A 56,451-nucleotide genomic window follows, 5' to 3' on the forward strand; every position below is an offset into this window, starting at 1 on the left:
CGACCACACGCCGGGTAGCCAGGGGCGGACCCGGCAGGCCGTGGATGGGATGTATGAGGCCACCGGTTCCGCACCGGACGGCCCACAGACGCCCCAGGGCGGGTGAGACGGCTCAGGGCCAGCGGCTGAGTGCCGCTGGCCCTGAGTGGGGTTCCGACCCGGAAGGCCGCCTGACCTGGGGTTACAGCACCGGGAGGTTCTTGCGCAGCTCGAAGGCCGTGACCTCCGAGCGGTACTCCTCCCACTCCTGCTTCTTGTTGCGGAGGAAGAAGTCGAAGACGTGCTCGCCGAGGGTTTCCGCGACCAGTTCGCTGCGTTCCATCAGGGCGATGGCCTCGCCGAGGTTCTGGGGGAGGGGTTCGATGCCCATCGCGCGGCGTTCGGCGTCGGAGAGGGCCCAGACGTCGTCGTCGGCGCCGGCCGGGAGTTCGTAGCCCTCCTCGATGCCCTTGAGGCCTGCCGCGAGGAGGACGGCGTAGGTCAGGTAGGGGTTGGCGCCCGAGTCGATCGAGCGGACCTCGACGCGCGAGGAGCCCGTCTTGCCCGGCTTGTACATCGGGACGCGGATCAGGGCCGAGCGGTTGTTGTGACCCCAGCAGATGTACGAGGGGGCCTCGCCGCCGGAGCCGGCGGTGCGGGAGGAGCCGCCCCAGATGCGCTTGTAGGAGTTGACCCACTGGTTGGTGACCGCGGCGGTCTCGGCCGCGTGCTTGAGCAGGCCCGCGATGAAGGAGCGGCCGACCTTGGAGAGCTGGTACTCGGCGCCGGACTCGTAGAAGGCGTTGCGGTCGCCCTCGAAGAGGGAGAGGTGGGTGTGCATGCCCGAGCCCGGGTACTCCGAGAAGGGCTTCGGCATGAAGGTGGCCTGCACGCCCTGCTCCAGCGCGACCTGCTTCATCACCAGGCGGAAGGTCATGATGTTGTCGGCCGTGGAGAGCGCGTCGGCGTAGCGGAGGTCGATCTCCTGCTGGCCCGGGGCGCCCTCGTGGTGGCTGAACTCGACCGAGATGCCCATGGATTCGAGCATGGTGATCGCCTGGCGGCGGAAGTCCATGCCGACGTTCTGCGGAGTGTGGTCGAAATAGCCGGAATTGTCGGCCGGGACCGGACGGGAGCCGTCCAGCGGCTTGTCCTTCAGCAGGAAGAACTCGATCTCCGGGTGGGTGTAGAAGGTGAAGCCCAGGTCGGAGGTCTTGGCCAGGATGCGCTTGAGGACGTAGCGCGGGTCCGCGAAGGACGGGGAACCGTCCGGCATCAGGATGTCGCAGAACATCCGGGCCGTCCCGGGGGCCTCCGCGCGCCACGGCAGTATCTGGAACGTGCTCGGGTCCGGCTTGGCGATCATGTCGGACTCGTAGACCCGGGCGAAGCCCTCGATCGCGGAGCCGTCGAAGCCGATGCCCTCGTCGAAGGCCTGCTCCAGCTCCGCCGGGGCGACCGCGACGGACTTGAGGAAGCCAAGTACATCGGTGAACCACAGGCGCACGAACCGGATGTCGCGCTCCTCAAGCGTCCGGAGGACGAATTCCTGCTGCTTGTCCATACCTTCATCCTCGCAGTTCAGACGGCCTGTGCACCACCGCCCCGGAGGCCGGGGGGCACAGTCGGTCCGGCCCAGTATCGCCCGTGGTGGTTTCCGCCACATTACGCACCCGCGAAAGGTCGCGGCACCCCCGCACTGACCTCAGACCCGTCATGAGCATTACCATCTGCGCCCATGGGGGGCTGGGAGCACACGCAGCGCGGACGGCGCGGACGCCGCACGCTTCGGCATGCCGTCCTCCCGGCGCTCCTGGGGGTACTGGTCGGCGCGCTGTTCCTCTGCGCACGGCCCGGCGAGGCCCATGACTCCGCCCCCGTGTCCTGGCAGGACGAGCGGGCCGTCTGCGTGTCCCCGTACGAGGTGCCGGGCTGCTCGCCCCTCACGCACGTGACCCCGGCCGTGCTGCCCGTCCCGCCTCCCGCCGTGACCCCGGCGGGCGGTGCGCCGCCGTCTCCCGCCGCGGCCGGCCCGGCGGGGCGGGTCCGGCAGCCCGGGCCGCTCGCGCGCGCCCCCGACCCGTATGCCCTGCAAGTGCTGCGGACCTGACGAGTCCGGTTTCGCGTCCCACCACCCCCCTCAGCAGAAGGAATCAGGGCACATGGCCAGCTGGACCGGCAACAACGGCAATCACGGCAACAACACGGACCCGCACTCCCGCCAGGCGCGCATAGCCGAGATGCGGCGTGCCGACCGAGCGCGCGACCGGCGCAACAAGGCCATCGCCATCACCAGCGCGGCGGTCATCGTCGTCGGCCTGGTCGGCTTCGGCGCGTGGGTGATGATCGACCAGCAGCAGACCGAGCAGCGCAAGAAGGACGCCGCGGAGACGGCCCGCAAGACCCCGGTCAGCGGCGAGCAGACCTGGGACGCCAAGACCCTGGGCCGCAACCACGTCGAGACCCCGGTGAAGTACGAGATGAACCCGCCGGTCGGCGGCGACCACCACCCCCGCTGGATGAACTGCAACGGCGACGTCTACAAGAACCCGGTGCCCGAGGTGTACGCCGTGCACTCGCTGGAGCACGGCGCGGTCTGGGTGACGTACAACGAGAAGGCCGCCAAGGGCGACCTGGACCAGCTCGCCGAGACGGTGGGCAAGACCCCGTACACGCTGATGAGCCCGGTCAAGGAGCAGGCCGGCGCCATCATGCTCAGCGCGTGGGGCAAGCAGCTGACGGTGGAGAAGGCGGACGACCCGCGGGTCGCGCAGTTCTTCACCAAGTACGTACAGGGCCCGCAGACGCCGGAGCCGGGCGCGGCCTGCACGCAGGGGCTGGGCGACAAGTGAGCCGTCCCACCCGTGCGTACTGGGCGGCGGGCACGGCCGTCCTGCTCGCACTGCTGTTCGCGGCGGCGGCCACGGTCGCCGCCGCGAGCGGCGCCGCGGACCAGCGGGACGGCACGCCGGGGCTGCACTCCCCGGACGCGGGCTTCGCCCGGGACATGGCGGTCCACCACCAACAGGCGGTGGAGATGTCCTTCATCGTGCGGGACCGCACCCGCGACGAGGCCGTACGCAGCCTCGCCTACGACATCGCCAACACCCAGGCCAACCAGCGGGGCATGCTGCTGGGCTGGCTGGACCTGTGGGGGCTGCCGAAGGTGGTAGCCGGCGAGCCGCCGATGTCCTGGATGGGGACCACGGGCGGATCCGACGCCGGGGACGGGCCCGCCGGCCACGACGCCGGAGGCGGGCACTCCGGTCACGGCGCCGCCAAGCCCGGTGCGCTGATGCCCGGCATGGCCACCAAGGCCGAGATCGCGCAGCTGGAGGCGGCCGAGGGCCGGGACGCGGAGGTGCTGTACCTCCAGCTGATGACGGACCACCACCAGGGCGGCGTCGCGATGGCCGAGGGCTGCGCGCGGCAGTGCCGGATCCCCGTCGAGCGGGACCTCGCCCAGGGCATGGCCGATGCGCAGCAGTCGGAGCTCACCCTCATGGCGGACATGCTGAGGCAGCGCGGGGCCGCGCCGCGCGGCTGAAGGGACACGCCCGTACGGTGGGGGGAGGGCGTCCTCTCACCCGTACGGGCGTGTGCTCACCCTGTGCGGTCGCACGGGGCCGAACGGCCCGGTGCGGCGGAGACGGAGGACGCCGGGGCGGGCGCACCCGCGCCCCGCCGCTACGGCGCGACACGCTCAGGAGGTTGACGCACATGACCACCGCCGGAGAGATCATGCACCCCGGGGCCCAGTGGATCCCCGCCACCGAGACGCTTGACCGGGCCGCTGAGCTGATGAGCCGGCTCAATGTGGGCGCACTGCCCATCAGCGATGCCGATGAACGGCTCTGCGGCATCCTGACCGACCGCGACATCGTGGTGGGCTGCGTGGCCAAGGGCCACGACCCGTCGAAGGTGACGGCCGGTGACATGGCCAAGGGGACCCCGCGCTGGATCGAGGCGAGCGCGGACGTCTCCGAGGTGCTGGACGAGATGCAGAGCCACCAGATCAAGCGTCTTCCGGTGATCGAGAACAAGAAGCTGGTCGGCATGATCAGCGAGGCCGACCTGGCCCAGCACCTCTCGGAGGATCAGATCGCGAGCTTCGTGGAGAAGGTCTACGCGCGCGGCTGATCCGCGGCGGTGCTGACCGCCCGGGCCACCTGGTCCGGGCGGTCCAGCATGACCAGGTGCCCGGAGGGATCGGCGACCTCGAAGCGGGCGCCGATCCGGTCGGCGAGGTCCGCCTGGCGGCCGAGCCAGCGCAGGCCGGCCCGGCCCGCCGAGCCGTCGTAGCCGACGAGGACGGTGGTGGGCGCGGCCAGCGGGTGCGTCCGGCGCAGGTCCAGGACCTCGGCCGCCATGTCCGGGTAACGGGAGTTCTCCAGCAGGGCCCCGCGCCAGACCCGGCCGGTGCGGTAGCAGCGGCGTACGAGGTCCCCCGTGGCCGGGTCGGAGCCGCCGGTGCGGGAGGCCCGTACGGTGGCGCGCCGGGCCGTCGGTCCCAGCGCGGCCGGCAGTCCGGCCGCGGTCACCGCCCGGCCGAGGGCGCGGGCCACGCCGGTGCGCACCGCGGCGGGCAGGATCGTACGGGGGGCCTCCTCGACGCTGCCGTCGACCAGGACCAGTGCGGCGGTGCGCCCCGGGTGCAGGCGGGCGAAGGCCTCGGCGTGGAACCCGGCCAGGGAGTGCCCGACGACGGTGACCCGGCCGGCGCCGGGCAGGTCGAGCGCGTCCAGCAGCGCCGCGATCCGGTGGGCCTCCCCGGCGGCGGTCGGCGGCGCGGTGGCCGGGCCGCTGAGGCCGTGGCCGGGGCGGTCGAAGCGGACGACGGTGCGGTGCGGGGCGAGCAGCGCGGCGACCGGGTCCCAGTCGAACCAGGCCATGGCGAGCCCGGCGCTGAGCACGCACACCGGACCCCGGCCCTCGACGACGACGTGCAGCGGCACCGCGTCGGGACCGAGGCCGTGCAGGAACCGGCCGGTGCCGTTGCCGGTCATGTGCGGTGCTCTTTGTGGACGGAGTAGGCGAGCAGGCCCAGCCAGAGGGCGACGAGCAGCACTTGCATCCGCTGCCCGGCGCCGAGGGCCCACGTCCCGCGCCCGGCGGTGAAGAGCGCTATGGCGGACAGCGTCCAGACGGTGGCGAGCAGTTCGAGGACGACGAGCGCGGGGCCGTAGCGGGCGAGCGGGGCGAACCAGCCGTAGCGGCGCGCGGCGTAGGTGAGGGCCACGATCCCGATGAGGGCGCCGGCCATGGCGAGGCTGCTGCTGACGGCATGGGCCTGATGGGTGGCCGGGACCAGCCCGGCGGTCTCGCGGGAGGCGCACACGGGGTCGACGGTGGGCGTGCAGCTCAGCGGCAGCCAGGCGTCGGCGGCGGTGGCCGCGCCGAAGAGGGTGAGACCGGACCAGCCGGCGACCGCCCACCGGCGGCGGGATTCGGCGTACCGGACCAGCCGGAGCAGGGCCACCAGGCTTCCGGCGAAGGCGAGGATCCCGGCGGTGAAGTCGGTGGCCCGGAAGAGGCCGCCGAGCGGCTGGTCCTGGGCGGCGAGTTCACTGACGTACGTCTCGATGGGGTTGAGCCCCGTCGAGAGGACGACTTCGAGCACCCAGGCCGTGTAGGCGGCGGCGCCGAGCCCGATGAGGGCGGCGACCAGCCGGGCGGTCCGCAAAGAGAGACCTTTTGTGGACATAGTGTGACTAATACTAGAAGGATCCAGGGTCGGTCCTATGCCCGGATACCCTCCCCGGGTAGGGTTGCGTTCATGACGCGCTGCGCCCGGCAAGCCGCCCCGTGCCCTCGACTGCCGCTGCCCGCCGCACTGCCGCCGGGCCTCGTGACCACGTACCCGCTGAGTCATCTCACTGATTCCCACGCCTTGGAGGACGTGCCTGCGGCCCGGTCCGTTGCCTCGGCCGCCGCGTCCGCCGCGCATCGTGAGCCACACCACGCTCCGGCGCCGCCCGCCGCGGCTGCCGCACGGCGGACGGCGCGGTCGTCGGCCGTGGTGGCGTCGGAGCGCGCGACACCGGCATGGAAGACCCCATGGACCCCACGGCCCCTCTGCCCGTCCCCCTCGCACGCCCGGCGCAGGCCCTCACTCCGCTGATCCTCGGCGCCGGACCGGCCGGCTCACGCGACACCGCGCCGCTCGGGGGCGCGGACCGTACGCCGGGCCGGTCCGGCAAACCGGCGGACAGCCCCTGGGCGAAATTCCTGGGGAAGCACGGCGGGGGCATGGCAGTCTTGCGGTGATCACGACGCTGCGACATAAGGACGCCCCCGCCGGTATGAGCACCCCGCCGAACCCGCCCAGCACCCCGCACGACCCGCCGACGGAACCGGCCGGCACACCCCCGCCCGAGGCGGCTTCCATACCGGCGCCCGCCCAGCCCTTGTCGCTGGAGAAGACCCCGGCCCCGGCCCCGGCCCCCGAACCGGCCCCGGCCTCCGCCGAACCCGTGGAGGCGGCGCCCATGGAGGCGGCGCCCGCAGACCCCGTGGAGGCGGCGGCGCCCGCAGACCCCCCGGACACCACCCCGGCGCCGGACCCCGCTCCGGTGGCGGTCACCGCGACCGCCCCGGCCCCCGGACCGGCCCCGGAACCGGCCCCGACGCCGTTCGCGCCGCTCACCCCCGCTCCCCCGGCCTCCCCGTCGCCGCCGGGCGGCTTCGCCCCCGGCGCGCCGGGTGCCCACGGCGGCGCGCCCGGCGCCCTCGCCAACCCCTGGGCCCAGCCCGCCGCCGGTTTCCCGTACGCCGCCTACCAGCAGGCGCCCCCGACCACCAACGGGCTGGCCGTCGCCGCCCTGGCCGTCGCCATCGCCGGCATCGTCATCGGGCTCACCCCCTTCTTCTTCTGGGCCGGCTGCCTCCTCGCCATGACCGCCGTCGGCATAGGCATCGGCGCCATCGTGCGCTCCTCCCAGGGCGCCCCGCGCAAGGTGATGTCCATCGTCGGCACCGCCCTCGGCGTGCTCGGGATGGGCGCCTCGGTCGGCGGGTTCCTCTTCACCGGTTACGTGGCGGAGAAGGCCGCCGACCGCCTGGAGCAGGAGATCGACTGGGAGCAGGAGGACCTGGAGCAGCTCGACCCCGGCGACGTGCCGTCGCCGTCGCACTCGCCGACACCCTCCGAGGTCCCGGGCCTGACCAGCGCACTGCCGTTCGGTGAGACCTTCACGTACGACAGCGGCATCAAGGTGACCCTCTCGGCGCCGAAGAAGTACAAGCCGTCAGGCCTGTACGCCCGGGAGAAGTGGAATAACGCGATCCAGATCACGGTCACGATCACCAACGGCACGACCGCGCCGCACGAGGTGATCTACGCCATGCCCAACGTCCGCGACGACAAGGGGATGACCGCCGAGAAGGTCTTCGACTACGGCGGCGGCGTGCCCAAGATGATCGAGGGCTCCATCCTGCCGGGCGAATCCGCCAGCGGAGTCGTCGCCTTCGAGGTCCCCGAGGGCACCACGAGCATCACCGCGGACATCTCGGCCGGAACCTTGCTCGATGACGTGAAGTACGCCGGGCCGATCGGCTGACGACGGCGAAGTCGGCAGGGTCCAGGACATCGCGTCAGAAAGACGATTAGACTGGGCCCGTGCCTCAACTTCGCCTCGCGCTGAATCAGATCGACTCGCACGTCGGCAACATCACCGCCAACGCCGACGCGGTCGTCCACTGGACCCGGCACTCCGCCGAGCAGGGCGCCCATCTGGTGGCGTTCCCGGAAATGATGCTGACCGGGTACCCCGTCGAGGACCTCGCCCTGCGGGGTTCCTTCGTCGATGCCTCCCGCACCGCGCTGCGCCGGCTCGCGGAGCGGCTGGCGGCCGAGGACCTCGGTGAACTCCCGGTCATCGTCGGCTACCTGGACCGCACCGAGAAGGCCGCGCCCCGGCTCGGCCGGCCGGCCGGCTCCCCGGAGAACGCGGCCGCCGTGCTGCACCGCGGGCAGGTCGTCCTGCGCTTCGCCAAGCACCACCTCCCCAACTACGGCGTGTTCGACGAGTTCCGGTACTTCGTGCCGGGCGACACCCAGCCGGTCATCCGGGTGCACGGCGTCGACGTCGCCCTGGCGATCTGCGAGGACCTCTGGCAGGAGGGCGGCCGCGTCCCGGCCACCCGCTCCGCCGGGGCCGGGCTGCTGATCTCGATCAACGCCTCCCCGTACGAGCGCAACAAGGACGACCTGCGCCTCGAACTGGTCCAGAAGCGGGCCCAGGAGGCCGGCTGCACCCTCGCCTACCTGGCCATGATCGGCGGTCAGGACGAGCTGGTCTTCGACGGCGACTCGATCGTGGTCGACGCCGACGGCGAGGTCATCGCCCGCGCCCCGCAGTTCTCCGAGGGCTGCGTCCTGGTCGACCTCGACCTGCCCGCCGCGCGCGCGGACGCCCCCGAGGGGGTGGTGGACGACGGTCTGCGCATCGACCGGGTGATCCTGTCCGAGGAGCCCGTGGCCCCGTACGAGCCGGTCGTCACCGGCGGCTACGCCGCCCGCCTCGACGACGACGAGGAGATCTACGACGCACTGGTCGTGGGCCTGCGCGCGTATGTCAAGAAGAACGGTCTGCGCTCCGTCCTGATCGGCCTCTCCGGAGGCATCGACTCCGCGCTCGTCGCGGCGCTGGCCTGCGACGCGATCGGCGCGCAGAACGTCTACGGCATCTCCATGCCGTCGAAGTACTCCTCCGACCACTCCAGGGGCGACGCGGCCGACACGGCCGAGCGGACCGGCCTGAACTTCCGGACCGTGCCGATCGAGCCGATGTTCGACGCGTACATGGGCTCGCTGGGCCTCACCGGCCTGGCCGAGGAGAACCTCCAGTCCCGGCTGCGCGGCACCCTGCTGATGGCCGTCTCCAACCAGGAGGGCCACATCGTGCTGGCCCCGGGCAACAAGTCGGAGCTGGCCGTCGGGTACTCCACTCTCTACGGCGACTCGGTGGGCGCGTACGGCCCGATCAAGGACGTCTACAAGACGGACATCTTCCGGCTGGCCCGGTACCGCAACCGGGCCGCGGCCGAGCGCGGCGAGACCCCGCCGATCCCCGAGAACTCGATCGTGAAGGCGCCGAGCGCGGAGCTGCGCCCGGGCCAGGTGGACACGGACTCGCTGCCGGACTACCCGGTGCTCGACGCGATCCTGGCCCTGTACGTGGACCGCGACCAGGGCCTGGAGGCGATCGTCGGTGCCGGCTTCGACCCCGAGCTGGTGGCCAGGACCCTGCGGATGGTGGACACGGCGGAGTACAAGCGCCGTCAGTACCCGCCGGGCACGAAGATCTCCGCGAAGGGCTTCGGCAAGGACCGCCGGCTGCCCATCACGAACGGCTGGCGCGAGCACGTGTAAGAGCGCGAGCACGTGTGAGAGACCGTCACCGGTACCCGCGCCGGGGCCCCGGCGTACCTGCGGCTCGTACGGCTGCTCCGCGTCCCGCGGTTCTACGGCTTGACGGTGACCCGGGCCGCGACGGGCAGGTGGTCGCTGCCCGTGCGCGGGAGGGTCCAGGAGGCATCCGGCTTCATCCCGCGGACCATGATCTGGTCGATCCGCGCCATCGGGAACTGCGCCGGCCAGCTGAAACCGAATCCGTCCCCCGCCGCGCCCTGCGTGGAGCGCATCTGGGAAGTGACCTCGGACAGCGCGCGGTCGTTCATGGTGCCGTTGAGGTCGCCGAGCAGCATGACCTTCTTCAGCGGTTCGGCGGCGAGCGCGGCGCCCAGCGCGTCGGCGCTGTTGTCGCGCTGGTTGGCGGTGAAGCCGGCCTTGAGCTTGACCCGGACGGAGGGCAGGTGGGCGACGTAGACGCCGATGTCGCCCGCCGGAGTGGCCACGGTGGTGCGCATGGCCCGGGTCCAGCCCATCTTGATGTCCACGGGCCGGCTGGAGGTCAGCGGGTACTTGCTCCACACGCCGACGGTGCCCTCGACCGAGTGGTACTCGTACGTGTCCGCGAGGGCCTTCTCGTACACCGGGACGGCGCTCCCCTTGAGCTCGGTCAGGGCCAGCACGTCGGCCCCGCCCTTCGCCACCGACTCGGCGGTGCCGCGCGGATCGCCGTTGTCGGCGTCGACGTTGTGGGTGGCGACCGTGAGGTTGCCTCCGGAGCCGGACTTGTCGGTGACCAGGCCGCCGAAGATGTTGATCCAGACCGCGGCCGTCAGCAGTATCGCGATCAGCGCGGTCGCCGACTTTCGGTACACGGCGGCGGCCAGCAGCACCGGGACGGCCAGGCCCAGCCAGGGCAGGAAGGTCTCGGTGAGGCTGCCGAAGTTGCCCACGTCGTTGGGCAGATCGGCGTGGAAGATCATGACCAGCGAGATCAGCACGGCGATCGCGGCCAGCACGATCCCCCGCCGCCAGATGCCCCGGTCACCGCGCAGGGCGACCAGCCGGCGCCGGAAACCGGATTCGGAGGGCTCGCGCTCCGAGCCGCCGTTCCCCGTCTCCGTCATGTACGCCTGTGCCATGCCACTGCCCTCACTGCCGTGCTCGCGCTCCGTCCCCGCCCCTTGACCCTAGGCGATGAGCGGAGCCTTCCGTGCCGTACGTCACGACACGTCACGACCGCCGCTTGCGGTCGTACGTCCGGGAGGACGAACGACCGTACGCCCCGGGTTCCGGTTGTCACGAAACGCGCACATTGGAGGACGGGCCTTCGCCCCACTTCCGCCTCGGGCCGCGAGGATGCCACCATGGTGGGTGAGTCCGGGGACACCGTGAGGGTGCCTCGAGATGACACAAGGAGCAGTTGCAATGACGCATGCCGTTTCGCCTGCCCGCGAACCCGCATCCGCGGCCTCCCCCACGCTGTACGGAGGCACCGGTACCCGGCGCATCACCGTCCGCGACCTCACCCTCGCCAAGGAACGCGGCGAGAAGTGGCCCATGCTCACCGCATACGACGCGATGACCGCGTCCGTCTTCGACGGGGCCGGCATCCCGGTCATGCTCGTCGGTGACTCGATGGGCAACTGTCACCTCGGCTACGAGACCACCGTCCCCGTGACGATGGACGAGATGACCCTGCTGTCGGCGGCCGTCGTACGGGGCACCAGCCGGGCCCTGATCATCGGCGACCTGCCCTTCGGCTCGTACCAGGAAGGCGCCGTGCAGGCGCTGCGCAGCGCCACCCGCCTCGTCAAGGAGGCCGGTGTCGGTGCGGTGAAGCTGGAGGGCGGTGAGCGCTCGCTGCGTCAGACGGAGCTCATCGTGCAGTCCGGCATCCCGGTCATGTCCCACCTGGGCCTGACCCCGCAGTCCGTCAACGCCATGGGATACCGGGTGCAGGGCCGCGGCGACGAGGCCGCGCACCAGTTGCTGCGCGATGCCAAGGCGGCGCAGGACGCGGGTGCCTTCGCGGTGGTGCTGGAGCTGGTCCCCGCCGAGCTGGCCGCCGAGGTCACACGGTCCCTGCACATCCCGACGGTGGGCATCGGCGCGGGTTCGCAGTGCGACGCGCAGGTGCTGGTCTGGACCGACATGATGGGTCTGACCGGCGGGAAGCTGCCGCGGTTCGTGAAGCAGTACGCGAACCTGCGCGAGACCATGGGCGACGCGGCGAAGGCCTTCGCCGAGGACGTGGTCGGCGGCACGTTCCCGCAGGAGGAGCACGCCTTCCACTAGGCCCGGCACGTCCGAGCGACGACAGCCCGCCGGCCCGGATGCCGGCGGGCTGTCGGCTGTCCGCCGACGGAGTGTCAGCCGCCTGTCGGCCGGCTGTCGGTGCTTTGTCAGTGGCGGATGCTCCCATGGGGGGCATGACGCGAAACGACAAGAAGCCCCTGAGCGGCCCGCACGCCGTAGAGGTCCGGGGGCTGGTCAAGCACTACGGCGAGACCAAAGCACTGGACGGTGTGGACCTGGACGTCCGCGAGGGGACGGTCCTCGGGGTCCTCGGGCCCAATGGCGCGGGCAAGACGACTCTCGTGCGGTGCCTGTCCACCCTGATCACCCCGGACGCCGGGACCGCGACCGTCGCGGGCTACGACGTGGTCCGCCAGCCGCGGCAGCTGCGCCGCACGATAGGCCTGACCGGCCAGTACGCCTCGGTCGACGAGAAGCTCTCCGGCTGGGAGAACCTCTACATGATCGGCCGGCTGCTCGACCTTTCGCGCAAGGACGCCCGCTCGCGCGCCGACGAGCTCCTGGAACGGTTCTCGCTCACCGAGGCCGCCAAGAAGGCGGCGATGCACTACTCCGGCGGTATGCGCCGCCGGCTCGACCTGGCCGCCTCCATGATCGGCCGCCCGGCCGTCCTCTACCTGGACGAGCCGACCACCGGTCTGGACCCCCGTACCCGCAATGAGGTGTGGGAAGAGGTGAAGCGGATGGTCGCCGAAGGGGCCACCGTCCTGCTCACCACCCAGTACATGGAGGAGGCCGAGCAGCTCGCCGACGAGCTGACGGTCATCGACCGCGGCAAGGTCATCGCCAACGGCAAGGTCGACGAGCTGAAGGCCCGCGTCGGCGGCCGCACCCTGAGGATCCGCCCCGCTGCCGCGGGCGATCTGCCGGGCATGGCGCGCTCGCTGGCGGAGGCGGGGCTGGACGGCGTGGCCGGTTCCCAGGCCGTGCCGGACGAGGGCGTGCTGCTGGTCCCGATCCTGAGCGACGAGCAACTGACCGCCGTGGTGGGGCTGCTGGCCGCCCGCGGGTACGCCATCGCCGACCTGGGCACCTACCTGCCCAGCCTAGACGAGGTGTTCCTGTCCATCACGGGCCAGAAGCCCGCCTCCGCCGAGGACTCCGTTTCCGCCGAGCAGACCGAGGGGGTCGCGGCATGAGCACCGTAACCACGACGAAGCCCACCGATACCGGGGCCGCCCCGGCACCCCGGCCCGCCGCCGCCGTTCCGCCCGGCGAGGGCCGGATCGGCCTGCGGGCCAATCTGCGGCACATCGGCGCCCTGGTGCGCCGCAACGCCCTGCAGATCAAGCAGGACCCCGAGTCGATGTTCGACGTCCTGTTCATGCCGATCATCTTCACGCTGCTGTTCGTCTTCGTCTTCGGCGGCGCGATCTCCGGCAAGGGCAACCAGGCCGAGTACGTGAACTACGTCGTGCCGGGCCTCATGGCCATGATGGGCATGAACATCGCCATGGCGGTCGGCACCGGCGTCAACGACGACTTCAAGAAGGGCGTCATGGACCGCTTCCGGTCCATGCCCATCGCCCGGTCCTCCGTGCTCCTCGCGAAGATCGTCGTTGAGATCGGCCGGATGCTCGTCGCCATCACCATCCTGCTCTGCGTGGGCTTCCTGCTCGGGCTGTCGATCAAGACCTCGGTGCTGGACCTGTTCTTCGCCATCGGGCTGTCGGCCGTCTTCGGCGCCTCACTGATGTGGATCTTCATCCTGCTCGGTCTGACCATGAAGACCGCCCAGGCCGTCCAGGGCATGGCGATGCTGGTTCTGATGCCACTGCAGTTCGGCAGTTCGATCTTCGCCCCGCCGTCGACCATGCCCGGCTGGCTGCAGTCCTTCACGGACTACAACCCGCTGTCCAACCTCGCCGACGCGGCCCGCGGCCTGATCAACGGCGGTCCGGTCGCGCACTCGGTGTGGATGACCCTGGGCTGGTCGCTGGCCATCACGGCGGTCACGATGCCGCTCGCGGTCCGCAAGTTCCGCCAGAAGACCTGATCCGGGCCTGAACTGTCCCGACCGGCGAACGGGCGGACCGACGGACGGGCGGATCGGCGGACCGGGTCAGATCAGGGCGGTGGCCTCCGCCAGCGTGAGGCCGCCGCCTTCGGCGTACGCCGCCTCGTACGCCGCGTCGCCGAGGGCGGCCCGCGCCAGCTTCTCGGCCCGCGCGCAGTCCTCACGTTCCGTGGTGACGGGGAAGTGCCGGGGCGGCAGGTGGGCCCGATAGGCGCCGAGCAGGCGGGCGCCGTCGTACTCCCGCCGCGCACCACCGAGCGAGACGAGGGAGAGGGCAGCCGTCAGCAGGTACACCGCGGGCTGCTGCGGGGCGACCATCAGCGCGAGGGGATCCAGAGCGGTCGCCGCGGCCCGGCGGAGCAGCGCCCGCGCGTCCTCGTACCTGCCCTCCTGGTTGTCCAGCCACGCCATCATGCCGAGCAGGAACCCGTCGAAGATGGCGTACGCGCCGAAGGCGAACTCGTCGCGCAGAGCCTGGAGTTGGGCGCGCGCCGCGACGATCCGGCCGGTGCGGCCGAGGATGCCCGCAAGGAACAACCGGGCGGCGGGCATCGCCTCGTTGCCGTGCCGCTGCACGGTGGCGACGATCTCCTGGAGGATCTCCTCGGCCTCCTCGACCTGGCCGTTCTCGGTGAGGGTCCCGGCCATCCGGACGCGCAGCACGGCCACCTGCGCCTTGGCGCCCAGCCGTTCGGCGTGCTCGATCGCCGCACGGAAATCCTCGGCGGCCGCCGCGTAACGACCGCACTTCTCGCGGGATTCCGCGCGGGCGGAGAGCGCCTCGGCGCAGCCCCAGTCGTCACCGAGCGCGCGGAAGAGCGCCAGGCTCTCCTCGGCGTCGCGGGAGGCGTCGCCGGCCCAGTCGGCACGGTTGGCGAGGATGTTGGCGCGCAGCTGGAGCGCCGAGGCGAGCTCCCAGCGGTAGCCGAGCGCGCGGGCGGTGGCGACGGTCTCGTCGACGGCGTGCTGGAGCAGCCCCGGATCGCCCGCGATCATGACGGCGTAGACCCAGAGGCCCGCAGGGGCCCGGCAGGTCTGCGGGAGTCCGGGCCGGTAGGCGGCGATCACGCCGTCGACCTGGGCGCGGACCTCCGGGGTGTTCCAGCTGTCGCTGCTCTGGTCGCGGGAGGCCAGCCGGATCATCTGGATGCCGCGCCAGGCCTCGGTGAGCAGCTCGCCGGTATAGGGCGGGGGCGTGTCGACGAGCCGCTCGTAGACGGGCTCGGCGGGCACGACGGGTGTCCCGGTGAAGGGGTCCGGGCCGAGCGCCGCGGCCGCCGCCGACCAGTGCCGGGACTCGCTGCGCAGGTCGTGCATCTGCCAGTACCAGACCAACGAGTGCACGAGGCACAGCACTTCGCCGACGTCGCGGGCGGCGACGGCGTGGCGCAGGGCCGTACGGAGGTTCTCGTACTCCGTGGCGAGGCGCTGGGCGGCCGCGCGCTGGCCGTGGCGGCGGAGCAGGGGTTCGGTGGTCCGGGCGAGTTCGCGGTAGTGGACGAGGTGGCGGTGCTCGGTGGCCTCGCGGTCGCCTTCGGCCGCGGCGAGCCGCTCGGCGGCGTACTCGCCGACGGTCTCCAGCAGGCGGTAGCGCATGCCGGAACCGTCAGCGGCGGGGGCGGCGACGACCAGGGACTTGTCGACGAGTGAGCCGAGGACGTCGGCGACATCGAGTCCGCCCTCGTCCGCGCACACCGTCTCGGCGGCGGCGAGGTCGCAGCCGCCGGCGAAGACGGAGAGGCGGCGCAGAACGGTGCGCTCGGGCTCGTCGAGCAGGTCCCAGGACCAGTCCACGACCGCGCGCAGGGTCTGCTGGCGGGGCAGCACGGTACGGGCGCCGCTGGTCAGCAGACGAAAGCGGTCGTCGAGCCGGGCGGCGATCTGGCGCGGGGTCAGGAGGCGCAGCCGGGCGGCGGCCAGCTCGATGGCGAGCGGCAGGCCGTCGAGGCGGCGGCAGATCTCGGCGGCGGCGGCCGGGTCCTCGGCGACGGTGAAACCGGGCCGGGCGGCGGCGCCGCGGTCGCCCAGGAGCCGTAGCGCGACCGGGTCGGGCAGCGGCTCCACGGGCCGCAGCGACTCCCCCGGCACGCCGAGGGGCTCCCGGCTGGTGGCCAGGATCTGGACGCCGGGGCAGTGGGTGAGGATCCGCTCGGCGAGCTCGGCGGCCGCGCCGATGACGTGCTCGCAGTTGTCGAGCAGCAGCAGGAGCCGGCGCCGTGCGCAGTGTTCGGCGAGCCGGTCGAGGGGGGCGTCCCCGCCGCGGTCGGTCAGCGCCCGCATCTCCTCGGCGGAGGCGCCGCGCAGCTTGGTCTCCCGCGCGCCCAGCGCGGCGAGCGCGGCCTCGGCGACGTCGTCCGGATCGTCCACGGGGGCGAGCTCGACGAGCCACACCCCGTCGGGCCACGCGGCCTCGGCATGCGCCTCGGCGGCCTCCTGCGACAACCGCGTCTTGCCGGCCCCGCCGGGTCCGAGCAACGTGACGAGCCGCGCCCGCGCGAGGTCCTCCCCGATGACCCGGATGTCGTCCTCCCGCCCGACGAAGGTGGTGAGCCGGGCCCGCAGGTTCCCGAGCGCGCTGCCGCTGCCCCGGCCGGGCGGAACATGGCCCCCCGGACCGCCTTCGGCGGTGCCCGGCGGGGCCTGGCTTCGGCCGGGCTGCGCGGGCGTGTGCCGGTCGCCCGAGGCGGCGGGACGGCCCGCGGCGGTGCCCGGCGGGCCGTCGCCGCGGCCCGCACCGGCCGAAGCGGCGGCGTGGGGCGGGGACGCGGTCGTGCCTGCGCCCGGCGGGGGCGGGGGCGGCGTGGCGTGCTGGGGGGCGGAGGCGGCCGGGTACGGGTCTCCGGTGGGACCGGACGGCCCAGTGGCGGGGTCGGCGGCGGGGGTGCGGCCGGCGGCGGGCGCGCGGTCGGCGGCGGGCGGCGTCGGGCCGCGCGGGGTTTCGGCGGTGGGGGTGAGGAGCTCGGTGTGGAGGACGCGGAGCGCGGGTCCCGGGTCCGTGCCCAGGCGGGCGGCCAGGTCCCGGCGTACGGCGTCGTACGCGGCCAGCGCCTGCGCCGCGCGGCCCGCGTCGCGCAGGGCCCGGATCCGCAGGGCCTGCAACGGCTCGTCCAGCGGCAACTGCGCGCACAGCGCGGTCAGCTCCGGCAGGGCGGCCTCCGCCCTGCCCAGGGCGAGCTCCGCGGCGAGCCGGCCCCGGCGCGCGTCGACCCGTACGGCCTCCCAGCGGGCGGCCTCCGCGACCGGGTCCGGGAGATCCGCCAGGGCGGGCCCGCGCCAGAGCGCGAGCGCCTCGTCGTACAGGGCGGTGGCCCCGGCCGCGTCCCCGGCGGCCAGCGCCGCGCCCCCGGCCCGCGCCAGCCGCTCGAAGCGGTACAGGTCGATGTCCTCCCGCTCCGCGGCGAGCAGGTAGCCGCCCTCCGCGGAGCGCACCGCGGCGTGCCCGAGGGCCCGCCGCAGCCTGGCCACGAGTGCGTGCAGGGCGCCCGTCGCGTCGGCCGGCGGGGCGCCGTCCCACACGTCGGCCACCAGCAGGTGCGCCGGGATCGCCCGCCCCGGTCGCAGCGCGAGCGCGGTCAGGAGCGCGCGCAGGCGAGCTCCGCCGACGGGGACGGGGGTCCCGTCGTCGCGGAGGACCTGGGCCGTACCGAGGATCGCGTAACGCACCGGCCCATTGTCACCGGACCCGGACCCGGACCCGAACCGATTTCCGTCCGGCCTCCGGGATAGGTTTCGCCGCATGGGTCATCAGGGCAGCCGCGGTGAGCGGCGGATCAGTTCCGTTTTCCTCGGCATCGTCGCCGTCATGGCGGTGACCGGCTGGGCCGTGTGGACGGGCTACTCGACGAGCGCCGGGCTCGCCGTGTTCCTCTTCGTCACGTCGGCCTGGATCGTGTCGCTCTGTCTGCACGAGTACGCGCATGCCCGTACGGCCCTGCACAGCGGCGACCTCTCGGTCGGCGCGAAGGGCTACCTGACGCTGAATCCGCTCAAGTACACGCACGCGCTGCTCAGCATCGTCCTGCCGGTGCTCTTCGTGATCCTGGGCGGGCTGGGCCTGCCCGGCGGCGCCGTGTACATCGAACGCGACCGGATCCAGGGCCGCTGGAAGCACAGCCTCATCTCGGCGGCGGGCCCGCTGACCAATGTGGTCTTCGCCGTCGTCTGCACGGCGCCGTTCTGGCTGAACGCGCTCGACGGGGTCCCGCAGGCGTTCCGTTTCGCGCTCGCCTTCCTGGCCCTGCTCCAGGTCTCGGCGGCGATCTTGAACTTCCTCCCGGTGCCGGGCCTCGACGGCTACGGGGTCATCGAGCCCTGGCTGTCGCACCGGGTGCGCCGCGAGGTGGCGCCGCTGGCGCCGTTCGGGCTGATCGCCGTCTTCGCGCTGCTGTGGATCCCGGAGGTCAACGGGTTCTTCTTCGACGTGGTGCGCGACCTGCTGTCCGCGCTGGGCGTGTCGGACCTGGAGTCGTACTGCGGTCGCGAGCTCTACCGCTTCTGGCTGGACGCCGAGGGCATCTGCGGGATCCCGCCGTCCTAGATCCTGTCCGGACCGGCCCGCCGCCTGCGTCTTACGCCCGGCGCCCGGCCTCGGTGGCCTTCTCGGCCTTCGCCTTGCGCACGTAGTACCAGGCCATGTTGGACGTGAGACCCGCAAGCAGCACCCAGACGATCCCCAGGAAGCTGCCCTCCACGAAGGCGACGACGGCCGCGGCCACGGCGAGGGCGCAGACGACTACGGCGAAGACGGCAAGGCGGGGCATGGGAAGAGCTCCTCGGAAACACGCGACGGGGTCGATCCCGTCCAGTGTCCCCCATGCCCCGCAGTGCTCCCGTAAGGAAGCGGCGCCGGGCACGGCCGGGCCCGCCGGCGCATCACGCATCACATCCGACCCATTTTCGCCTTTACCCGATGTTCCGCACGGCGCGGCGTTAGCGTTCGCCGGATACGCGCCTCACCTTTGGGCGCGCCAGAACGACTGCCCGGCCTGCTCGGCCTGTGACCGCCGCCGCCGGGCACCTGGGGGGAACACATGCAGGAGATCTCAAAGGGCGCGAACGTCAGTCTGACCGCCCTCAGCGAGGACGCCGGTTCGGTCGTCGTGAGCCTCGGCTGGAGCAGCGCCTCCGGCGCGGGTGATGCCGATGTCTCCGTGCTGCTGCTGGACGAGAACGGCAAGATTCGCAGCGAGAACGACTTCTACTTCTACAACAATCCCGCCGCCGCGGACGGAAGCGTGCAGCTGCTGGGCAAGACGCCGACCGACAGCGGAGACGAGGACCGTATCGGCGTGGACCTGACGGCGGTGCCGCCGGACGTCGCGCGGATCGTGGTGGCGGCCAGCCAGTACGGCGGCGCCCGTTTCGGAGACCTCGACGATCTGCGGATGACCGTCGCGGACCGGTCCGGCGAACCGCTGGTCGGATTCTCCATCGACGACGCGGGCGTGGAGACCGCCTTCATCTTCGGCGAGCTGTACCGGCGGGACGAGGAGTGGAAGTTCCGCGCCGTGGGGCAGGGGTACGAGACCGGACTGGCGGGTCTCGCCACGGACTTCGGCATCGCCGTCCAGGAGGAGGCCGACGAGCCCGAGGGAGCGGACGCGGGCGTGGTGCCCGAAGGGGCGGTGGATCGCGGCGGAGCCGGGGCGCCGGCAGCGCCCGCGGTGGGCGAACCGCCGGAGCCGACGATGGCGAGGCCCGCCGAGCCGGAGACGGGCGCACCCTCCGCCGCGGCCGCCGCTTCCGTGCCCGCCGCCGCGCCCGCCGCTTCCGTGCCGGCCCAGACCCGCGGCCGTGGCCCCCGTACGACGAAGAAGAAGGTCACCTTGCCCAAGGTGGCCGACAAGTCGCTCGCCGAGAACGACTCCTGGCGCCGAGCGCGGCTGTTCCCGGTCCCGTCACTCAAGAGCGACAAGGACCGGGAGGTACGCGCGACCTCCGTACTGTTGTCCGTCATGGCGCAGGTCCCGGAGCTGGGACGCCGGCTCACCGCCGCCTTCGGCGCCCCCGCCGGCCGGATGCAGACCTTCACCGAGGTGTCCCTCCCCCACGGCGACGCCCCGAAGCGGCCGGACGGCGTGATCCGGGTGGAGCGTGCGGGCAAGCTGTGGACGGCCCTCGTGGAGACGAAGACGAACGGCAACCCGCTCAAGGCCGAACAGGTCCAGCAGTACGTGGACATCGCCGCGCGCCGCGGCTACGAGGCGGTGATCACGCTCTCCAACGACGTCGCCCTCGAAGGCGCGGCCATCGTCGACGTCAAGATCGACGGCCGGCGCAAGCACAAGGTCAGCCTGTGGCACCTGTCGTGGGCGGAAGTGGCCCACCAGGCGCAGATGCTGATTCGCCACGAGGGCGTGAGCAACGCCGCGCACGCCTGGCTCCTCCAGGAACTCCTGGAGTACCTCCAGCACGAGAACTCGGGATGCCACGGCTTCCAGAACATGGGCCCCGCATGGGTCCCCGTACGCAACGGCATCGAGGAGGAGACCCTCAGCCTCGGGGACGCGCGAGCCGTCGACGTCGTGGAGAGCTGGGAGCGGCTCATCCGCCAGGTCTGCCTGCGCCTCGGTGGTGAGCTGGGGCAGAAGGCCCTGCCGGTGCAGCGCGCCCGGCGGGGCAGCGATCCGCGGGAACGGCGCGTCGCGGCGGCCGAGAAACTATGCGAGCAGGGCCGGCTCTCCGCGGAGCTGCGCATCGACGGGTCCAGCGGTGTCATCGCGGTCACCGCCGACCTGCGGACGGGCAAGGTCCGCACGTCGGTCGAGGTTCCGGCGCCGGACGCCGCGTATCCGCTGGCCACGGTTAAGCGGATGCTACGGATGCTCACCGAGGCACCGGCGGATCTGCACGTGGAGAGCCTCGTCGAGGGGGCGGGCGGCGGGCCCCGCGGGACCCTGGAGCGGCTGCGCCCGGAGCCGGGCGATCTCCTGCCCAGGGACGGCGCCCCGCTCACGGGGTTCCGGTTGTCGCTGATCAAGGGAATGGGCAACAGCCGCGGCAATACGGAGTCCGGATTCATCCGCAGCGTCGACGAGGCGGTGGACCGCTTCCACCGCTCGGTGGTCGCGCACCTCGGCGCCGTCGAGGCGCGCGCCGGCCGCCGGGGCTGACGGCGGCGCCACCGGGCCGGTGCGCCGGTCCCATCGGACCGGATCACCGGCCGGGCCGCTGCGCCGCAGGCGGACGCCGCGGCTCGGACCTCGCGGCGCGGGCCTGGCGGCTCAGACGTCCGTCACGCGCAGGCCCGCGTGGGCCTTGTAGCGGCGGTTGGTGGAGATCAGGTTGGCGACCAGGGACTCGACCTGGTGGGCGTTGCGGAGCCGGCCCGCGAAGACGCCGCGCATGCCCGGGATCCGCGCGGCGAGGGCCTGGACGACGTCCGTGTCCGCGCGGACCTCGCCGAGGACCATGACGTCGGTGTCGATCTCGTCGATCGACTCGTCCTGGAGCAGGACCGCCGAGAGGTGGTGGAAAGCCGCCGTGACGCGGGAGTCCGGGAGCAGTGCGGCGGCCTGCTGGGCCGCGCTGCCCTCCTCGACGTGGAGTGCGTACGCGCCCTGCTTGTCGAAGCCCAGAGGGTTGACGCAGTCCACCACGAGCTTGCCGACGAGGTCCTCGCGCAGCGATTCGAGGGTTTTGGCGTGGCCCTCCCACGGCACCGCGATGATGACGATGTCGCTGCGGCGCGCGCATTCGGCGTTGTCCGCGCCCTCCACGCCGAGGCCCAGCTCACCGGCGGCGGCCCGGGCGCGGTCGGCGGCGCGGGAGCCGATGATCACCTTCTGGCCGGCCCGGGCCAGCCGGTAGGCCAGGCCCCGTCCCTGGTCGCCGGTGCCGCCGAGGACGCCGACGACGAGACCGGAGACGTCCGGAAGGTCCCACGGGTCCTTCGCCGGCGCCTTGGCGGGTGCCGTGGCGGGCGGCGGCGTCTGCGTGCTGTCTGTGGAGGTCATGGGGCCGAGGGTAATGCCGGGGTCCGCGGAAGGGATCCGCCGGGGTGACAGGGGTGCGCAGTACCGCGCGGTGACGTGCGAGGAGGGCGTGAGGACGGCACGGGAAGGGCACGAGGAGGGCGCGAGGGGAGGGGCCGGGAGGGCGGCGGGCGAGGGGAACCGCTCCCGTATGTCCCTTGCATGGTGCAGGATGCCGATATGGATGCCGTGAGGGTCGCGCTGCTGCGCGAGGTGCTCGCCGGTACGCAGTGGCCGGGCGCCGCGCGCCGCTTCGCCGGCTCGTTGCGGCGTTCCGTCGTACCGGCCGGCGGGAATCTGCTGCTGGTCGGGACCGAGCAGTACGAGCCGTGGCATCTCGCGGCGCACCTGGTGGACGAGGCCGCCTGGTCGGGTCTGCCGGAGCTGGCGCCGACGCTGGTACGCCACCGCGTGCTGCCCGGGGAGCCGCCGCACCTGTCGGTGGGGCTGAGCCGGCTGGAGGCGGCCCGGCGCGGGCACACGCTGCTGGTGGTGGCGCCGGAGCAGCCCGGCGAGGGGCTCCTGGAGCGGGTGCACGACGCCCGGCGGGCGGGGGCGACCGTACTGTCCCTGGACGGCGGGGACCCGGAGCTGGGCACGCTCGCGCATGACGCTCTGTCGGTGGCGCCGACGACCGCGGAACTGGATCTGGACACCGTGCAGCACCTGGTCAGCGCGGCGGCCGGGGAGAACAGCCTGCCGGTCCGGCGCGGTCCGCGCCGGTTCCGGGACCGGTTGGCGCGGCTGGCCGATCAGCTGACCGCCCCGCCGCCCAGCCGCTGGTGAAGCCGCCCGGCCGCTGGTGAAGAGGGCGGAGCCGATGCGGCCGGTGGGACGCGCGGCACCCATGGTGCCCGTAGTCCCCGTGCCATCACCGGAGTGCCATCACCGGAGCCCCCGGCGCCGACCGGGTCCGCGCGGCCGGTGGAGCCCGGGGCGGCCGCGCGGACCGGAGCCTAGGCGGTGGTGCCGGTGGTGCCCGTCGTACCCTCGTCCTCCTCGCGGGACTTGTCGTTCCACTTGGGGTCGTTCTGCCATTCGAGGTTGCGCTCCTGCGCCGTCTCCATGGCGCGGTTGGCCTCCTCGCGGCTCTCGTACGGACCGAACCGGTCCTTGGCCGGGCACTCGGGGCCCTCTTCGACCTTCTTGTGGACCAGGCAGTAGTACCACTCGCCCGGTTTGCCCACCTGGCGCTTCTTGAACAGGGCCATCGTCGTCGGGCTCCTCTCGATGCGGCTCTCTGCCGCCATGCTGCCCCATCGCCGCTGGATACACTCGCTTGCATGTCTGGCCAGTCGCTGCTCGTACCAGGCGAGCTTTCTCCCGCCCGTTCCGTTCCCGGAAACATCCGCCGTCCCGAGTACGTGGGCAAGCCCGCGCCCACGCCGTACACCGGGCCGGAGGTGCAGTCGGCCGAGACCATCGAAGCCATGCGCATCGCCGGCCGCATCGCCGCCCGGGCGATGGAAGAGGCCGCCAAGCTGATCGCGCCGGGGGTGACCACCGATGAGCTGGACCGGGTCGCCCACGCGTACATGTGCGATCACGGCGCTTATCCGTCGACGCTGGGCTACCGGGGCTATCCGAAGTCCCTGTGCTCCTCGGTCAACGAAGTCATCTGCCACGGCATCCCCGATTCCACCGTCCTGCGCGACGGCGACATCGTGAACCTCGACGTGACCGCGTACATCGGCGGGGTCCACGGCGACAACAACGCCACCTACCTGTGCGGGGAGGTGGACGAGGAGTCGAGGCTGCTGGTGGAGCGCACCCGCGAGGCGCTGAACCGTGCCATCAAGGCCGTCAAGCCGGGCCGCCAGATCAACGTCATCGGCCGGGTCATCGAGTCGTACGCGAAGCGCTTCGGCTACGGCGTGGTCCGGGATTTCACCGGCCACGGAATCAACTCGTCCTTCCACTCCGGCCTGATCATCCCGCACTACGACAGCCCGCACGCCACCACGGTCATCGAGCCCGGAATGACCTTCACCATCGAGCCGATGCTGACGCTGGGCACCCACGAGTACGACATGTGGGAGGACGGCTGGACGGTCGTCACGAAGGACCGCAGGCGCACCGCGCAGTTCGAGCACACTCTGGTGGTCACGGACACCGGGGCGGAGATCCTGACCCTGCCCTGACCCATTTTTTACCGACAAGACGTCGGGAACACATTGACTTAGGTATGCCTAAGTAGGAGCATCAGGTGTGGCGGCGACGTCGCCACGCCTGATTCCTCTTCTTGGAGGTCCGTCTTGGATGCCTTCTCCACGGTGATCCGCGTCGCGTCGCACGAGCAGCACACCGAGGCCGAGACGTCGACCTTCATGAGCGATCTGCTCGGTGGCCGGCTCGGTGTCGACGCGTACGCGCGCTACACCGAGCAGCTGTGGTTCGTGTACCGGGCACTGGAGGACGCCGCCGAGTCCCTTCAGGACGACCCGGTGGCCGGCCCCTTCATCCAGCCGGAGCTGATGCGCGTCGCCGAGATCGAGCGCGACCTGGCGCACCTGCTGGGCCCGGACTGGCGCGAGACGGTGGTGGCGCTGCCCGCGACGGAGGCGTACGCCGCCCGCGTGGCCGAGTGCGCCGCCGAGTGGCCCGGCGGATACGTCGCCCACCACTACACCCGCTACCTGGGCGACCTCTCCGGTGGCCAGATCATCCGGGACAAGGCCGAGCGCACCTGGGGCTTCGAGCGCAAGGGCGACGGCGTCCGCTTCTACGTCTTCGCCGACATCTCCAACCCGGCGGCCTTCAAGCGGACCTACCGCGAGCTGCTGGACGCGATCGCCGCGGACGACCTGGAGAAGCAGCGCATCATCGACGAGTGCAAGCGCGCCTTCGACTTCAACGGCGCGGTCTTCCGCGAGCTGGGTGAGGAGTTCCCGCTGAGCGCGTAGCGCTGAGCAGTTCCCGCTGAGCGCGTAGCGCCTTAGGGGTTCCCCGGTACGGGCCTCGGAGCGAAGCGGACGCGCCCCCCGATGTCGACCGTGCCGTCGGGTCCGGGGGCGGTGAGGATCTGGGAGCCGGCGCCCTGGGTGATGTTCAGGGCGCGGTTCAGCTGGGCCGTCAGCAGGATCGCCGCCGAGCCGGTGGCCTCGTCCTCGGCGATCACCCCGTCGGGCCGGCGCGGAAAGCCGCGGGCCCGTACCCGGCCCGCGGCCTCGTCCTCCCAGGCCCAGGCGTACAGCCACCCCTCGCCCGGCAGCGGGGCCGGGAGCGCCTCGACCTCGGCGGCGCTCGCGTACTGCTCGGTGCGCTTGCCCTCGACCCACTCCGGGCGGGCGGTGATCCAGGTGAACTCCCCGTCGTGGCGGGCCCATACGGGTCCGGCCGGCGGCCGGAGCTCTTCGATGTCCAGCAGCCACGCGACGCCGACGAGCGGATGCCCGGCGAAGGACATCCGCGTGCCGGGGGTGCGGATGTCTACGACCCCGCGCTCGGGGTCGTCGACGAACACCGTTTCGCTATAGCCCAGTTCGGCGGCCAGCGCCTGCCGGGACGCGTCGTCGGGGCAGGTCCGGCCGTCGCGGACGACACCGAGCAGGTTGCCGTACCGGCCGTCACCCGCGCAGAAAACGAGGAGCTCGTCGAGATCGTTCACGCGGGCATTCAAGCACGGCTCAGTTCTGGGGCGTGCGGGGCGTGCAGCGCCTGCGGGCGAAGTACACCGCGCCCGCGCCGGCCGCTATGACCGCGCCGGAGGCGCCGAGCAGGGCCGCGGCCGGGACGTCGGCGCCGGTGGAGGCCAGGTTGCCGCCCACGGAACCGGCGCCCATCGTGCCGCCCGTGGTGCCTGCGGCCGTGCTGTCGCCGCCGCCGGTACCTCCGCTCGCACCTCCCGTCACCGGCAGGGTGGCGTCCTTGTCCACGGCCAGGGAGAGGTTGACGTCGTCGACCCGGTCGCCCGCCTTGTAGAAGGAGCCGGTGGTGCCGTTGGCGAAGGCGGCCGCGCCTTCGGCGGTGAGGGCCGCCCGGACCCCGTTCAGCGCCAGCAGCCCCTTCTGCGTCCTGTAGTCGGCCTTCGCCAGGCTCAGGGTCGCGAAGGGGATGTCCGCCTTGGTGCCCGCGGGGGTCTTGACGTCCAGGACCAGCGTGCCGGTGTCGCCTTCCGCGTTGATACGGACGTTGCCGAAGGTCATGTCGATGCCGTGGTCGGCGCGCTGGAAGCGCAGGTCGCCCTGGAAGGAAGCGGTCAGTTTCCGCTTGGCGGCGTCGAGTTCGCCCTTGCCGAAGGCGAAGGAGAAGGTGGTGCCGTCGGCGGCCGCCCCGCCTGCCGGGGTGATGGATCCGGAGGGCTTCTTCGGGTCACCGATGAGGTAGGTGCGCAGCGACTCCTTCACGCCCCAGGTCAGCTTGCCCCTGAGGATCTGCTGCGGGCCGTCCGCCGGGGCGGTGGTCTGCGCGGGCGGGGTGGCGCTCTTCGACGGCGTGGCCGTCGCGGACTTCGTGGCCGTCGGTGTCGGTGTGCCGGACGGCGTCTTCGTGGGTGTGGGCGTGGGCGTGCCGGGCGGCGTCGTGGGCTTCTCGAACTCCAGCGCCGCGTTCAGGTCGTCGCCCTTGAGTCCCGCGTACCGGGCCGAGCCGAGCTGCTCGCCGGCCTCCTTGGTGAGGGTCGTCGCCAGGTTCTTCATCTCCCGGCCGCCGAAGGCCACGTCCGCGAGCGGGACGTCCTGCGTGGTCGTCCCGCCCTTCGTCACGTCCGCGGTGAGCTTCTTGGTGCCGGTGTCGATCCGGATGTCCCAGAGCCTGACCTCGAAGCCGTGGCCGGCCGGCGGGGCGGGCGAGGAGAAGGTCACGCTGCCCTGGAAGGCCGCCCGCACCACGTGTCCGGCCGCCGGGTCGTACTGGCCGGTGGGCGCGGCGAAGCGGAAGCTGCCGTCGGCATTCTGCGTGGCCCCGTCGCCGACCGTGATCGTGCCGTGCGCCATGCCGGTGACGTAGTCCCGGTAGTCCTTCAGCACACCCCAGTCGAGGGAGCCGCCGGTGATCTTCAGCGGGGCGGTCGGGGCCCCGTCCGCCTGCGGGGCGAGGGCCGTGGCGCCGCCGGCGGCGGTCGCGGGCAGGACGAAGGCGGTGGTGCCCAGGGCGGCGGCGGTGATGACGGCGGCCGCGACGGCCATCGAGCGGGGGTGGGAGGACATGGCTGAGGTCTCCTGAGGAAACGGAAGGTGAGGGGAAGGAGGGCGGCGCGCTACGGCGCGTCGGTGGGCGGCGCCTCGGCCGCCGCCGTACGGCGCTTGCGGAGTACGAGGAAGGCCGCGCCGCCGGCGAGCGCCAGTACGGCCGCGCCCAGGGAGGCGTACAGCCCGGTGTTCGAGGACTTCTCCGGTGTCAGATCGTCGGCCGGGAGCGGCGCGGTGGGGGCGGGCGCGGGCGGGGCCGTGGAGCCCAGGTCGGGCAGGGCCGGCAGCTGCGCGGTGGGGTCGAGGGCGATCGCGAGCGAGACCGGATCCATCTCGGTGCCCGCCGCATACAGAGGGGGGAGGGCCATGGCACGGAAAGCCTGGGAGCCGCCCTCGGTGAGGGTGGCCGGGGCTTCGGTCAGGGTGGCGAGGTTGCCCTCGGTCTTCAGCCCCTTGGCGTCGAACTCGACGAGCGCGACCGCGTTCTTCGTCTCGCCGCCCGTGGTGACGTCGGCGGACAGGACGCCCTTGCCGTTGCCCACCGTGACGCTCACCCTGCCCAGCTTCAGGTCCAGGTGGGCGCCGGTGAAATGGACGGTGCCGGCGAAGGCGGCGTCGAGGGTGCCCTTCCGGCCGTCGTACGCGCCCTTGCCCTGCGGGAAGCGGAACAGCGCGCCGCCGTCCTGCGCACCCTCGGCGAGGGTCCATTTGCCCTGGCCGACGGCGCCGGTGACGTACTCGCGGAAGGTGCGCCGTACGCCCCAGTCGACGGCGGCGTCGGTGAAGGCGCCCTGGGCCTGCGGGGTTTGGGCGCCCTGGCCCGGCTGCTCACCCGGCGGCTGCGAGGGCGGGGCGGACGGCGCCGGCTGCGAGGGGCCGGCGGCCGGGTCCAGTACATCGACGGAGAGCGTGACCGGGTCGAGTTGCGCGCCGGCGGCGTAGTAGCCCGCGAAGGCCTTGGCCCCCTGCTCGGTGAGGGTGGCGGGGACGTTGCCGAGGACGACGGGGCTGGAGCCGCCCTTCATGGTGATGCCGCCGAGGCCGAGGGTGGCGAAGGGCACCTGGGACTGGGTGCTGACCGCGCCGGTGTCCTTGGCCTTGGTGGAGACGTCCACGTACAGGGTGCCGCGGCCGCCGGAGATCGTGACGGTGGGGCGGCTGACGGTCATGTCGAGCTCGTGGGCGCCGTCGGGCTTCTGGTGGCCGCGGAAGGTCACGCCGCCGGTGAAGGAGGCGTTGAACTCGCCCGAGTCGGGGTCGTACGAGCCGGTCGCCGAGTGGAAGCGGAACAGGCTGCCGCCGACGGTGGCGGCTCCGCTCTTCAGCTGGAAACCGCCTTTCGCGAGGGGGCCCGTGACATAACTCTGGAAGGACGATTTGATGCCCCAGTCGAGTCGGCCCCCCTGCACGGTACGGCTCGCGGCCTGGGCGGCGGTCGCCGGGAGCAGCGCTCCCAGCAGGACGGCCAGCAGGGCGAGTGCGAACGCACGGGCGGGTCTCGCGGACATGATGGTCCCTCCAAGGGCTGGCAAGCGAGGTTAGGCTAACCTAAGCTACTCCCGGCCGGGTGTGGAACCCCTCGGTCACCGGAACCTCCAGTCGGACGATCAGGACGGTGCCTTCGTGCCTACGCCCGCCGCGTCATCCCGCCGTCCCCGCCTCGGACTTGCCCTGGCCGCACTGGTCACGCTGGCATGGACCGTGACGGGCTGCGGGAGTACGGCCACGCCCGCGGGCCCGCCCGCCCACGCCGCCGCGGCCCCGGACCGGGTGGAGCCGCTCGCTCCCCCGCCCGCGCCCGTACTGCCCGTCAGCGTGCCCTCGGCCGACGGCGCGCCGGTCACGGTCACCTCTGCGGACCGGGTCGTCCCGCTGACCGGAAGCCTCAACGAGATCGTCCACACGCTGGGCCTCGGGCAGCAGGTCGTCGCCCGGGACATCACCGCCACCTTCGAACAGGCCGCCCGCCTCCCGGTGGTGACCCGTGGTCACGAGGTCTCCGCCGAGAGCGTGCTGTCCCTGCGCCCGACGCTGGTACTGGCGGAGACCACCAGCGGTCCCGCGGAAGCGATCCGGCAGATCCGTGACGCCGGCGTCCCGGTGCTGGTCGTCGCCCCCGCCAAGGCGCTGGAGGACGTCCCGCGGCGGATCGGTGCGGTGGCCGCCGCGCTCGGGGTGAAGGACGCCGGAGCGCAACTGAACCAGCGCACCGCCGACCGGATCGCCGCCGTGCGCAAGGACATCCCGGCCGGGGCCTCGGCGAAGAAGCCCCGGGTGGCCTTCCTCTACCTGCGCGGCACCGCCTCCGTCTACCTGCTCGGAGGCTCCGACTCCGGCGCCGCCTCGCTGCTGGAGGCGGCGGGCGCGGTCGACACCGGCAAGGAGTCCGGTCTCGGCAAGGACTTCACCCCCATCACCAGCGAGGCCCTGGCGGCGGCGGCCCCCGACGCGATCCTGGTCATGTCCAAGGGCCTCGAATCGGTCGGCGGCATCGACGGCCTGGTCAAGATCCCGGGCGTCGCCCAGACCCCGGCCGGCATGGACCGCCGGGTGGTCACCGTCGACGACGGCGTGCTGCTCAACTACGGGCCGCGCACCGACCAGGTGCTGTCTTCGCTGATCGCCCAGCTCTACGGCAAGGGTGCCTGAGGTGACCCTCCCCTACGATCCCCCGCGCGGCCCCGCCTCCGGCGCGCTCGGCAGCGACCCCGAAGCCCCGCACGGGAAGCCGGCGCCACCGCGCGCGGCCACGCCCACCGGCTCCGCCGGGGCCGGCGAGACCGGCGAGGCCGCCACCGCACCCGCCACCGCACCCGCACCCGCAGCCCCACCCGCACCCGCCCCGGCACCCGCTCCGGATGACACCGCGCCTCCCGGACCCGGCACGGCGCGGCGAACCCCGCGGCGTACGGCGCTCCTGCTCACCGCCGCGCTCGTCGCGGCCCTCCTCCTCCTCGCACTGCTCTCCGCGGGAGTCGGCGCCTACCCCATCCCCACCGGTGACGTACTCGCCTCCGTCCAGCACCGCACGGGGCTCGGCGGGGCGCCGCTCGACCGGGTCGGAGAGAGCGTGCTGTGGAACGTACGCCTGCCCCGCGTGGTCCTCGCGCTGCTCGTCGGCTCCAGCCTCGGCTGCGCGGGCGCGCTCATGCAGGGCGTCTTCGGCAATCCGCTCGCCGAGCCCGGCGTCATCGGCATCTCGGCCGGCGCTGCCGTCGGCGCGGTCGCCGCCATCGGCCTCGGCCTGAGCTTCCTCGGCAACTGGACCATCACCGCCTGCGCGTTCGTCGCCGGCCTGATCACCGTCACCGCCGTCTACCTGCTGTCGCGCAACGGCGGCCGTACGGAGGTGGTCACCCTCATCCTCACCGGCATCGCCGTCAACGCCTTCGCGGGCGCCCTCATCGGCCTGTTCATCTTTTTCGCGGACAGCGGCCAGGTCAACCAGATCACCTTCTGGCAGCTCGGCTCGCTCGCCCAGGCCACCTGGCCCAAGGTGCTCGCCGTCCTGCCGTGCGCCGTCGCCGGTCTGCTCGTCGCCCCCTTCTACGCCCGCCGGCTCGACCTGCTTGCGCTCGGCGAGCGGCCCGCCCGCCACCTCGGCATCGACGTCGAACGGCTGCGCCTCGCCCTCATCCTGGTCGTCGCGCTGCTGACCGCGGCCGCCGTCGCCGTGGCCGGGATCATCACCTTCATCGGCCTGCTGGTCCCGCACCTGCTGCGCATGGCCACCGGCCCCGGCCACCGCTTCCTCATCCCCGGCAGCGCCCTCGCCGGGGCCGTCGTCCTCGTCGCGGGCGACCTGGCCGCCCGGACCCTCGCCCTGCCCGCCGAGCTGCCGCTCGGTGTGCTGACCGCCCTGCTCGGCAGTCCCTTCTTCTTCTGGCTGCTGCGCCGCACCCGCCGTAAGCAAGGAGGCTGGGCATGACCGGCAGGCTGACCGGGCTGCTCTCCCGGAGCAAGCGGGCCGTCCCCGGCCGTCCCGCCCCCGGCACGGCCCTCGCCGAGACCGCGGACCTGCATGTCCGCCTCGGGCAGCGGGAGGTGCTGCGCGGCATCGACCTGACGGCCCGGGCCGGGGAAGTGCTGGCGCTGGTCGGCCCGAACGGCGCCGGCAAGTCCACACTGCTGGCCGCGCTCGCCGCCGACCTGCCCGCCGCCTCCGGGGAGATCCGGATCGACGGGCGCGCGGTGGGCGAGTGGAGCGCCCCCGACCTCGCGCTGCGCCGCTCCGTCCTCCCCCAGGCGGCCACGCTGTCTTTTCCGTTCCCGGTGGAGGAGGTCGTACGGATGGGCCGCGCCCCCTGGGCCGGCACCGCCCTCGCCGACGCCGACGAGGAGGCGGTGGCCGCCGCCATGGCCGCCACCGAGGTCACGGAGTTCGCCGCACGGCCCTTCTCCGCCCTCTCCGGCGGCGAGCGGGCCCGGGTCGCGCTGGCCCGCGTACTGGCGCAGCGGGCACCGCTGTTGCTGCTCGACGAGCCCACCGCCGCCCTGGACCTGCGCCACCAGGAGCTCGTGCTGCGCATCTGCCGGGAGCGGGCGGCCGCCGGGGACGCGGTGGTGGTCGTCCTGCACGACCTGGGCCTGGCCGCCGCCTACGCGGACCGCGCCGCCGTCCTGCACGAGGGGCGGATCGCCGCGGCCGGCCCGCCGGCCGAGGTGTTCGAGGAGGAGATGCTCAGCCGCGTCTACCGGCAGCCGGTGGAGGTGCTCGCACATCCGCGCACCGGTGCCCCGCTGGTGGTCCCCGTACGCGGAGCTTCGCCCTCCGCGGCTTTCCCGTCCCGGGCTTCGCCGAACGCCGACGCCACAGCCGGTCAGTGCTCCCCGGGTCCAGCGGGACACGGGCGCCCGTGAAGCCCGCCATCACGCCTTGTCGAGGCCCGCGGCGTCGGTGCCGCCGGGGTTCCCGGGGCGCCCCTCGTCAGGGGATCCGTACGCCCTCTCCGCCCACCCGCACCCGCGGGTCCCCGGCCCGCAGTTCCACGGTCAGAACCCCCGGGCGGCCCATGTCCTCGCCCTGGTGGAGGGTGAGCACGGCGTCCGCCGGGACCAGGCCGAGCTCCCGGGCGTAGGCGCCGAAGGCGGCCGCGGCGGCTCCCGTGGCGGGGTCCTCGACGACGCCGCCGACCGGGAAGGGATCCCGTACGTGGAACTCCGCCTGCCCCGCCCGGTGCACCAGCTGGACCGTGGTGAGGTCCAGGCGCCGCATCAGGGCCTCCAGCCGGGCGAAGTCGTACGCGAGGTCCGCGAGCCGGGCCCGGCTGCCCGCTCCGAGCACCAGGTGCCTGGCTCCGGCGTAGGCGATCCGCGGCGGGAACGCCGGGTCCAGGTCACCCCGCGGCCAGTCCAGCGCGGCCAGCGCCTCCGCGAGGTCGGCGTCCGCGATCTCGGACACGGTGGGCTCGACGCTGGTCAGCACGGCCCGCAGGCATCCCTGCTCGGAGCTGACCGACACCGGAACGGTCCCCGCGCGGGTCACGAAGACGAGCTCCCCCGGGCCGATCCGCTCCCCGAGCGCCACGGCGGTGGCCACGGTGGCGTGCCCGCAGAACGGGACCTCCGCCTTCGGGCTGAAGTACCGCATGGTGAAGGCCCGTCCGGGCTCCCCGCCCAGCCCCTCGGGCGGAGCGGTCAGGAAGGCCGTCTCGCTGTAGCCCAGCCGGGCGGCGACGGCGAGCATCCGGTCCTCGTCCAGCCCGGCCGCGTCGAGCACGACCCCGGCGGGGTTGCCGCCGGCCGGGTCGCGGGAGAAGGCGGTGTAGCGCAGTACTTCGGTACCGGCATCGGTATCGGTATCGGTATCGGTCATGCCGTCATGATCGTCCGCGTCGCCGCACCCTGGCAATGGCCATGGCCATGGCCATCAGGCGCACCGAGGATGAGGATGAGGACGACCGACATGCTCAGCCGCGCCCGATGTACGGCATCGCCGTCGCCATGACGGTCGCGAACTGCACATTCGCCTCCAGCGGCAGCTCGGCCATGTGCAGCACGGTCCGCGCCACATCGGCCGCGTCCATCACGGGCTCCACCGCCAGACGGCCGTCGGCCTGGAGGATGCCCGTCTGCATCCGCTCGGTCATCTCGGTCGCCGCGTTGCCGATGTCGATCTGCCCGCAGGCGATCCGGTACGGCCGCCCGTCCAGCGACAGCGACTTCGTCAGGCCGGTCATCGCGTGCTTGGTCGCCGTGTAGGCCACCGAGTTCGGTCGCGGCACGTGCGCCGAAATGGAGCCGTTGTTGATGATCCGGCCGCCCTGCGGGTCCTGCCGCTTCATCTGCCGGAAGGCGGCCTGCGCGCAGAGGAAGGCGCCGGTCAGGTTGACGTCCACGACCGAGCGCCATGCCTCGTAGGTGATGTCCTCCAGCGGGACCCCGCTCGGCCCGAAGGTGCCCGCGTTGTTGAAGAGCAGGTCGAGGCGCCCGTACCGCTCCCGTACCGCCTCGAACAGCGCGCTGACGTCGTCCGGGTCGCTCACGTCGGTCCGTACGCACAGGACGTCCGCGTCGTCCCCGGCCGCCCTGGCGGTCTCCTCCAGCGGCTCGGTCCGGCGGCCGGCCGCCGCCACGGCCCAGCCGGCAGCCGCCAGCGTCAGGGCCACGGAGCGGCCGATCCCGGATCCGGCCCCGGTCACCACGGCGATCTTCTTCCCACTTGCGTTCATGGGGCCGCAGGGTACGTCACACCGGCCGTCCGGCCGCCGGATGTTCCGACAGCTGAGAGCATGGGCCGGTCAGGGTGCACGAGGAAGATGAGAAGACTGGAGTTGCGCATGTCGGAGAGAGGCCCCGCGACGGCCCCCTCGCACGAGCCGTCGCCCGACCCGTCACCCGCGTCGTCGCCCGGATCATCACTCGCGTCGTCACCCGAATCGCCTTCCACCCCCGCGGCCTCGGCACCCCTGACGGCCGCACGCCGCACCGGCCTGCTCGTCACCTTCATACTCGGCGGGCTCACCGCCCTTCCCCCGCTGTCCATGGACATGTACCTGCCGGCCCTGCCGGCGGTCACCACCGCCCTGCACAGCCCGGCCGCGACCGTCCAGCTCACCCTCACCGCCTGCCTCGCCGGCATGGCGCTGGGCCAGCTGGTCATCGGCCCGATGAGTGACAAGTGGGGCCGCCGCAGGCCCCTGCTGATCGGCATGGTCGTCTACGTCCTCGCCACCGCGATCTGCGCCGTCGCCCCGACCACCGAGCTGCTGATCTCCTTCCGGCTGCTCCAGGGCCTGGCGGGCGCGGGCGCGATCGTCATCGCCCGGGCCGTCGTGCGCGACCTGTACGACGGCGTGGAGATGGCCCGCTTCTTCTCCACCCTGATGCTCATATCCGGGGCCGCCCCGATCATCGCCCCGCTCGTCGGCGGCCAGGTGCTGCGCTTCGCCGACTGGCGCGGGGTCTTCGTCGTCCTCACCGGCGTCGGCATCGTGCTTACGTTCTTCGTCTGGCGCCGCCTCGACGAGACCCTGCCGCCCGGGCGACGGCACACCGGCGGCGTCGGCTCCGCGCTGCGCACCATGCGCGGGCTGCTCGGCGACCGGGTCTTCGCCGGCTACACCCTGGCGGGCGGATTCGCCTTCGCCGTGCTCTTCTCGTACATCTCCGCCTCACCCTTCGTGGTACAGGAGATCTACGGGGCTTCGCCCCAGGCCTTCAGCCTGCTCTTCGGGGTCAACGCCGTCGGCCTGATCACCGTCGGCCAGATCAACGGCAAGCTGCTGGTCGGCCGCGTCAGCCTCGACAAGGCCCTGGCCACCGGGCTCGGCGTCATCACGCTCGCCTCGGTCGCGCTGCTGCTGATGTCGACCGGGGTGTTCGGCGGGGTCGGGCTGTTCCCGATCGCCGCCGGACTGTTCGTGCTGATGTCGGCGATGGGCCTGGTCCTGCCGAACACCAACGCGCAGGCGCTGATGCGCACCCCGCACGCGGCCGGATCGGCCTCCGCGCTGCTCGGCACCTCCTCCTTCCTGGTCGGGGCGATCGCCTCACCGCTGGTCGGGATCGCCGGCGAGGACACGGCGGTACCGATGGCGCTGGTGCAGCTGGCCTGCTCACTGCTGTCGGTGGGCTGCTTCCTCGGGATGTGCCGGCCGTGGCAGAACCGGAAGCCAGCGGTGGCGTAGCCGGCCGGCCAGCTCGGCCGGCTCGGCCGGCCGGTCCTGCCCGGCGGCCAGGCGTGGCCGCCGACCAGGCGTGGCCGCCGGGCGGCCGCTCCGGCGGGGACGTCCGCCCCGGCGCCGTAAACTTTGCAGGTGAACGTCTCCCCCTCCGCCCCCATGACCGCCGAGACTCTCCGCAGCGCGCTCGGCGGGCTGCTCGACGGGCTCCCGCCCAAGCAGGCCGCGGCCGCCGTCGAGCGGCTGATCGCGAACTACCGGGGGCAGACCCCGACCGGCGCGCCCGTCCTGCGCGACCGGTCCGACGTGGCCGCTTACGCCGCGTACCGGATGCCGGCCACCTTCGAAGCCGTACGGTCCGCCCTGGACGGCCTCGCGGAGGCGGCCCCGGACTGGGCGCCGGCCTCGCACGTGGACGTGGGCGGCGGCACGGGAGCCGCGATCTGGGCGGTGGACGCCACCTGGGAGGGCCCGCGGGAGACCACGGTGCTGGACTGGGCTGAGCCCGCGCTGACCCTCGGCAGGGAGCTGGCCGCCGTCTCCACCTCGGACGTGCTGCGCGCGGCCGAGTGGCGGCGGGCCGTCATCGGATCCGGGCTGACGCTCCCCGAGACGGACCTGGTGACCGTCTCGTACGTCCTGGGCGAACTGACTCCACAGGCCCGCGAGGCGGTCGTCGCCGAGGCGGCGCGGGCGGGCCGCGCGGTGGTGCTGATCGAGCCTGGCACCCCCGAGGGGTACCTGCGCATCCGCGAGGCGCGCGACCAGCTGATCGAGGCCGGGCTGCGGGTCGCGGCCCCCTGCCCGCACGACGGGACCTGCCCGATCGAGGTCGGCCAGGACTGGTGCCACTTCTCGGCGCGAGTCAGCCGGTCCTCCCTGCACCGGCAGGTCAAGGGCGGCTCCCTCGCGTACGAGGACGAGAAGTTCAGCTACGTCGCCGCGACCCGCTTCCCGGTGCGGCCCGCCGCCTCCCGGATCACGCGGAAGCCGCAGATCCGCAAGGGGCTCGTCCTGCTGGACCTGTGCGGTCCGGAAGGAGAGGGCCTGACCCGGGCCACCGTGGCCAAGCGCCACGGTGACCTCTACAAGGCGGCGCGGGACGCCGACTGGGGCCAGGAGTGGCCGCCGGCTCCGTAGCGTCCGCGGTTCCGTAGTTCCGCGATCGCACGGTCCTGAGGTCCGTCCCGCCTGTCCACGGAGCCGGGGCGGGACGGATGCCGGTCACGGCACTGGTCACAGCACTAGGGACGCAGCTCCTGGGTGCAGCACTTCACGCTGCCGCCGCCCTTGAGCAGCTCCCCCAGGTCCATGGGGACCGGCTCGAAGCCCCGGTCCCGCAGGGGCGCGAACAGCCCGGTGGCCGCCTGCGGGAGCAGCACGTGCCGGCCGTCCGAGACGGCGTTCAGGCCGAGGGCCGCCGCGTCCTCGCCGTCGGCGATCAGGGCGTCCGGGAACAGGCGCCGCAGCACGGCCTGGCTGCCGGGTGAGAAGGCGGCCGGGTAGTACATGATCTCGTCGCCGTCGAGGACGCAGAGCGCCGTGTCCAGGTGGTAGTAGCGCGGGTCCACCAGGTCGAGGCCGATGACGGGGCGGCCGAAGAACTCCTGGGCCTCGTCGTGCGAGAGCGGACTGGAGCGGAAGCCCCGCCCTGCCAGGAGGTAGCTGGCGGTGACGGCGAAGTCGCCCTCGCCCTCGTTGACGTGGGACGGCTCGTGGACGTCCTGGAAGCCGTGGCTGCGGAACCAGTCGAGGTGGATCTCGGCTTCCGCGGCGCGTTCCGGGTAGGCGAACCGGGCGCCGAGCACCCGGCCGTCGACGACCAGGGCCCCGTTCGCCGCGAAGACCATGTCGGGCAGCGCGGGGTCCGGTACGAGGGTCTCGACGGTGTGGCCGAGGGCGCGGTAGCGGTCCCTGAGGTCTTCCCATTGGGCGTGTGCGAGGGGCAGGTCCACCGGTTTCGTGGGATCCATCCACGGATTGATGGAGTACGTGACCTTGAAATGTACGGGTGGGCACATCAGGTAGCGCCGGGGTGTGGCGTCTCTGCGCAAAGAAGGCTCCTCACGACTTACGACTCGGACGAGTTCGCACGAGTGTGGAGAGAATCGTCTCTCCTCGACGGAGACGGCGCAGTGAACTGATCGGGTGGTTTATGCGATCAACGGAAGACGAGACGTATCGGGTTGATACGTTGACGCAGTGAGCAAGAGTCCAGACGTGAAGCCCCCGGCGAAGCCGCGGCCCCGGCCGGCCGCCGCGAAGAGCCCCACCGCGAAGCAGTCCGCCGGGAAGAGCCCGGACGCGGCCCGCCGCAGCGACCGGTCCCGGCGGGCCATCCTCGACGCGGCACTCGCCCTGGTCGGTGAGGTCGGCTACAACAAGCTGACCATCGAGGCCATCGCCGCCCGCGCGGGTGTCGGCAAGCAGACGATCTACCGCTGGTGGTCCTCCAAGGCCGCGGTCCTCCTCGACGCCTCCCTGGCGCTGGCCGGGGACGCGGAGACGGAGGCCGAGTGGACCGGCTTCCCGGACACCGGCGATCTCGCGGCCGACTTGAAGTACGTCCTGCGGGCGACGGTGGACGAGTTCAACGACGAGAAGTACGAGGCCCCCGCCCGCGCCCTGACGGCGGCCGGGGCGACGGACCCGGAACTCGGCGCCCGCTTCACCGAACAGCTGCTGGAGCCGCAGCTCGCCCTGTACGAGGCGCGGCTGCGCGCGGCGCGGGAGGCCGGGCAGATCGCCGAGGACGTGGATCTCCGGCTGACGGTGGAGATGCTGCTCGGGCCGCTGACGTACCGCTGGCTGTTGCGGACGGCGCCGCTGACGCACGCTTATACGGACGCGCTGGTGGACCGGGTGCTGGGCGGGGTGGCGGGCAGGGCCGCGGGCGGGGGCGCCGGCGCGGACGGGGTGTGAAACGTCACCGGCCCACAGCCGGGCGGAGGCCGGCCCCCGGCAACCCGCGGCGTTATGCACGAATTCTGCGGCTATGTGGCGGTTGCCTGTCACCCACCCCCGACCCCCCGGTTGAGGAGACCGGTCACCCGAGGCTCAGGATGGTGGGACGATGTGAGGGTCTGCCGGGGTTATCGGTGAGGTGAGGGGATAGATGGGGTCTGAATCCGGCCGCGTCAAACGCGGCGAGCAGAGCAGGATTTCCCAGTGGCTGCGCCGGCGGCAGAAACCCACCGCCGCCGAGGATCCCGGACAAGAGCGCGAGGCGCTCCTCCTGGCCGTCGCCGCCGCAGGTCTGCCGCTCGCCCCCGCCGCCCATCCCGCCGGTTACCGGTGCTCGTGCGACCGGATCGGCTGTCCGACGCCCGCACGCCACCCACTCTCCTTCGCCTGGCAGACCCAGTCCACCACCGATCGCGCACAGGTCGAACGGTGGGCGCGCAGCGAGCCGCAGGCCAACTTCATCACCGCGACCGGCATGGTCCACGACGTACTTGACGTCCCGTTGGAAGCCGGACTCGGCGCCCTGGCCCGGCTGCTGGCCGCCGGGATCGACGTCGGCCCGGTCGCCGAGTCGGGCGGCACCGGCGAGCAGGCCCGGATGCTCTTCTTCACGGCCACCCGCGGCACCCCCGAGGACGAGGACGAGTGGTGGCCCTGCGAGCTGGACTGCCACCCCGAGACGATGGACGAACACCCGGGCCTGCGCTGGCACTGCCGCGGCAGCTACGTTCTGGTCCCGCCGGCGGCTCTGCCCGGTGACCAGGCGGTGACCTGGCTCCGCGGCATCGAGCACCCGCTGCCGGACCCCCTCACCCTGCTGGAAACCCTCACGGACGCCTGCGCCCAGTACGCGGGCTCCTCTGACCAGACCCCGGCCGCGGTGGCCTGGCCCCTGGGCCGCCTCTAGGCCGTCTCTTTCGGACTTGCCGGGCCCGCGCTGCCCGGACCGGCCCGAACAGAACCCCGGCCCGCCCCCGACCGAGGCGCGGGCCCCGGCCCAGCCCCGCCGGCGCATGCGGCGCGGGGCCGGGGCAGAGCCCGGCGGCCGCGGCGCGTCAGTGGTGGATCTGGGTCACGACCACGTCGAGGGACCAGGCCTTGGCGGGCTTCGCCGGCGCCTCGGCCTCGACCACGTAGCCCAGGTCCCGCAGGGTCTCGACCAGTTCCGCCGGGGCCGAGGGCGCGGCCCCGGCCAGCAGCAGGTCCCGGACCAGCCGCCCCTTCGTCGCCTTGTTGAAGTGGCTGACCACCGACCGCTTCTCGACCCCGTCCACCATCTGCGAGTGCAGCACCCGCACGGTCGCGGTCCGTCCCGCCGTCTCGCCCTTCGGCTTCCACGCGGAGGCGTACGCCGACGACCGCAGGTCCAGGACCAGCCCCTCGCCCGCCGCCTCGGGCAGCACCTGGGCCATGGGTCCGCGCCAGTACGCGCCGAGCGCCCCCAGCCCCGGCAGCTTCACGCCCATCGAGCAGCGGTACGAGGGGATCCGGTCGGTGATCCGCACGGCGCCCCACAGGCCCGAGAAGACCAGCAGCGCGTCCTCGGCGAGTGCCCGCGCGGCCGGGGTCAGCTCGGCGAGCCCCAGCGCGTCGTACAGCACGCCGGTGTAGATCTCGCCCGCCGGGCGGGCCGCCGCCGAGCGGAGGTCGGCGTTCTTCGCGACCTCGCCGCGCAGCCCCTCGCTCAGGCCCAGCACCTCGCGCGCCTTGAGCTCGTCGCCCGCGCACAGCTCGACCAGCTCCTCCAGCACCGCCGCACGGGCCGGGGCCAGCCCGGACAGCGACAGCGCCTCCGGCTTCAGGGGTGCGCCGGAGCCGCCGGCGGCCTTTCCTTCGGACGGCGGCAGCAGCACGAGCACGGTGGTTCTCCTTCGGTACGACACGGCGCAGGGGATGCGGCCCCCGGGCCAGCGTAGACGGCTCGCCACCACCCGCTCGCCGTGCCGCCCGGGCCGACGGCCCCTAGGCTCAGTCCATGCCACGCCGTCCTATGCACATGACCGGCGCAGACGGGGCTGCCCTGCGGGCCGCGCTGCGCGACCTGCGGACGAAGCTGGACGTGCCGCGGGAGTTCCCGGCCGAGGTGGTCGCGGAGGCGGAGCGGGCCGCCCGGGCACCGCGCCTTCCCGACGCCGACGCCACCGACATCCCCTTCTTCACCATCGACCCCCCGACCTCCGTCGACCTCGACCAGGCCATGCACCTGGCGGAACGCGCCGGCGGGGGCTACCGGGTCCACTACGCCATCGCCGACGTCGCCGCCTTCGTCACCCCGGGCGGCCCGCTGGACGCGGAGGCCCACCGCCGCGTCACCACCCTCTACTTCCCCGACGGGAAGGTCCCGCTGCATCCGGCCGTGCTCTCGGAGGGCGCGGCCAGCCTGCTGCCCGGACAGACCTGCCCCGCGCTGCTGTGGCGGCTCGATCTGGACCCCGACGGCCGGGTCGAGACGACCGAGGTCCGGCGGGCCCTGGTCCGCAGCCGGGCCAGGCTCGACTACGACGGCGCGCAGAAGGCCATCGACACCGGAACGGCGGAGGAACCCCTCGCCCTCCTCAAGGACATCGGCCGGCTCCGCGAGGCCCTGGAGCAGGACCGCGGCGGCATCTCGCTGAACGTGCCCGAGCAGGAGATCGTCGCACGCGACGGCTCGTACGCCCTGGCCTACCGCGCCCCGCTGCCCGCGGACGGCTGGAACGCCCAGATCTCCCTGATGACCGGCATGGCGGCGGCCGACCTGATGCTGGCGGCCGGGGCCGGCATCCTGCGCACCCTGCCGACCGCCCCCGACGGCGCGGTCGGCAAACTCCGGCGCGCGGCCAAGGCCCTGCGGATCGAATGGCCGCACCACGTCCCGTACGCCGAACTCGTGCGCTCCCTCGACCCGCACCGCCCGGCCCACGCGGCCTTCCTCCAGGAGTGCACGACCCTGCTGCGCGGCGCCGGCTACACCGTCTTCACCGGCGGCGAGAGTCCGGACCCGGCGATCCACGCCGCGGTGGCGGCCCCGTACGCCCACTGCACCGCCCCGCTGCGCCGCCTGGTCGACCGGTACACCGGCGAGCTGTGCGTGGCGGCGGTGGCCGGGGCCGAGCGCCCGGGGTGGGTGATGTCCGCGCTGGCCGCGCTCCCGGCGGAGATGGCGGCGGGCACCCGGCTGGCCAACACGGCCGAGCGGGAGTGCGTGGACCTGGTCGAGGCCGCCGTGCTGAAGGACCGCGTCGGGGAGACCTTCGACGCCACGGTGATCGACGTCAAGGACCGGGAGCCGCTGGTCGGCACGGTCCACCTGGCGGAGCCGGCGGTGGTCGGCCGCGTCGAGTCCGCCGCTCGGGAGCTGCCGCTGGGCGAGCGCATCCGGGTCCGGCTGACGCAGGCGGACCCCGGTACGGCGAAGATCCTCTTCGCCCTGGCCTGAGCACACCCTGCCCGAGCACCTGGTCCGGGCGCCTCGTACGAGCACTGCCCCGTCACGCGGACGCTGCCGCTGCCGCTGCCGCTGCCGCTGCGCCAAGGTCAAGCCCGGCCGTCCCCCCGGGTAACATGGCCACCACGGCAGACGAGTCGGCCGGGCGGCCGCGTTGGGATCCTCGGATCCCGCCGAGGAACGTCCGGGCTCCACAGAGCAGGGTGGTGGGTAACGCCCACCCGGGGTGACCCGCGGGACAGTGCCACAGAAAACAGACCGCCGGGGGCCTCGGCCCTCGGTAAGGGTGAAACGGTGGTGTAAGAGACCACCAGCGCCTGGGGTGACCCAGGCGGCTAGGTAAACCCCACCCGGAGCAAGGTCAAGAGGATCCGTCTTCGGACGGGTCTGCGCGAACGCTTGAGGGCTGCTCGCCCGAGTTCGCGGGTAGACCGCACGAGGCCGGTGGCAACACCGGTCCTAGATGGATGGCCGTCTCCCCGGCGACCGTGAGGTCACCGGGTGACAGAACCCGGCGTACAGGCCGGCTCGTCTGCCCTTCCCACTCCCGTTCGGGGCACCGCGCACAGCGCGTCGGCCCTGAGCGCCGGCCCGCGGGCCCCACTCGCCTTTCCGCTTTCGCGGAAACCGCGTCGGCCCGGGACCCCCGCCCGCCGGGCGCCCCACTCCCGTACCGGGTACCGCGAGAACCACGCCGGCCCGGCCACCGGCCTTCCGGCGCCACTCCGTTCCGGATGCCGCTGAACCACGCGGCCCTGGCCACCGGCCTGTTGACCGCGTTCCCGTTCTCGCATCGGAAACCCGCGTCGGCCCCGGACACCGGCCCCGGGGTGCGGTGTTGGCGTCCCGGGGCCCCCAGCGCGCGGCTACCGCAGGTGGGACGTGTCGTTCAGGAGGCGCAGCGAGGCGTTGCCGTCCGCGTAGTAGGCCACCGCCGAGAGGGAGGCCGCCGAGAGTTCCATCCGGAACAGCGACTCCGGCGGGGCGCCCAGGGCCAGGCGGACCAGGATCTTGACCGGCGTCACGTGGGTGACGAGGAGGGCCGTGCGGCCCGCGTGGGCGGTCAGGAGCCGGTCGCGGGTGGCCGAGATGCGGCGGGTGGCGGCCATGAAGCTCTCGCCGCCGCCGGTGGGGGCCGCCCTCGGGGAGTCCAGCCAGGCCTGGAGGTCGTCCGGGAAGCGTTCCCGCACCTCGGCGAAGGTCAGGCCCTCCCACGCGCCGAAGTCCACCTCGCGCAGGCCTTCCTCGACGGTCACGTCGAGGCCCAGACGGTCGGCGACGGCCTGGGCGGTCTCGCGGCAGCGGCGCAGCGGGGAGCTGATGATCGTCTGGACGGTGCCGCGTGCGGCCAGTGCCTCGGCCACGGCGGACGCCTGGCGGCGGCCGGCCGGGGACAGCTCGGGGTCGGTGCCGCCGCTGCCGGAGAAGCGCTTCTGCGGGGTGAGGGCGGTCTCTCCGTGGCGCAGCAGCACGAAGGTGGCGGGCGTGCCCATGTCCGGGCCCCAGCCCGGTGCGGTACCGGTCGCGGCCGGGGCCGGGGTGGTCGCGGCCGGGGCCGGGGTGGTCGCGGCCGGCGCCGGGGTGGTGGCGGCCGGTGCGGTCGCCGTCCGCGCCGTGTCCGACGGTGCCGGGGCCGCCGCTGCCGTCGCCGTCTGGGCCGTGGCGGACGGGGCAGCGGACGCCGAGGACGGGGCCGTCGGGCCCTGGCCGGCCCGGCCGGGGCCCGCCGCCGGGGGTGGGACGCGCCCCGGTGCGAGTGCGTCCGCCTCGGGGAACAGCGCCTCGGCCGCAGCCGTCGGCACGGCCGGGCCCCTGCCGGGTCCCTCCGCGGGTGCGCCGACGACGGCGCCGCGCGGGGCGGCCGACGCGTCCGCGAACAGCGGCTCGGCCGCGCCCGCCGCCTCGTCCACCCGCCGGCCTCCGCCGGAGGCGAGGGCCGCCCGTACGGCCGCGGCACCCTTCGCCGCGTCCCCCGGAGGGCCGGCGGCCAGGGCGCGGGCGGCTCCGTGGTCGAGGGCGGCCGAGGAGTTCGCGGGCTCCCACGGTCGGCCGCGCTTGCCCGCGTCCATCGCCTCGTTGGCGAGCCGGTCCGCGTGCTTGTTCCGCTCGCGCGGGATCCACTCGTACGTCACCTGCGCGCGCGGCAGGATCGTGGCGGCCTCGGCCGCGAGCGGCTTCGTGTCGGGGTGCTTGATCTTCCAGCGGCCCGACATCTGCTCGACGACCAGCTTGGAGTCCATCCGGACCAGGACCGCCGCGTCCGGCGCGAGCTCGCGGGCGGCCTTGAGCCCGGCGATCAGGCCCTTGTACTCCGCCACGTTGTTCGTCGCGACGCCGAGGTACTCCGCGCGTTCCGCCAGCGTCTCGCCCGTCACCGGGTCGAGGACGACCGCGCCGTAGCCGGCGGGCCCCGGGTTGCCCCGGGAGCCACCGTCCGCCTCCACGACAAACCGCGGCATCAGATGCCCGAGTCGGCCGTACGGACCAGGATGCGGCCGCAGCTGTCGTGACGTACGACCTGGTTGCGCGGGGTGGCCTTGATCTCGTTCACGTCGGCCATGTCCAGCTCCAGCCGGCAGCCCTCGCAGCGGCGCTGGTAGAGGCGCGCGGCGCCGACCCCGCCCTGCTTGACGCGGATCTTCTCGTACAGCGCCATCAGGTCGGCCGGCATGGACGCGACGATGACCTCGCGGTCCTTGGCGATCTTGGCGGTCTCGGCGTCGATCTCGGCGGTGGCCGCGTCGCGGCGTGCGACGGCGTCCGCCGCCTTGACCTCCAGGCCGGAGACCCGCTCGGTCAGCTCGGTGACCCGCGCCTGCGCGGTCTCCAGGCGCTCCATGACCTCCAGGACCACGTCCTCCAGGTCGCCCTGGCGCTTGGCGAGGGAGACGACCTCGTTCTGCAGGTTCGCGAGGTCGCGGGCCGAGACGCCGACGCCGGAGTCCAGTCGCTGCTGGTCGCGTGCCGCGCGCTGGCGCACCAGGTCGACGTCCTGCTCCGCCTTGGTCTGCTCACGGGCCGCGTCGCTCGCCTGGGTCTGCGCGGCGACGAGCAGGTCGCGCTGCTGCGTCAGATCCTTGGTGAGGGAGTCGACCTCGGCGTGCTCGGGCAGCGACTTGCGCTTGTGGGCGAGCTGAGACAGCCGGACGTCGAGGTCTTGGACGTCGAGAAGTCGGATCTGGTCGGCGGGCTCGGCGTTCAGTTGGGGGCTCCAGAGATAGAAGGGGGTGTCACGGACGGCGCGTGCGCCGTCCACGGGTCGGTGACCGTGCGCGAGACGTGGGTACGCAGACCCCAGCCCAGGCGCTCGGAGATCGCGTCGAGCTGCGCGGCGGCCTGCTCGCACCAGGGCCACTCGGTGGCCCAGTGCGCGGCGTCGACGAGGGCGAGCGGGCTCTGCTCGCGGGCCTCGGAGACCGGGTGGTGGCGCAGGTCGGCGGTGAGGAAGGCGTCCACGCCGGCGGCCCTGACCGCGGCGAAGAGGCTGTCGCCGGAGCCGCCGCTGACGGCGACGGTACGGATGACCGCGTCGGGGTCGCCCGCCACGCGGATGCCCTGCGCGGTCTGGGGCAGCCGTGCCGCGGCGCGGCCGGCGAACTCGCGCAGGGTTTCGGGGCGGTCCAGTTCGCAGATCCGGCCGAGGCCGCGGCGGCCCTCCGGGTCGCTCGGGTCGGGTACGAGCGGGCCGGTGATCCGCAGGTCCAGGGCGCCGGCGAGGGCGTCGGACACGCCGGGTTCGGCGGTGTCGGCGTTGGTGTGGGCGACGTGCAGCGCGATGTCGTTCTTGATCAGCGTGTGCACGACGCGGCCCTTGAAGGTGCCGGCTTCGACGGTGGTGGTGCCGCGCAGGTAGAGCGGGTGGTGGGTGACGATCAGGTCGGCACCCAGCCGCAGGGCCTCTTCGGCGATCTCCTGTACGGGGTCCACGGCGAAGAGCACGCGGGAGACTTCGGCGTCGGGGTCGCCGCAGACGGTTCCGACGGCGTCCCACTGCTCGGCCCGCGAGGGCGGCCAGAGGGCGTCCAGCTCGGCGATGACTTCAGAGAGACGGGGCACAGGCCAAGGCTACCGTCCGTGGCGACCGGCCTCTGGCCTTGCCGGCCGGAGGACTGGGGGCGGGGCTCCGCACGGGCTGAGCCCCCGCTCCCGGCTCTGGCCAAGGCCGACCGGCCCCTGGCCTCGTCGGCCGGAGGATGGGGGGCGGGGGCAGCACAATCGTCCCGCCCACCAGGGACGAACCGCTGCGCGGCCACCCTTATGTGTGAAGCGGGCTGGGACCTGTTGTTCGGCAGGAAGTGCGAAAACTAGCTTCCTCACCGGAGGTGACGCACGGATGACTGTCTGTGCCATCGAAATGACGACGACGGCCCCGTTCACGATCGCCGCGGACGGGTCGTACGCCGCCCGGCTCGCCGGGGACGGTGACGCGCTCTACCCCGAGCGGTGGACCCTGTCCGGGCCCGAGCCCTACGCGGTGCCCTTGCCGCTCGCGCAGCCGGAGGAAGCCCACAGCGAGCTGTCGCCGCTGGCGGACGGGCGGGTGCTGATCCACCGGCGGGTGGCGCAGCGGCACGCCTTCGCGCTGCTGTACCCCACGGGCGCCGCGGCCGGGCCCCGCACCGGTGAGCTCCAGCTGGGCGCGGTCGAACCCGGTGAGGGCGTACGGGTCTTCCTGCTGCCTCCCGCTCCGGACGGACGCAGCGCCTTCGCCCTGGCCGCGGCGGACACCGCGACCACCGTCTGGCAGGTGGCCGGGAGCACCGGCGGCCCGCGGCCGGTCGCCCGGATCCCGGGCCGGTGCTCCGGTGGCGTCTGGCTGGACCGGACGGGCCGGCTGCTGTCACTGGACCGCGAGCTGGACGGCATCACCAAGGCCGTCGCCGTGGACCTGGGCCGCGGCGGCGAGGTGTCCCCGCTGCTCCAGATCACGGAGCGGAGCAACGACCGGCTCCTGCTGGCCGACCCGGACAGCGGGCTGCTGCTGATCGGCTCCGACGCGCCGGGCGCGCCGCGCCTCGGCTGGGGGGTGCTGGGCAGCTCCCGGCCGGTCCGCTTCCCGGAGTGCCTGCGGGAGGCTGCTCAGGGCGGATCCCTGGCCATGCCCTTCGCGGTCCAGCCGGGCCAGGCGCTGATGCCGGAGACCTGCGGGGTCGCGCTGAGGCTGCCCGACGGCGGCATCGGCCTGTGGCGCCCCGCCGACCGGCACGTCTTCCGGCTCGGCGCCCCCGTCGGCTGGCTCGGCGGTACGGGCCTGTGGAGCGCCGAGGGCCGCCTGCGCCTCCCGTACGCGACCCCCGAAGTGCCGTGCGGAGTCCTCGGGATGACCTTGCCGCCGGCTCCGGCGCCGCAGGTCCGCCTCGACCCTCAGCAGGTCCGCCTGGTCCCGCAGCAGGTCCCCCTGGACGCGCAGCCGGTCCGGCCTGCCTCGGCGCCGGCGGCCGGGCCGCGCCCGGTGCCGCTGCAGCAGGCCCCGCTGCGGTGACTCCGGGCACGGAGGGCCGTGGCAGCAGCCCTGTCAGCCGTGCCTGAGGCCCAGGACCTCCGTCGCGGCGAAGGTCTCGTTCGCCGGGCGGGAGTCGTAGTGCGGGGTCAGGACCTCGTCCAGCTCCTCGTAGGAGAAGGCCTCCTTGCCGGTGTCGAACTTCGCCGCCACCCTGGGGCGTTCCATCACGACCACGATCCCGCCGTGCACGACGAACAGCTGTCCGTTGACCTTGGCCGCGGCGGGCGAGGCCAGGTAGCCGACGAGCGGGGAGACGTGTTCGGGGGCGAGGGCGTCGAGTTCGCCCTCCTCCGGGACCTGGAAGCCGGCGAAGACGTCCTCGGTCATCCGGGTCCGGGCCCGCGGGCAGATGGCATTGGCCGTCACCCCGTACTTCGCCAGGGCCAGGGCGGTCGAGGTCGTCAGTCCCACGATGCCGCCCTTGGCCGCCGCGTAGTTCGGCTGGCCGGCGGAGCCGCCGAGGAAGGCCTCGGAGGAGGTGTTGACGATCCGGCCGTAGACCGGGCCGCCCGCCGCCTTCGACCGCTCCCGCCAGTGGACGGACGCGAAGTGGGTGGTGTTGAAGTGGCCCTTGAGATGGACCCGGATCACCGAGTCCCACTCGGCCTCCGACATCGAGAAGATCATCCGGTCGCGCAGGATGCCCGCGTTGTTCACCAGGATGTCGAGCTTCCCGAAGCTGCTCACCGCCAGCTCGACCAGCTCGCGCGCCTGCTCGAAGTCGGCCACGTCGCCCAGGTGCGCCACCGCCTGCCCGCCCTCGGCGCGGATCTCCGCGGCGACCTCCTCCGCGGGGGCGGCCGAGGCCTCCCCCGAGCCGTCCCGGCCGCTCTGGCCGAAGTCGTTGACCACCACGCTCGCGCCGAGCCGTGCGAGTTCGAGTGCCTCGGCCCGGCCGAGGCCACGGCCCGCGCCCGTGACGATGGCGGAGAGTCCCTGAAGTGGGAGCGACATCTACGTCCATTCCTCTCAGAGTTCGATGCAGGTGCGCAGGGCCACACCCGTACGCATCTGGTCGAGGGCGTCGTTGATCTCGGCGAGCCGCACCCGGTGGGTGATCAGGCCCGCCAGATCCACCCGGCCGGCCCGCCACAGCGCGATGGTGCGCTCGTAGGACCGGAGCACGTCCCCGCCCCCGTACATCGACGGCAGGATCCTCTTCTCGTCGAAGAACAGCGAGAACATGTCGATCTGGAAGTTGTCGTCCATGGCGCCCGCGCCGACCACGCACACGGTGCCGCCGCGCCGGGTCATCCGGTAGGCGGTCCGCGCGGTCGCGGACTTGCCGACCACCTCGAAGACGTAGTCGAAGCCCTCGCCGCCGGTGATCCGGTTCTTGGCGTCGTCGAAGGCTTCCGGCGCGACCGCCTCGGTGGCCCCGAAGCGCAGCGCGGCCTCGCGCCGCGACGCCACCGGGTCGACGGCGACGATCTGCGCCGCGCCCTGGACCTTGGCGCCCTGGATGACGGATATGCCGACGCCGCCGCAGCCGATGACGGCGACCGAGGACCCGGCCTCCACCTTGGCGGTGTTGATGGCCGCGCCGAGGCCGGTGGTGACCCCGCAGCCGATGAGCGCGGCGATGTCGAAGGGCACGTCGTCGGGGATCGGGACCGCGCACGCGGCGTCGACCACGACCTCCTCGGCGAAGGTGCCGGTCGCCGCGAAGCCGAAGATGTCACCGCCCGCGCGGCGGAAGTTGGGGGTGCCCGCGTTCACCAGGCCGGCGAGGCACAGGTGGCCCTGGTCGCGCTTGCAGGACGGGCAGTGGCCGCACGGCGGCAGCCAGCAGACGAGGACCCGGTCGCCCCGCTGGTGGGTGGTGACCCCGTCGCCGACGTCGGCGATCACTCCGGAGCCCTCGTGGCCGGGGACGAAGGGGGCGGGCTGCGGCAGGATGCCGCTCATCGCGGAGAGGTCGGAGTGGCACAGGCCGGTGGCCTTGATGCGGACCTTCACCTTGCCGGGGCCGGGACCCACGGCCTCCATGTCGTCGACGACCTCGAGCTTGTCCTGGCCGATCTCGCTCTGCAGTGCTGCGCGCACGGTGCGGCTCCTTCTACAGGTCTGGGACGGGGGGTGTGTCCGGCGGATCAGGGCCGTCCACGCGTAGGGCCCCTCCGCGTGGACGGCCGCTACGCGTGTTCGACGACGGTGTCGGCGAGGACCGGCGCGTCGTCCCGTTCGACGGCGGTCACCGACACCTGGACGCGGCCGGGTTCCCGCCACATCCGGATCCGCAGCGTCTCGCCGGGGAAGACGATCCCGGCGAAGCGCGTGCGGCAGGCGCGGACCCGGGCGACGTCCCCGCCGAGGGCCGTGTCGACGACGGCTTTGAGGGTCATCCCGTACGAGCACAGGCCGTGCAGGATCGGCCGGTCGAAGCCGGCCAGCTTGGCGAACTCGGGGTCGGCGTGGAGGGGGTTCCAGTCTCCGGAGAGGCGGTAGAGCAGCGCCTGTTCCTCGCCGATCCGCCGCTCCTCGGTGCGGTCGGGCGCCCGCTGGGGCGGTTGCGACCTGGCGGAGGGTCCGCGCTCGCCGCCGAAGCCGCCCTCGCCCCGTACGAAGATCTGCGCGTCGCTGGTCCACAGCGGCCCGTCCGCGTCCGCGACCTCGGAGCGCAGCACGATCACGGCCGCCTTGCCCTTGTCGTAGACGGCGGCGACCTTGGAGCTGACGGTGGCCCGGCCCTTGACGGGGATGGGCCGGTGCAGCTCGATGGAGTGGCCGCCGTGCAGGACGGCGGCGAGGTCGACCTCGATGCCGGGGGCGGAGAGGCCGCCCAGCATGGCCATGCCGGCGCCGGCGACGGTCGCGAAGCTGGGCAGGACGTGGAGTCTGGACTCCAGGGTGTAGCGCAGCTCGTCGGGATCGGTGGCCGGGGTGCCCGCGCCGAGGCCGAGGTGGTAGAGCTGGATGTCCTTGTGGTCCCAGCCGATGTCCCCTTGGCGGGGGGCTGCGGCGAGGGCCCTGGCGGCATCGATCGGCATGAGGATGCTGCTCCTTGTTCCTTCGTTCCTTGGAAGACCTCGGTGCGGCCGTCCGCACCGTCGGTCGCACCGAGGTCGTATGCGGGACCGGCTCCGCGAGGCGTTCTAGAACGCGTTCTAGGACCGGTGAGGGAATGTATAACGCACGGCCCCTTACTTGGGAAGGCTCCTGACTCCACGTCAGATGCGTGTGCGTCAGGCGCGTTCCACGCACGATGGCGGGCGGAGGTCTACCGTTCTCCCGTGGACGAAATGCCCGTGTACCACCGCCCCGCCCGGTCCCTGCGGGTCCTGCTGGTCCCGCCGGATCCGGCCCTGGCGCTCCGGCTCGGCCTCCAGCCGGACATCGAGGTGGTGGCTTCGCCCCTGTTCAGGCCCGCGGTGGCACTGGTCGAGGAGGTCGCGTCGGTGGAGGTGGTGCTGGCGGACGATCCGGAGTGCCGGGTGCTGGTCCTGACCGGGTCGGCGCACCCGGGCCTGCTGGACGCGGCCCTCGCCGCGGGCGCGGCGGGACTGATCCTGCGGGACGGCCCGATCGAGGACCTGGCCGACTCCATCCGCCGGGCCTCCCGGGGGGAAACGGTGATCGACCCCGCGCTCGCGCCGTAGCCGCTGCGCAGGCGCGGGGTCAAGGCGGAGCCCTGGGCGCGGCGGCGAGCCGGCTACTTCCGCAGCAGCGTGACCACCGCCGCGCCGCCCAGGCCTATGTTGTGCGCCAGGCCCACCCGCGCACAGGCCACCTGGCGGGGACCCGCCTCGCCCCGTAGCTGCCAGACCAGTTCCGCGGCCTGCGCCAGCCCGGTCGCTCCCAGCGGGTGCCCCTTCGAGATGAGGCCGCCCGAGGGGTTCACGACCCACCGCCCCCCGTACGTCGTCGCGCCGCTCTCCACCAGCTTCCCCGAGGCCCCGTCCCCGCACATGCCCAGGGCCTCGTACGTGAGCAGCTCGTTGACCGAGAAGCAGTCGTGCAGCTCCACCACGTCCACGTCCTCGATGCCGAGGCCCGACGCCTCGTACACTTGCCGTGCGGCCGCCGCCGTCATCGGCTTGCCGACCACGTCGATGCACGAGCCGGAGGAGAAGGACGCCTCCGTGTCCGTGGTCATCGCCTGGCCCACGATCTCGACCGCCTTGTGGTGCAGTCCGTGCCGCACCACGAAGCGTTCCGACACCACCAGCGCGGCCGCCGCCCCGTCCGAGGTCGGCGAGCACTGGAGCTTGGTCAGCGGATCGTGGATGGTCTTCGCCGCGAGGATCTCCTCCACCGAGTAGACGTCCTGGAACTGCGCGTTCGGGTTGTTCGCCGAGTGCCGGTGGTTCTTGGCGCCCACCGCCGCCAGCTGTGCGGGCGTGGTCCCGTACCGCTCCATGTGCTCCCGCGCCGCGTTGCCGAAGATCTGCGCGGTCGGCGGGGACATCGCGAAGCCGTGGCCGGCGGCCATGACGCCGTAGTGCCGGGCCACCGGCGACGTCGTGAAGTCTCCTCCGTCGGCCCCGCCCCCCAGCGCGCCCTTCTTCATCTTCTCGAAGCCGAGCGCCAGCACGCAGTCGTTGATCCCGCCCTCCACGAACTGTCGCGCCAGCATCAGCGCCGTCGAGCCCGTCGCGCAGTTGTTGTTCACGTTGTAGACGGGGACTCCGCTCAGGCCCAGTTCGTACGCGGCGCGCTGACCGGCCGTGGAGGCCTGGAAGCAGTAGCCCACCGGCACTTGCCCGACCAGCCGGTAGTCCACCCCCGCGTCCGCCAGCGCCGCGGACCCGGCTTCCTTCGCCATGTCCCAGTACTGCCAGTCCCTCGACTCGGGCTTCTCGAACTTCGTCATGCCGACGCCCACGATGTACGACTTCACGCCTGACTCCTCTGTGGCTGGTCCCTGGGAAGGCCGAGGATCCGCTCGGCGACGACATTGAGCTGGACCTGCGTGGTGCCCCCGGCGATGGTCAGGCAGCGGGCCATGAGCATCCCGTGCACGGCCCGCTCCCCCGCCCCTTCCCGCACGGCGCCCGCCGGGCCGAGCAGTTCGAGCGCGAGCTCGGCGATGCGCTGCTGGTGCGGGGTCTGGACGAGTTTGCGTACGGAGGCACCCGCGCCCGGCTCCAGCCCCGACACCTGCTGGAGCGTGGTCCGCATGCCGATGCAGGCCAGGGCGTGCGCCTCGGCGGCCAGCGCCCCGATCCGGGCTCTGTACGCACCGTCCAGTGCGGCGGAGCGCGCGAGGAGCGACTCCAGGCCGGTGTCGAAGGAGAGCTGATCGGCCATGTGGACGCGCTCGTTTCCGAGGGTGTTGCGGGCCACCTTCCAGCCGCCGTCCGCCGCGCCGACCAGCGCGTCCGCCGGGAGCTCCGCGTCGTCGAAGTACACCTCGTTGAAGAGGGCTTCGCCGGTGATCTCCTTCAGCGGGCGGATGTCGATGCCGGGGGTGTTCTTCATGTCGACCACGAAGTAGCCGAGCCCCTCGTGCCGGGGCGCGTCGGGATCGGTGCGGGCCAGCAGGATCCCGTAGTCGGCACTGTGCGCGGAACTCGTCCACACCTTCTGTCCGTTGACTCTCCAGCCGCCGTCGGCCATCCGCTCCGCCCTGGTCCGCAGCGAGGCCAGGTCGGAGCCCGCGCCCGGCTCCGAGAAGAGCTGGCACCAGGTCAGCTCGCCGCGCAGGGTGGGCAGGACGTACGCCTCGCGCTGCGCGGGGGTCCCGTAGGCGAGCAGTGAGGGCACCACCCAGGTGGCGATCCCGAGGTCGGCGACCTTGACACCGGCCGCCCGCAGCTCCTGCTGGACGACGAGCTGCTCGACGGGCCCGGCGCCGAGTCCGTACGGGGGCGGGAGGTGCGGGGCGGCGTACCCGGTGGGGGCCAGGACCCGCCGGGCGGCCGCGGGGCCGAGGCCGCACGCGTCCTGGATGGCGCGGCGGGCCTTCGCCCGGTAGGCCTCGGCTTCGGCCTCCGCCTCCGCCGGGAGCTTCAGGCGCAGTTCCCGCCGCGCACCGCCCGCAGCACACCGCACGGCCCGCAGCCGGTGCCCGTCACCGGGTCCGAGCAGCTGGCGGGCGACGAGCGCCCGACGCAGGTAGATGTGGGCGTCGTGCTCCCAGGTGAAGCCGATGCCGCCGAGGATCTGGATGCAGTCCTTGGCACACGAGTAGGCGGCGTCCAGGGCGGTGCCGGCGGCCAGCGCGGCGGTCAGCGACCGCACCTGCGCCGGCTCTTCCATGCTGTTGGCGGCGTCCCAGGCCAGCGCCCGGGCCTGTTCGAGGCGCACCAGCATGTCGGCGCACAGGTGCTTGACGCCCTGGAACTGCCCGATGGGCCGGCCGAACTGCTCGCGGACCTTGGCGTACTCGGCGGCCGTGTGCAGCGCCCAGGCGGCGGTGCCGCAGGCGTCGGCGGCGAACAGCGTGCAGGCCGCGTCCCGCACGAGCGCGGTGTCGAGCGCCAGCAGCCGGTCGGCGGCGGCGGTGACACCGCGCGCCCGCACCTCGGCGGTGGGGCGGGTCGGGTCGGCGCTCTCGTGCGTACGGATGTCCAGCGCGGCGGCGTCCACGGCGAACCAGCGGGTGCCCCTCGACCCCGGTTCGCCCCGGGGAGCGCCTTGCGCCCCCTGCGGCTCGGGCGCGGCCTCGGCCGCGAGCAGGACGAGGTCGGCCTCACCGGCGCCGAGCACCGGGGGCGCGACGCCGTCGAGCAGGTACCCGCCGCCCTCCACGGCGACGGCGGTCAGGGTGCCGGCGCCCAGCGCGACCGCGCCGACCCGCCCGGCGAGCGGGTCGGCGCCGGCCCGGTCGAGCAGTACGGAGGCCAGCGCGCTCGGCAGGTACGCCCCGGGCAGCGCCGCCCGCGCGGCCTCCTCGACGACGACGGCGAGGTCGAGCGGGGTCCCGCCCTCCAGGTGCGGTTCCAGCAGCCCGGCGGCGGCGAGCGCGTCCCAGTAGGCGGGGCGGGTGCCGGTCTGCGGCGGGGTGTCGAGCAGCTTGCGCACGGCCTCGGGCGGCACGGTCCGCGCCACCCAGCCGCGTACGGCTTCGGCCAACTCCCGTTGCTCGTGCGTGATTCCGATGCCCATGCGCGGCAGACTAGAACACGTTCCATTCTGACGGAAGGTCAGATGACGTTCCGATGTCCCTTCGTCGGCGCGGCGCCGTCATTGTCCTGCGACTTCGGACGCCAGGGGCCTGTTCGCCGCCGCCGAGCCAGACGCGAGTCCGAGGGCCCCGCCGCGTGATGAGGCACCCCATGGACACGGGCCGGTCAGCAGCGTGCGACTTATTACGTTGCGGGGATGTCCGGGGACGTTTTAGCCTCTTGTGGTTCCGTCGGTGCCCATTCCGGGGCCCGGCGCTGTGTTTCGAGGTGATGACGTATCTCCCAGGCCAAGTAAGTAGCCGCTCGTTCCGAGGCTCTTTCCGGTTGTCCGCGATGGCGGGCTTCCGACGCATGCCTCGACGGCGGTGCTGCCTGATGGCCTGGGCTCGTTGCACCCTGCTTTCCCCTGTCGCGCTGTAGGCGTGCGGGGGCATGCCCAGGCCTGCCCCTGCCCCCATTCCTTCTGTACGCGAACAGGAATCTTCCTCGTGTCAACCGACACCCATACCCACGGTCATCCACGCCCCACAGGGGCCGGCCGTGCCGCCACGATCATCCTGGTGGTGGTGCTGATCGCCGAGCTGATGAACGCGCTCGACGGCTCGATCGTCCATACCGCCTTGCCCTCCATCCAGGCGGACACCGGTGCCTCCAGCGCCGCGGTGCAGTGGATCCCCGCCGCCTACACCCTCACCTTCGCCCTCGCCCTGATCACCGGCGGGCGCCTGGGTGACCTCTTCGGGCGCAAGCGGGTCTTCATCGCCGGTACCGCCCTGTTCACGCTGGCGTCGCTGCTGTGCGGGATCGCGACCGGCCCAGAGCTCCTGGTGGCCGCGCGGGCCCTTCAGGGCGCCGGGGCTGCGGCGATGGTGCCGCAGGTCATGGCCACCATCGCGGTCACCTTCGACGGGGAGTCCCGGGCCAAGGCGTTCGGCATGTACGGCATGATCATGTCCCTCGGCGGCGTCCTCGGCCCGGTCCTCGGCGCCGTCCTGACCTCCGCCGACATCGCCGGTCTCGGCTGGCGGACGATCTTCCTGATCAACCTGCCCATCGGCCTGGCCACCGTGCTCCTCGCCCTCCGGTTCATTCCCGAGTCCCGCGAGCAGCAGGCCAGGCGTCTTGATCCACTGGGCATCGTGCTCTCCAGCACCGGCCTGCTCCTTCTCGCCTACCCGCTCACCGTGGGCGGCGAGAAGCACTGGCCGGCGTGGAGCGTCGTCATGCTCGTCGCGGGCGCCCTGGTGCTGGCGGCGTTCGTGGCCCAGCAGCGGGCGAAGACCCGCAAGGACGGCTCCGCCCTGGTGGCACTCTCGCTGTTCCGCAGCAAGGCGTTCGCCGGCGGGCTCGCCGCCCAGCTGGTCTTCGGCCTCCTCTCCGGCGTGTTCCTGCTGACGTGGGTGCTGTTCATGCAGTCCGGCCTCGGACTTTCGCCCGGGCAGTTCGCTCCGGCGTCCGTCGCCATCTCCATCGGCGGCATGGCCGGCGCGATGCTCGCCTCCAAGTGGGCGGGACGCCACATGCGGCGCGTGCCGCAGGCCGGGGCGGTGCTCATCGCCGCAACTCTGGTCGGCTACCAGCTGCTGGTCTCCGCCCAGCAGACCGGGATGCCGTTCATGGCCGCCGTCGCCCCGATGATCCTCGTCGGGGCCGGTTTCGGCATGGTCGGCGCGGGTCTTGCCGGTCTCACCCTCAGCCAGGTCGGCCACCAGGACGCCGGATCCGCGGCGGGACTGTTCAACACCGCCATGCAGCTCGGTACCGCACTCGGTATCGCGATGGCCTCCGTGGTGTTCTTCAACCACGCCCCCGCGGGCAGCCACGGCAGCACCGTGACCGAGGCGTTCGCGGGCAGCATCTGGTACGTCGTCGCCGCTCTCGCGGTGATGTGGGCGCTGATGTTCCGGCTGCCCAAGCCGGTCAAGGCCGCCTGAACCGCGGTCGGCGGCCCCGCCCCGTGCGGCCCGTGCGGGGCGGGGCCGCCGACCCCCCGCAGGGCTTGAGTGCGTTCTCCTGCCCGGATCCTCCCCTGTTCCGCCAGTCGTCGATGTGAGGTGATGACGTATCTCCCAGGCCCGATAGCCGTCCCTTCCCGGCACCGGCAGCACCCTCTCGGTGCCTACCGGCGTGCCGGCATCGACGGTGCCCCTTCCTCGGCCTGGGCCAGCTCCCCTCTTCCTGTGCGCAGTCGGCGTACGCGGCCCTGGCCTGCCCGTATCCCCGACCACCCACCGGAACAGGAGCCCTCCTCCCGTGTCCCACGACACCGACCAGACCACCACCAGCAGCCCGCCGCGCGCCGGATCCTCGGCCCCGGGCCGTGCCCGTGCCATCACCCTCGCCGTCGTCCTGACCGCAGAGCTGATGAACGCGCTCGACGGCTCCGTCGTCTACACCGCCCTTCCCTCCATCGCCGCCGACACCGGCGCCACGACCGCGGCCCTCCAGTGGATCCACGCCGCCTACGCCCTGACCTTCGCGCTCGGTCTGATCACCGGCGGCCGGCTCGGCGACCTCTACGGCCGCAAGCGGATCTTCCTGACCGGGACCGCCGTGTTCACCCTTGCCTCCCTGCTGTGCGGGATTGCCGCCGGA

49 protein-coding genes and 1 other RNA gene (1 of these 50 cut by a window edge) are annotated in these 56,451 nt (G+C 73.1%); 27 read left to right on the plus strand and 23 right to left on the minus strand.

Annotated elements, in window-relative coordinates; translation table 11 throughout:
* Positions 1-181: 181 nt before the first annotated feature.
* Positions 182-1,543 (minus strand): glutamine synthetase family protein, encoded by a 1,362-nt coding sequence (locus ABZX75_RS00240; RefSeq protein WP_150519875.1) that lies wholly within the window; start codon positions 1,541-1,543, stop codon positions 182-184.
* Positions 1,544-1,717: 174 nt separating this feature from the next.
* Here ABZX75_RS00240 and ABZX75_RS00245 point away from each other — a divergent pair, with 174 nt between their 5' ends.
* From ABZX75_RS00245 to ABZX75_RS00260, 4 genes are all read left to right on the plus strand, one after another.
* A complete protein-coding gene (locus ABZX75_RS00245) occupies positions 1,718-2,089 on the plus strand; it encodes a hypothetical protein (protein WP_355406160.1) in 372 nt (123 codons plus the stop codon).
* A 52-nt stretch (positions 2,090-2,141) separates the two neighbouring features.
* Positions 2,142-2,831, plus strand: a complete 690-nt coding sequence (locus tag ABZX75_RS00250; protein ID WP_355406162.1) for a DUF3105 domain-containing protein — start codon at positions 2,142-2,144, stop codon at positions 2,829-2,831.
* A complete protein-coding gene (locus tag ABZX75_RS00255) occupies positions 2,828-3,526 on the plus strand; it encodes a DUF305 domain-containing protein (RefSeq protein ID WP_355406164.1) in 699 nt (232 codons plus the stop codon). Before ABZX75_RS00250 ends, ABZX75_RS00255 begins: the two co-directional genes overlap by 4 nt.
* Positions 3,527-3,699: 173 nt before the next feature.
* On the plus strand, positions 3,700-4,119 hold the full coding sequence (locus ABZX75_RS00260; protein ID WP_355406166.1) for a CBS domain-containing protein: 420 nt from the start codon (positions 3,700-3,702) through the stop codon (positions 4,117-4,119).
* Here ABZX75_RS00260 and ABZX75_RS00265 read toward each other — a convergent pair.
* On the minus strand, positions 4,104-4,985 hold the full coding sequence (locus tag ABZX75_RS00265) for an alpha/beta hydrolase (RefSeq protein ID WP_355406168.1): 882 nt from the start codon (positions 4,983-4,985) through the stop codon (positions 4,104-4,106). The two genes, ABZX75_RS00260 and ABZX75_RS00265, sit on opposite strands and share 16 nt — an antisense overlap.
* A complete protein-coding gene (locus ABZX75_RS00270) occupies positions 4,982-5,683 on the minus strand; it encodes a DUF998 domain-containing protein (protein ID WP_355406170.1) in 702 nt (233 codons plus the stop codon). The genes ABZX75_RS00265 and ABZX75_RS00270 overlap by 4 nt, the downstream gene beginning before the upstream one ends.
* 598 nt (positions 5,684-6,281) lie before the next feature.
* On the opposite strand from ABZX75_RS00270, the gene ABZX75_RS00275 reads away from it, so the two are divergent.
* Positions 6,282-7,538 (plus strand): hypothetical protein, encoded by a 1,257-nt coding sequence (locus ABZX75_RS00275; RefSeq protein WP_355406172.1) that lies wholly within the window; start codon positions 6,282-6,284, stop codon positions 7,536-7,538.
* Positions 7,539-7,597: 59 nt separating this feature from the next.
* The gene (locus ABZX75_RS00280; protein ID WP_355406174.1) at positions 7,598-9,352 is read left to right on the plus strand and encodes an NAD+ synthase; all 1,755 of its coding nucleotides are present in this window, start codon (positions 7,598-7,600) and stop codon (positions 9,350-9,352) included.
* A 92-nt stretch (positions 9,353-9,444) separates the two neighbouring features.
* Here ABZX75_RS00280 and ABZX75_RS00285 read toward each other — a convergent pair whose 3' ends face one another.
* A complete protein-coding gene (locus tag ABZX75_RS00285) occupies positions 9,445-10,473 on the minus strand; it encodes an endonuclease/exonuclease/phosphatase family protein (RefSeq protein ID WP_355406176.1) in 1,029 nt (342 codons plus the stop codon).
* A 286-nt stretch (positions 10,474-10,759) separates the two neighbouring features.
* On the opposite strand from ABZX75_RS00285, the gene panB reads away from it, so the two are divergent.
* The 3 genes from panB to ABZX75_RS00300 all read left to right on the plus strand — a co-directional run bounded on the left by panB (position 10,760) and on the right by ABZX75_RS00300 (position 13,646).
* On the plus strand, positions 10,760-11,629 hold the full coding sequence (panB, locus tag ABZX75_RS00290; RefSeq protein ID WP_355406178.1) for a 3-methyl-2-oxobutanoate hydroxymethyltransferase: 870 nt from the start codon (positions 10,760-10,762) through the stop codon (positions 11,627-11,629).
* 134 nt (positions 11,630-11,763) lie between these two features.
* A complete protein-coding gene (locus ABZX75_RS00295) occupies positions 11,764-12,789 on the plus strand; it encodes an ATP-binding cassette domain-containing protein (RefSeq protein WP_355406180.1) in 1,026 nt (341 codons plus the stop codon).
* A complete protein-coding gene (locus ABZX75_RS00300) occupies positions 12,786-13,646 on the plus strand; it encodes an ABC transporter permease (protein ID WP_355406182.1) in 861 nt (286 codons plus the stop codon). The genes ABZX75_RS00295 and ABZX75_RS00300 overlap by 4 nt, the downstream gene beginning before the upstream one ends.
* 66 nt (positions 13,647-13,712) lie before the next feature.
* Here ABZX75_RS00300 and ABZX75_RS00305 read toward each other — a convergent pair whose 3' ends face one another.
* Positions 13,713-17,330, minus strand: coding sequence for a BTAD domain-containing putative transcriptional regulator (locus ABZX75_RS00305; protein WP_355406184.1), 3,618 nt, complete (start codon positions 17,328-17,330; stop codon positions 13,713-13,715).
* 73 nt (positions 17,331-17,403) lie between these two features.
* On the opposite strand from ABZX75_RS00305, the gene ABZX75_RS00310 reads away from it, so the two are divergent.
* Positions 17,404-18,204, plus strand: coding sequence for a site-2 protease family protein (locus ABZX75_RS00310; protein ID WP_355406186.1), 801 nt, complete (start codon positions 17,404-17,406; stop codon positions 18,202-18,204).
* Positions 18,205-18,235: 31 nt separating this feature from the next.
* Here ABZX75_RS00310 and ABZX75_RS00315 read toward each other — a convergent pair whose 3' ends face one another.
* Complete coding sequence (locus tag ABZX75_RS00315; RefSeq protein WP_355406187.1) at positions 18,236-18,427, minus strand: hypothetical protein; 192 nt, start codon at positions 18,425-18,427, stop codon at positions 18,236-18,238.
* Between the two features lie 270 nt (positions 18,428-18,697).
* On the opposite strand from ABZX75_RS00315, the gene ABZX75_RS00320 reads away from it, so the two are divergent.
* Positions 18,698-20,779 carry a TerD family protein gene (locus ABZX75_RS00320; RefSeq protein ID WP_355406189.1) on the plus strand — a complete coding sequence of 694 codons (2,082 nt, stop codon included), beginning with the start codon at positions 18,698-18,700 and terminating at the stop codon, positions 20,777-20,779.
* A gap of 111 nt (positions 20,780-20,890) precedes the next feature.
* On the opposite strand, the gene npdG is transcribed toward ABZX75_RS00320, so the two are convergent.
* Positions 20,891-21,622, minus strand: a complete 732-nt coding sequence (npdG, locus tag ABZX75_RS00325) for an NADPH-dependent F420 reductase (RefSeq protein WP_355406191.1) — start codon at positions 21,620-21,622, stop codon at positions 20,891-20,893.
* A 198-nt stretch (positions 21,623-21,820) separates the two neighbouring features.
* Here npdG and ABZX75_RS00330 point away from each other — a divergent pair, with 198 nt between their 5' ends.
* Entirely contained in the window at positions 21,821-22,426 is a 606-nt protein-coding gene (locus ABZX75_RS00330) for a hypothetical protein (RefSeq protein WP_355406193.1), read from the plus strand.
* 170 nt (positions 22,427-22,596) lie between these two features.
* Here ABZX75_RS00330 and ABZX75_RS00335 read toward each other — a convergent pair whose 3' ends face one another.
* Positions 22,597-22,851, minus strand: a complete 255-nt coding sequence (locus ABZX75_RS00335; RefSeq protein WP_355406195.1) for a hypothetical protein — start codon at positions 22,849-22,851, stop codon at positions 22,597-22,599.
* 72 nt (positions 22,852-22,923) lie between these two features.
* Here ABZX75_RS00335 and map point away from each other — a divergent pair, with 72 nt between their 5' ends.
* Together map and ABZX75_RS00345 are read left to right on the plus strand one after the other, a co-directional pair.
* Positions 22,924-23,781, plus strand: a complete 858-nt coding sequence (gene map / locus ABZX75_RS00340; RefSeq protein ID WP_355406196.1) for a type I methionyl aminopeptidase — start codon at positions 22,924-22,926, stop codon at positions 23,779-23,781.
* Between the two features lie 114 nt (positions 23,782-23,895).
* On the plus strand, positions 23,896-24,543 hold the full coding sequence (locus tag ABZX75_RS00345; RefSeq protein ID WP_355406198.1) for a biliverdin-producing heme oxygenase: 648 nt from the start codon (positions 23,896-23,898) through the stop codon (positions 24,541-24,543).
* Positions 24,544-24,575: 32 nt separating this feature from the next.
* Here the strand turns inward: ABZX75_RS00345 and ABZX75_RS00350 are convergent, their stop codons facing one another.
* From ABZX75_RS00350 to ABZX75_RS00360, 3 genes are read right to left on the minus strand one after another with little or no spacing between them, the layout of a single operon-like run.
* Positions 24,576-25,247, minus strand: coding sequence for a PhzF family phenazine biosynthesis protein (locus ABZX75_RS00350; RefSeq protein WP_355406200.1), 672 nt, complete (start codon positions 25,245-25,247; stop codon positions 24,576-24,578).
* A 19-nt stretch (positions 25,248-25,266) separates the two neighbouring features.
* Positions 25,267-26,787, minus strand: coding sequence for an HtaA domain-containing protein (locus ABZX75_RS00355; protein ID WP_355406201.1), 1,521 nt, complete (start codon positions 26,785-26,787; stop codon positions 25,267-25,269).
* A 50-nt stretch (positions 26,788-26,837) separates the two neighbouring features.
* Positions 26,838-28,280: an HtaA domain-containing protein gene (locus ABZX75_RS00360; RefSeq protein WP_355406988.1), complete on the minus strand. Its 1,443-nt coding sequence runs from the start codon at positions 28,278-28,280 to the stop codon at positions 26,838-26,840.
* A 112-nt stretch (positions 28,281-28,392) separates the two neighbouring features.
* Here ABZX75_RS00360 and ABZX75_RS00365 point away from each other — a divergent pair, with 112 nt between their 5' ends.
* The 3 genes from ABZX75_RS00365 to ABZX75_RS00375 are packed head-to-tail and all read left to right on the plus strand — an operon-like array spanning position 28,393 to position 31,629.
* Positions 28,393-29,418: an ABC transporter substrate-binding protein gene (locus tag ABZX75_RS00365; protein ID WP_355406203.1), complete on the plus strand. Its 1,026-nt coding sequence runs from the start codon at positions 28,393-28,395 to the stop codon at positions 29,416-29,418.
* Position 29,419: 1 nt separating this feature from the next.
* Positions 29,420-30,697: an iron ABC transporter permease gene (locus ABZX75_RS00370; RefSeq protein WP_355406205.1), complete on the plus strand. Its 1,278-nt coding sequence runs from the start codon at positions 29,420-29,422 to the stop codon at positions 30,695-30,697.
* Entirely contained in the window at positions 30,694-31,629 is a 936-nt protein-coding gene (locus ABZX75_RS00375; RefSeq protein WP_355406207.1) for a heme ABC transporter ATP-binding protein, read from the plus strand. Before ABZX75_RS00370 ends, ABZX75_RS00375 begins: the two co-directional genes overlap by 4 nt.
* A gap of 67 nt (positions 31,630-31,696) precedes the next feature.
* Here the strand turns inward: ABZX75_RS00375 and ABZX75_RS00380 are convergent, their stop codons facing one another.
* Positions 31,697-32,584, minus strand: coding sequence for a PhzF family phenazine biosynthesis isomerase (locus ABZX75_RS00380; protein WP_355406209.1), 888 nt, complete (start codon positions 32,582-32,584; stop codon positions 31,697-31,699).
* A 94-nt stretch (positions 32,585-32,678) separates the two neighbouring features.
* On the minus strand, positions 32,679-33,440 hold the full coding sequence (locus ABZX75_RS00385) for an SDR family oxidoreductase (RefSeq protein WP_355406211.1): 762 nt from the start codon (positions 33,438-33,440) through the stop codon (positions 32,679-32,681).
* A gap of 108 nt (positions 33,441-33,548) precedes the next feature.
* On the opposite strand from ABZX75_RS00385, the gene ABZX75_RS00390 reads away from it, so the two are divergent.
* Positions 33,549-34,898 (plus strand): multidrug effflux MFS transporter, encoded by a 1,350-nt coding sequence (locus ABZX75_RS00390; protein ID WP_355406213.1) that lies wholly within the window; start codon positions 33,549-33,551, stop codon positions 34,896-34,898.
* A 129-nt stretch (positions 34,899-35,027) separates the two neighbouring features.
* Positions 35,028-36,032: a small ribosomal subunit Rsm22 family protein gene (locus ABZX75_RS00395; RefSeq protein ID WP_355406215.1), complete on the plus strand. Its 1,005-nt coding sequence runs from the start codon at positions 35,028-35,030 to the stop codon at positions 36,030-36,032.
* A 104-nt stretch (positions 36,033-36,136) separates the two neighbouring features.
* Here ABZX75_RS00395 and ddaH read toward each other — a convergent pair whose 3' ends face one another.
* Entirely contained in the window at positions 36,137-36,946 is an 810-nt protein-coding gene (ddaH, locus tag ABZX75_RS00400; RefSeq protein ID WP_355406217.1) for a dimethylargininase, read from the minus strand.
* Between the two features lie 283 nt (positions 36,947-37,229).
* Here ddaH and ABZX75_RS00405 point away from each other — a divergent pair, with 283 nt between their 5' ends.
* Both ABZX75_RS00405 and ABZX75_RS00410 read left to right on the plus strand, forming a co-directional pair.
* Positions 37,230-37,814: a TetR/AcrR family transcriptional regulator gene (locus tag ABZX75_RS00405; RefSeq protein WP_355406990.1), complete on the plus strand. Its 585-nt coding sequence runs from the start codon at positions 37,230-37,232 to the stop codon at positions 37,812-37,814.
* Between the two features lie 193 nt (positions 37,815-38,007).
* Positions 38,008-38,763, plus strand: a complete 756-nt coding sequence (locus ABZX75_RS00410) for a bifunctional DNA primase/polymerase (RefSeq protein WP_355406219.1) — start codon at positions 38,008-38,010, stop codon at positions 38,761-38,763.
* Between the two features lie 148 nt (positions 38,764-38,911).
* Here the strand turns inward: ABZX75_RS00410 and yaaA are convergent, their stop codons facing one another.
* Positions 38,912-39,715 carry a peroxide stress protein YaaA gene (yaaA, locus tag ABZX75_RS00415; protein ID WP_355406221.1) on the minus strand — a complete coding sequence of 268 codons (804 nt, stop codon included), beginning with the start codon at positions 39,713-39,715 and terminating at the stop codon, positions 38,912-38,914.
* Positions 39,716-39,831: 116 nt separating this feature from the next.
* Here yaaA and ABZX75_RS00420 point away from each other — a divergent pair, with 116 nt between their 5' ends.
* Positions 39,832-41,274, plus strand: coding sequence for an RNB domain-containing ribonuclease (locus tag ABZX75_RS00420; protein WP_355406223.1), 1,443 nt, complete (start codon positions 39,832-39,834; stop codon positions 41,272-41,274).
* 142 nt (positions 41,275-41,416) lie between these two features.
* Positions 41,417-41,818, plus strand: an RNA gene (gene rnpB / locus ABZX75_RS00425) — RNase P RNA component class A.
* 331 nt (positions 41,819-42,149) lie between these two features.
* Here the strand turns inward: rnpB and ABZX75_RS00430 are convergent.
* Genes ABZX75_RS00430 through ABZX75_RS00440 form a run of 3 tightly spaced genes read right to left on the minus strand, consistent with a single transcriptional unit; the run spans position 42,150 to position 45,339 of the window.
* Positions 42,150-43,742: a histidine phosphatase family protein gene (locus ABZX75_RS00430; protein ID WP_355406225.1), complete on the minus strand. Its 1,593-nt coding sequence runs from the start codon at positions 43,740-43,742 to the stop codon at positions 42,150-42,152.
* Positions 43,742-44,485, minus strand: coding sequence for a C4-type zinc ribbon domain-containing protein (locus ABZX75_RS00435; RefSeq protein WP_355406992.1), 744 nt, complete (start codon positions 44,483-44,485; stop codon positions 43,742-43,744). Before ABZX75_RS00435 ends, ABZX75_RS00430 begins: the two co-directional genes overlap by 1 nt.
* Positions 44,482-45,339 (minus strand): Nif3-like dinuclear metal center hexameric protein, encoded by an 858-nt coding sequence (locus ABZX75_RS00440; protein WP_355406227.1) that lies wholly within the window; start codon positions 45,337-45,339, stop codon positions 44,482-44,484. The genes ABZX75_RS00435 and ABZX75_RS00440 overlap by 4 nt, the downstream gene beginning before the upstream one ends.
* A gap of 277 nt (positions 45,340-45,616) precedes the next feature.
* Between ABZX75_RS00440 and ABZX75_RS00445 the strand changes: the two genes are divergently transcribed.
* Positions 45,617-46,765 carry a hypothetical protein gene (locus ABZX75_RS00445; protein WP_355406229.1) on the plus strand — a complete coding sequence of 383 codons (1,149 nt, stop codon included), beginning with the start codon at positions 45,617-45,619 and terminating at the stop codon, positions 46,763-46,765.
* A 33-nt stretch (positions 46,766-46,798) separates the two neighbouring features.
* On the opposite strand, the gene ABZX75_RS00450 is transcribed toward ABZX75_RS00445, so the two are convergent.
* The 3 genes from ABZX75_RS00450 to ABZX75_RS00460 form a co-directional block, all read right to left on the minus strand.
* On the minus strand, positions 46,799-47,740 hold the full coding sequence (locus ABZX75_RS00450) for a 3-oxoacyl-ACP reductase (RefSeq protein ID WP_355406231.1): 942 nt from the start codon (positions 47,738-47,740) through the stop codon (positions 46,799-46,801).
* A gap of 15 nt (positions 47,741-47,755) precedes the next feature.
* On the minus strand, positions 47,756-48,832 hold the full coding sequence (locus ABZX75_RS00455) for a Zn-dependent alcohol dehydrogenase (RefSeq protein ID WP_355406233.1): 1,077 nt from the start codon (positions 48,830-48,832) through the stop codon (positions 47,756-47,758).
* Positions 48,833-48,921: 89 nt separating this feature from the next.
* Positions 48,922-49,776, minus strand: a complete 855-nt coding sequence (locus tag ABZX75_RS00460; protein ID WP_355406235.1) for a MaoC/PaaZ C-terminal domain-containing protein — start codon at positions 49,774-49,776, stop codon at positions 48,922-48,924.
* Positions 49,777-50,028: 252 nt separating this feature from the next.
* Between ABZX75_RS00460 and ABZX75_RS00465 the strand changes: the two genes are divergently transcribed.
* Positions 50,029-50,385: a DNA-binding response regulator gene (locus ABZX75_RS00465; protein ID WP_355406994.1), complete on the plus strand. Its 357-nt coding sequence runs from the start codon at positions 50,029-50,031 to the stop codon at positions 50,383-50,385.
* A 53-nt stretch (positions 50,386-50,438) separates the two neighbouring features.
* On the opposite strand, the gene ABZX75_RS00470 is transcribed toward ABZX75_RS00465, so the two are convergent.
* Positions 50,439-51,626 carry a lipid-transfer protein gene (locus tag ABZX75_RS00470; RefSeq protein WP_355406237.1) on the minus strand — a complete coding sequence of 396 codons (1,188 nt, stop codon included), beginning with the start codon at positions 51,624-51,626 and terminating at the stop codon, positions 50,439-50,441.
* On the minus strand, positions 51,623-53,836 hold the full coding sequence (locus tag ABZX75_RS00475) for an acyl-CoA dehydrogenase family protein (protein WP_355406239.1): 2,214 nt from the start codon (positions 53,834-53,836) through the stop codon (positions 51,623-51,625). The genes ABZX75_RS00470 and ABZX75_RS00475 overlap by 4 nt, the downstream gene beginning before the upstream one ends.
* 508 nt (positions 53,837-54,344) lie before the next feature.
* Between ABZX75_RS00475 and ABZX75_RS00480 the strand changes: the two genes are divergently transcribed.
* Both ABZX75_RS00480 and ABZX75_RS00485 read left to right on the plus strand, forming a co-directional pair.
* Positions 54,345-55,790, plus strand: a complete 1,446-nt coding sequence (locus tag ABZX75_RS00480) for an MFS transporter (RefSeq protein ID WP_355406241.1) — start codon at positions 54,345-54,347, stop codon at positions 55,788-55,790.
* A 319-nt stretch (positions 55,791-56,109) separates the two neighbouring features.
* Positions 56,110-56,451, plus strand: partial view of an MFS transporter gene (locus ABZX75_RS00485; RefSeq protein ID WP_355406243.1) — the 5' end (the start) only. Its footprint extends 1,119 nt past the window's final position; 342 of the gene's 1,461 nt are visible here — the first part of the coding sequence; the start codon lies at positions 56,110-56,112; the stop codon falls past the right edge of the window.

This window comes from Streptomyces sp. NPDC003038 (assembly GCF_040611115.1).
GTDB lineage: Bacteria > Actinomycetota > Actinomycetes > Streptomycetales > Streptomycetaceae > Streptomyces.

Coding starts and splice junctions, on each gene's coding strand:
- ABZX75_RS00410 (WP_355406219.1), top strand. CDS start 38,008: ATGGGGTCTGAATCCGGCCGCGTCAAACGCGGCGAGCAGAGCAGGATT.
- ABZX75_RS00420 (WP_355406223.1), top strand. CDS start 39,832: ATGCCACGCCGTCCTATGCACATGACCGGCGCAGACGGGGCTGCCCTG.
- ABZX75_RS00250 (WP_355406162.1), top strand. CDS start 2,142: ATGGCCAGCTGGACCGGCAACAACGGCAATCACGGCAACAACACGGAC.
- ABZX75_RS00285 (WP_355406176.1), bottom strand. CDS start 10,473: ATGGCACAGGCGTACATGACGGAGACGGGGAACGGCGGCTCGGAGCGC.
- ABZX75_RS00390 (WP_355406213.1), top strand. CDS start 33,549: ATGTCGGAGAGAGGCCCCGCGACGGCCCCCTCGCACGAGCCGTCGCCC.
- ABZX75_RS00465 (WP_355406994.1), top strand. CDS start 50,029: ATGCCCGTGTACCACCGCCCCGCCCGGTCCCTGCGGGTCCTGCTGGTC.
- ABZX75_RS00300 (WP_355406182.1), top strand. CDS start 12,786: ATGAGCACCGTAACCACGACGAAGCCCACCGATACCGGGGCCGCCCCG.
- ABZX75_RS00295 (WP_355406180.1), top strand. CDS start 11,764: ATGACGCGAAACGACAAGAAGCCCCTGAGCGGCCCGCACGCCGTAGAG.
- ABZX75_RS00315 (WP_355406187.1), bottom strand. CDS start 18,427: ATGCCCCGCCTTGCCGTCTTCGCCGTAGTCGTCTGCGCCCTCGCCGTG.
- ABZX75_RS00275 (WP_355406172.1), top strand. CDS start 6,282: ATGAGCACCCCGCCGAACCCGCCCAGCACCCCGCACGACCCGCCGACG.
- ABZX75_RS00385 (WP_355406211.1), bottom strand. CDS start 33,440: ATGAACGCAAGTGGGAAGAAGATCGCCGTGGTGACCGGGGCCGGATCC.
- ABZX75_RS00265 (WP_355406168.1), bottom strand. CDS start 4,985: ATGACCGGCAACGGCACCGGCCGGTTCCTGCACGGCCTCGGTCCCGAC.
- ABZX75_RS00310 (WP_355406186.1), top strand. CDS start 17,404: ATGGGTCATCAGGGCAGCCGCGGTGAGCGGCGGATCAGTTCCGTTTTC.
- ABZX75_RS00450 (WP_355406231.1), bottom strand. CDS start 47,740: ATGTCGCTCCCACTTCAGGGACTCTCCGCCATCGTCACGGGCGCGGGC.
- ABZX75_RS00475 (WP_355406239.1), bottom strand. CDS start 53,836: ATGGGCATCGGAATCACGCACGAGCAACGGGAGTTGGCCGAAGCCGTA.
- ABZX75_RS00375 (WP_355406207.1), top strand. CDS start 30,694: ATGACCGGCAGGCTGACCGGGCTGCTCTCCCGGAGCAAGCGGGCCGTC.
- ABZX75_RS00460 (WP_355406235.1), bottom strand. CDS start 49,776: ATGCCGATCGATGCCGCCAGGGCCCTCGCCGCAGCCCCCCGCCAAGGG.
- ABZX75_RS00320 (WP_355406189.1), top strand. CDS start 18,698: ATGCAGGAGATCTCAAAGGGCGCGAACGTCAGTCTGACCGCCCTCAGC.
- npdG (WP_355406191.1), bottom strand. CDS start 21,622: ATGACCTCCACAGACAGCACGCAGACGCCGCCGCCCGCCACGGCACCC.
- ABZX75_RS00335 (WP_355406195.1), bottom strand. CDS start 22,851: ATGGCCCTGTTCAAGAAGCGCCAGGTGGGCAAACCGGGCGAGTGGTAC.
- panB (WP_355406178.1), top strand. CDS start 10,760: ATGACGCATGCCGTTTCGCCTGCCCGCGAACCCGCATCCGCGGCCTCC.
- ABZX75_RS00245 (WP_355406160.1), top strand. CDS start 1,718: ATGGGGGGCTGGGAGCACACGCAGCGCGGACGGCGCGGACGCCGCACG.
- ABZX75_RS00270 (WP_355406170.1), bottom strand. CDS start 5,683: ATGTCCACAAAAGGTCTCTCTTTGCGGACCGCCCGGCTGGTCGCCGCC.
- map (WP_355406196.1), top strand. CDS start 22,924: ATGTCTGGCCAGTCGCTGCTCGTACCAGGCGAGCTTTCTCCCGCCCGT.
- ABZX75_RS00355 (WP_355406201.1), bottom strand. CDS start 26,787: ATGTCCTCCCACCCCCGCTCGATGGCCGTCGCGGCCGCCGTCATCACC.
- ABZX75_RS00445 (WP_355406229.1), top strand. CDS start 45,617: ATGACTGTCTGTGCCATCGAAATGACGACGACGGCCCCGTTCACGATC.
- ABZX75_RS00240 (WP_150519875.1), bottom strand. CDS start 1,543: ATGGACAAGCAGCAGGAATTCGTCCTCCGGACGCTTGAGGAGCGCGAC.
- ABZX75_RS00260 (WP_355406166.1), top strand. CDS start 3,700: ATGACCACCGCCGGAGAGATCATGCACCCCGGGGCCCAGTGGATCCCC.
- ABZX75_RS00380 (WP_355406209.1), bottom strand. CDS start 32,584: ATGACCGATACCGATACCGATACCGATGCCGGTACCGAAGTACTGCGC.
- ABZX75_RS00430 (WP_355406225.1), bottom strand. CDS start 43,742: ATGCCGCGGTTTGTCGTGGAGGCGGACGGTGGCTCCCGGGGCAACCCG.
- ABZX75_RS00330 (WP_355406193.1), top strand. CDS start 21,821: ATGGATGCCGTGAGGGTCGCGCTGCTGCGCGAGGTGCTCGCCGGTACG.